The following is a 54,854-nucleotide window of genomic DNA, read 5'->3' on the forward strand; positions in this document are numbered from 1 at the left end:
TTTCGGCATCGCCGGCGGCTGGCTGCACGCCAAGCTGCTGCTGGTGGCGGCGCTGCTGGCGTACTTCATCTTCAGCGGGCGCTGGCTGAAGGGCGTCGAGGCCGGCCGGCCGCTGCCGTCGTCGCGCACGCTGCGCCTGGTCAACGAGGTGCCGGTGCTGGCGCTGGTGCTGATCGTGTTCCTGGTGCTGGCGAAACCGTTCTGAGGGTGAATGGTTCCGGCGGTGCCTCCCGGGACCGCGTTCTCCACGCGCTCTTGCCGCGCTTCGCCGATCGCTTGTAGGAGCGACGTGAGTCGCGACCCGCCGAACCCGTGAGGCGATGTACAGGTCGCGGCTGAAGCCGCTCCTACGGAAGCCCGGAGCCAGTGCGTCGAAACACGCAACCGCCGGAACGGGCGCGGCTGCCCGGGCGAACACGCCCCCGATCTCCGCGCCGTCGCTGGGTCAGCCCCCGAAGTCTTCCCGCCGCGGCAGCTCCACCGGGACACCGGCACCGTTGCAGCCACCTGCCGCGCACGCCGCCTCGCGCAGCGTCGGGGTCGCCTGCAGCATGAAATGGAAGATCGCGTTCTGCTCGACGCTGCCGCGCACCGCGGCGCTGCCGGGGCCGCGCGCCCAGATGCCGACGTCGTCGCCGCCGTGCGACTCGCTGCCGCCGGGGACGGTCGCTTCCTGCAGGTAGTCCGGGGCGCCGGTGTCGACCTGGGCCAGGTCGGGGCGGCCGATGGCCGGCTCGTAACCGTCGGCCCGGTGCGGGAAGGACTTCGGTCCGGCCGGCTGGCTCGCGCTGGCGCCGGTGTAGCCGGGGCCGTTGGCGTAGCCGAGCGTGGTGAACGGCAGGCCGAGCGCGTCGGTGGACGCCTCGGCGACACCCTCCGCATTGGCCTCGCGCACCTTGCCGAGGATCGGGTTGCCGCGCACCGGGTAGCCGGCGAAGGTCATGGTGTGCGCGTGGTCGGCGGTGACGATGACCAGGGTGTCATCGACTGAAGTCATCCGGCGCGCGACCTCGACCGCCTCGCTCAGGGCGATGGTGTCGCCGAGCGCGCGGAAGGCGTTGCCGTCGTGGTGGGCGTGGTCGATCCGGCCGGCCTCGACCAGCAGCACGTAGCCGTCCGGGTCGCCCGACAGCCGCTCGATCGCGGCGCGGGTCATCTCGGCCAGGCTGGGCTCGCCGGCGCGGTCGCCCGGGCGGTCGTGCTCGTACTGCATGTGGCCGGGCTCGAACAGGCCCAGCAGCGGCACGCCGGCCGGCGCGGCGGCGAACTGCTCCGCGTTCCAGACATACACGCCATCGGGGTGGCGGCGCTTCCACTCGGCGACGAGGTCGCGGCCATCCTTGCGGCGGCTCTTGATGTCGGGGTATTCCGGGTCGGCCTGGCCGGTCGGGATGAAGTTGGTGCGGCCGCCGCCCATCAGCACGTCGGGGCCGGTGCCGAACGGCGACTCGACCATCTGCCGGGCGATGTCGACGCAGCCCGCGGCGAGCGCGGCGGCCGGCATCGCGCCGTCGCTCTCCCAGTTGCGGTTGGGGACGTGGCTGAAGGTCGCGGCCGGGGTGGCGTGGGTGGCGCGCGCGGTGCTGACCACGCCGGTCGCCATGCCGCTGGCGGCGGCGAGCTCCCACAGCGTCGTCATCGGCGCCGTCAGCGAGGCCCTGCAGTCGCCGAACGCGGCCGACTGGCCGATGCTGATCACGCCGGCGCGGGTCTTCACGCCGGTGGCCATCGCGCTCATGGTGCCGGCCGAGTCGGGCGTCTGCTGGTCGGTGTTGTACGTCTTGCTGAGCGCGGTAGCGGGGAAATGCTCCCAGCTCAGGCGGTTCTCCTCGCCCGGCTGGCCCTTGAGCTGGCCGTCGCGGATGCGGGCGGCGGCGACGGTGGCCAGGCTCATGCCGTCACCGACGAACAGGATCACGTTGCGCGCGTTGCCGGCCATCGCGCCGCGGGCGGCGGCCTGGGCGGCGCCGTCGCGGAACCACCAGGCCGCGGTCTCCCCGTCCGGGCGGGCGATGTCCGGCACGTCGACCTGCAGCGACGCAGGCGCCGGTGCAGCGGCCTCGGGTGCACTGGCGCAACCGCCCAGCATCGCGAGCGACAGGGTGGAGGCGAGGAGCAGGCGGAGGTTGTCGCGTGCGGGCATGGCGCGGCCTTGGATCGGAAAGCCCGGATTATGCCGCGCGGATGTTGCGGCCACCGGAACACCGCCCTGCCGCCTCTGGCGGTGCGTTGGCGGCCGGGACGTGGCGCTCAGGCGCGCGAATGGCTCCACGACACCATCCGTCCCTCGCGGTACGGCATCACCCCGTGGAACTGCCGCGGGTCGTCGTCGAACACCAGCGGCAGGAAGTTGCGGTCGCCTTCCCACATCGGCAGGTCGTGCAGGCGCTCCAGCGGCACCCATTCCAGCGTGCCCTCGGGGTTGCGGGTGAGCGGCGTGCCGGCATAGCGGGTGATCAGGAACACGAAGCCGAGCCAGTCCTCGCCGCGCTTGCCGAACCCCGGCCAGCTGATGGTGCCGCGCAGGCGCAGTTCCTCGCAGGTGATGCCGGCCTCCTCGAGGATCTCGCGGCGCATGCCGGCGACGACGTCCTCGTCCGGTTCGATCTTGCCGCCCAGGCCGTTGTACTTGCCCAGGTGCTGGTCGTCGGGGCGGGCGTTGCGGTGCACCAGCAACACCTCTCGGCCGTCGGGCGAGAGCACGTAGCCGAGGGTGGCGACGATCGGGGTGTACGGCATCAGCGCGCGGCCTCGTCCCGTGCGGCGACCTGCTCAGCGATCTGCCCGTCGAGCTTCGCCGCGGCGGTGTCGGCCAGTTCCCGGCAGCTCATCGGCTCGGGGTGCTTGTCGCCGGTGGCGGCCGGCGCCCAACCGACGCCGCCGGGGTGTGGGGCGATCAGCAGGTCGCAGGGCAGCGCGCGGATCGCGGCGAAGCCGGCGCGGTAGTCCTCGACGATGCGCGGGTGGCGCGGGTTGTCCAGCAACCGGTAGTCCGGCGCGCTGACGCTGTCGACGTAGGCGATCCGCAGCGGGGCGCCGTCGCGGCTGTCGGTCCAGGTCCAGCTGAGCGAACCGGGCGTGTGCGCCGGGGTGAAGTGCGCGGTGAACTCGACACCGCCGAGGGTGACGACCTCGCCGTCCTGCAACAGCCGGTCGGCCTGGACCGGCGGGAACAGGATGCCGTCGCCGTAGTGGATGTCGTCGCTGCCGCCGCGGGCGAGCAGGACGGCCGATTCCGCATTGCTGACCAGGGTGGCGCCGGTGGCGCGGCGGACCGCGGCCAGCGGCCCGGCGTGGTCGCCGTGGGCGTGGCTGTGGAGGATGTACTTCAGCTCGCCCGGTTCCACCCCGAGCGCGGCCATGTGGTCCAGCAGCATCCCGGCCGCCGATGCGACCCCGCCGTCGACCAGCACCGCGCCCTCGTCGGTCTTCACCAGCAGCGCGGCCAGGCCCTCGGTGCCGATGTACCAGGTGTTCTCGGCGATCGCGAACGGTTCGACCGGCTGGCGCCAGCTGTCCGGCGTCGCATAGCCGTGGGCCTGCGGCAGCGGGTCGGCGGCCATCGCCGGCAGGGCGCAGGCGAGCGTGGAGGCGAGGAGGAGCAGTGGGGCGCGGCGCATGGAGGCATCCGGGACGAGGAGGCCCGCCAGTGTGGGCGATCGCCCCGGGTGTCGCCAGCGCGCGGCGTGGCCGTCGATTCGCGTCTGCTGGCGGCTTGCGCATAATCGGCCGCACACACCGGAGTTGCCGATGACCATTGCCGTTTGCCGCCGCACCCGCCCCGCCTGCCTGTCGCCCGCGCTCACGGGGGCCACGCCGTGACCGGCCGCCAGCGCGAGCTGACCATGCGCTTCCTCGCCGAGCCGACCGACGTCAATTACGGCGGCAAGGTCCACGGCGGCGTGGTGATGAAGTGGATCGACCAGGCCGGCTATGCCGCGGCGGTCGGCTGGAGCGGCACCTACAGCGTGACGGTCGCGGTCGGCGGCATCCGCTTCGTCGCCCCGATCCGCATCAGCGACCTGGTCACGGTGCGGACCAAGCTCGTCCACACCGGCACCAGCAGCATGCACTTCGCGGTCGAGGTCGCCGCGCGCGACCCGATGGGCGGCGAGCCGCGCCTGTGCACCCATTGCGTGATCGTGTTCGTGGCGCTGGACGGGGTGGAAGGCAAGCCGACCGCGGTGCCCGCGTGGACCCCTGCCGGCGACGACGACCGCAAGCTGGCCGAGTATGCGCTGCAGGTGATGGAGCTCAGCAAGGGCATCGAGCAGACGGTGGAGCGCTACCGCGAGGCCGGCGAGCTGTAGCCGCAAACGACGAAGCCGCCGGGGGGCGGCTTCGCGGACAACGCGGGAGGGCGGTGTTCAGATCCCGGCGACGCGCCGGGCCTGCATGTACTTGCCGCTCCAGTAGCCGGTCTCGAGGCTGGATACCATCACGTCCTTGCCGCTGCTGGGCGCGTGCACGAAGCGGCCCTCACCGACGTAGATGCCGACGTGGTCGACCCGGCCGCGCTTGCCGAAGAACACCAGGTCGCCCTCGGCCAGCTCGGACTTGTCGGCGATCAGCTCGCCGGTCCGGGCCTGGTCGCGCGAAACGCGCGGCAGCTCGACCCCCAGCGCGTTGCGGAACACGTAGCTGACCAGCCCGCTGCAGTCGAAGCCCTTGTCGGGCGAGGTGCCGCCCCAGCGGTACGGCGTGCCCAGCAGGGCCAGCGCGCGCTGCAGCACGGACTTCACCTTGCCGTCGGTGGGCTGGTAGTCGGCGGCGACGGCGGAGGTCTTGCCGGACACCAGCAGGCTGTTGATGTCGTTGGCGAACATCAGCGCGCGGTCGGGCAGGGTCATCGCGTCGGGCACCAGCGCCGGGGCGTTGGCCGCGGCGGCCGGGGTGGCCTGTTGCGCGAAGGCCGGCAATGCCGCGGAGGCGGCCAGCAGGAGCGAAAGAAGGAGGCGGGAAGTGGCCCGCGACGGGCGGGCAAAGGTGGCGGCTGGGCGGCCCTGGCCTGAGGTCTTGGTCGTCACTGGATGATCACGAAGTCGTCACGCGGGCATCATGCCCGCGGATTTCCGCCGGTAGGTTCAAATAACGTTAAATTTCCGTTACGACTTTGCGGCGTTCATCCCAGTTCCACACGCATTTACAGAACGCGTTTGGCGCCGCTGTAGTGGTCGCGCCAGTAGTACCCGTTCAGGTGGTCCAGCCTGACGGTGCCGCCGCTGCTGGGGGCATGGACGAAGCGGCCGTCGCCGACGTAGATGCCGACGTGGGTCACCCGGCCACCGCTGCCGAAGAACACCAGGTCGGCCGGGGACAGCTCGTCGGGGGCGATCCGCGGCCCCTGGTAGCCGGCCAGCGCGCTGGAAGTGCGCGGCAGCTGCAGGTCGAGCATGTCGCGGTAGACGTAGTTGACCAGGCCGCTGCAGTCGAAGCCGGTCTGCGGGGTGTTGCCGCCATACAGATAAGGCGTGCCGACCAGGCTGATCGCGCGCATCAGCACCGAATTGGCGGCCACCGGGTCGGCTGGCGCCAGCGTGGCCCAGTCGCGGCCGCCGGGCGGCGGGGGCGTGGGGCCGCGCACGACCTGGTCGGACGCGCCGCCACCGCAGCCGGCCAGTCCCGCGCCTAGCATGGCGGCGCCGGCGAGGGCGGCGATGCGGTTGCGGAGGGACGATGACGCCGCGGCCTGCAGCGGGCGTGCTGGCGCGGGGGCGGTGATGCCGGGATAATGCGCGGCCTTCGTCACGGCCGACAGCTTGGCTGTTCAGCGCCGCGACGGCAACCCCTTCGCCGCCGCCGGACCGGTGGTGCCGCCCGCGCCACGCGACGCCCGTCGCCGGCCCCCACCGAGTAGCCCCATGAAAATCGAGAAAGACCGCGTCGTCCTGTTCCACTATTCCGTCGCCGAGCAGGGCGGCGAGTCGCTGGAAACCTCGCAGGGCCGCGGCCCGCTGGCGATCCTGATCGGCCACGGCAACATCATCCCGGGCCTGGAGAAGGCGATGGAAGGCCACGAGGCGGGTGACAAGTTCACCGCCGACGTGGCCGCCGCCGAGGCCTACGGCGAGGTCCAGCCGAACCTGACCCAGCGCGTGCCGAAGAAGTACTTCAAGGACGTCAAGCTGGTGCCCGGCATGCAGGCGGTGCTGCCGACCAATTTCGGTCCGCGCGCGGTGACCGTGCAGAAGGTCGGTATGAGCGTGGTCGACGTCGACCTCAACCACCCGATGGCCGGCAAGGACCTGAGCTTCGAGATCGAGATCGTCGAGGTCCGCGAGGCCAGCGAGGAGGAGGTCCAGCACGGCCACGTGCACGGCGAGGGCGGCCACCAGCACTGACCGCGCCGCGCTTCGCGTCCGCACCCGACGGCCCGCCCTGCGCGGGCCGTCGTCGTTTCCGGCCCGGCGCAGTTCGGGGCGACGCGTGACTTGTGGCCGCTGGTGGCGCGGCGCGGCGCTGGCATGATCGGCCGCTCACGCCCCGGGGAGGCCACGCATGACGACCATGACCCTGGCGCCGGTGTCGGCGTCGGAACGGATCGACAACCTCGACGTGCTGCGCGGCCTGGCGCTGCTGGGCATCGCGCTGATGAACGTCGAGTACTTCACCGCGCCGATGGCCGACATGGGCAGCGGCATCGCCCCGGGCGCAACCGGGCTGGACTGGCTGGCCGACGCGTTCGTCCACGTGTTCGTGCGCGGCAAGTTCTGGACGCTGTTCTCGCTGCTGTTCGGGATGGGCTTCGCGGTGATGCTGGGCCGCGCCCGCGCCGCCGGCCGCGACTTCGTGCCGGTGTACCTGCGGCGCACCGCCGGGCTGCTGGCGATCGGGCTGGTCCATGCGCTGCTGGTCTGGGCCGGCGACATCCTGGTGTCGTACGCGGTGACCGCGCTGCTGCTGGTGCTGCTGTTCCGCGACACGGATACCGCACGCCTGTGGAAGTGGGGCGCGGGGATCTGGGGCGTGATGGTCGGGCTGATGCTGCTGGGGTCGCTGGCGATGATGGCGCCGGGTGCACCGGTCGAGGATGCCGGGGTCGAGGCGATGGCCGCGTTGCGCGAGGCCGAGACCGTGGCCTACGCGACTGGCAGCTACGCCGAGGCGACGGCGGTGCGGCTGCAGTGGTTCGTGCATTCGCTGGGGAGCAATTTCTTCCTCGTGCCGCTGGTGCTGGGGATGTTCCTGGCCGGCGCCTGGCTGGTGCGCAGCGGCGCGATGGCCGACCCGGCCGCGCACCGGCGGCTGTTCATGCGGCTGGCATGGATGGGTGGCCTGGCCGGCCTGGCGCTGACCGCGAACAGCGTCGCGGTCAACCCGGACCCGGACATGGTGGCCGGCAGCGCGCCCGACGCGATGCTGGCGATGACCCTGCACATGGCCGGCGCGCCACTGCTGGCGCTGGGTTACACCGGCATGGTGGTGCTGGCACTGCAGCGCGGCGCCGGCTGGCTGCGCGTGCTGGCGCCGGCCGGGCGGATGGCGCTGACCAACTACCTGGCCCAGTCGGCCATCGGCACGCTGGTGTTCTACGGCTACGGGCTGGGGCTGTGGGGCGGTGTGCCGCGCAGCTGGCAGGTGCTGGGCGTGGTGGTCGTGTTCGGGCTGCAACTGCTGGCGAGCCGTTGGTGGCTGGCGCGGTTCCGCTACGGCCCGCTGGAATGGGCGTGGCGCGCCTTCACCTACTGGCAGTGGCCGCCGATGCGGCGCCCGCCCGTGCCAGCCGCGGCGCGCGCAGGCTGACCGGGGCAAGCGGGCGGGCCCGGCAAAGCGCCGGCCTGCCATCGGCGCCAGTGCGCGATTTAGACTTGTCGCCATGGATCGACGCGAAGACGTGGTGGTGGTGGTGGGCGCCGGCGTGATCGGGCTGGCCTCGGCGCTGGCGCTGATCGAGGCCGGCCGGAGCGTCCGGGTGTACGACGCGGGCCGGGTCGGTGGCGGCAGTTCGCACGGCAACTGCGGCACCATCACGCCGAGCCACGCCCCGCCGCTGGCGGCGCCGGGCATGGTCGCCACCGCGCTGCGGATGATGCTGACGCCGGACGCGCCGCTGTATGTGCGACCGCGGCTGGACCCGGTGCTGTGGCGCTGGATGTGGCGCTTCGCCGGCCGCTGCAACCTGCGCGACTGGGAAAGCAGCGCGCGGGCCAAGTCGCAGCTGCTCAACGATTCGCGCGCCCGGCTGCAGGAGTGGATCGGGCGTTACCGGCTCGACTGCGGCTTCCGCGAGTCGGGCGAGGACTACGTGTTCCGCACCGCCGCCAAGTTCGAGCACGACCAGCGCGAGATTCCGCTGCTGGGCCAGCTTGGCATCGACGTCGAGGTCATCGACGGGGCCGCCTACGAGGCGATGGAGCCTGCGGTGAAACCCGGCGTCGCCGGCGCGATCCGCTTCACCGGTGATGCGGTGCTGCGGCCGGACCGCTACGTCGCCGAACTGGCGCGGACGGTCCGCGAGCGCGGCGGGGTGGTCGTCGAGCAGGCACCGCTGGAGTCGCTTTCGGCGACGCGCGACGGGGTCGAGCTGCGGATCGGTGGCGAGGTCGTGCACGCCCGCGAGGTGGTGCTGGCGCTGGGCGCATGGTCGCCGCGGCTGGCGGCGGCGGTCGGCCTGCCGTGGCTGCGCGCGGCGATGCAGCCGGGCAAGGGCTACTCGATCACCTATTCGCTGCCGCCGCTGGTGCCGCGCCGGCCACTGATCCTGCGCGAACGCTCGGTCTGCGTCACCGCCTGGGACCACGAGGGCGACCACGGCGGCTTCCGGCTCGGCAGCACGATGGAGTTCTCGGGTTTCGACGACAGCCTCAACGAGCGGCGCCTCGGCGCACTGGAGCGCGGCGCCGCCGAGTACCTGCACCAGCCGGCCGGCCCGGAACTGCGCGAGCGCTGGTGCGGCTGGCGGCCGATGAGCTGCGACGACATCCCGATCATCGGCCGCGCGCCGGGCCACGGGCACCTGTGGCTGGCAACCGGCCACGGGATGATGGGCGTCGGCATGAGCGCCGGTACCGGCCAGCTGGTCGCCGACCTGCTCACCGGCCGCGCGCCCGAGGTCGATCCGCTGCCGTACCGCCCCGACCGGTTCGGCTGACGCCCGCGCGTTTACGCCGCTTCATGCAGGATGGGTCACCACCTGCAGGAGGCGAGCGATGCACAGCGATTTCGATCTGGTCGTGATCGGCGGCGGTTCGGGCGGCCTGGCCGGCGCATTCCGCGCGGCCGAGCACGGCGCCCGCGTGGCCCTGCTCGAACCCGGCCCGCTGGGCGGCACCTGCGTCAACGCCGGCTGCGTGCCGAAGAAGGCGATGTGGCTGGCCGCCGAGGTCGCCGGCAAGCTCGGGTTCGCGGCCCGGCTCGGTTTCCCGGCGCAGGACTGCGCGCTCGACTGGCCGACCTTCATCGCCCACCGCCAGCGTTACATCGCCAACATCCACGCCAGCTACCAGCAGCGGCTGGAGAAGGCCGGCATCGCGCTGCTGCCCTTGCGCGGGCGGCTGACCGGGCCGGACACGGTCGAGTGCGAGGACGGCGTGCGGCTGCAGGCGCGGCGGTTGCTGCTCGCCACCGGCGGCCAGCCGGTGCGGCCGGACATGCCGGGCGCGGAACTGGCCGCGACCTCGGACGATTTCTTCCACTGGACCGCCGCGCCGGCGCGGGTGGCGCTGGTCGGTGGCGGCTACATCGCGGTGGAGCTGGCCGGCGTGCTGCAGGCACTGGGCAGCGCGGTGGAGGTGTTCGTGCGCGGGCAGCGGCTGGTCGACAGCTTCGACGCGCAGCTGACCGCGCAGCTGGCCGAGGACTACCGGCAGGCCGGCATCCGCATCCACTTCGGCTGCAGCGTCGAGGCGCTGGAGCAGGCCGGCAGCGGCCTTCGGGTCATCGCGCCGGGTGCGGACGAGGCCCCGTTCGACGAAGTGCTGCTGGCCACCGGCCGGCGGCCCGACACCGGCACGCTCGGGCTGGAGGCGGCGGGGGTGAAGACCGACAAGCGCGGCCACATCGTGGTGGACGAGCGCCACGACACCAATGTCGACGGCATCCACGCGGTCGGCGACGTCACCGCCGACCTGCCGCTGACGCCGGTCGCGATCGCGGCGGCGCGTCGGTTGATGGATCGTTTGTACGGCAACCGCGACCGGCCGCTGGACGCCGACAACATCGCCACCGTGGTGTTCAGCCACCCGCCGATGGGCAAGGTCGGGCTGACCGAGGCGGCGGCCCGGGACAAACACGGCGATGCGGTGCACGTGCTCACCGCCGGATTCCGGCCGATGTTGCACGCGCTGGTCGATTCGCCGCAGCGGAGCCTGTTCAAGCTGGTCTGCGTCGGCGCCGAGCGGCGGGTGGTGGGCATCCATCTGCTCGGCGAGGCGGCGGACGAGATCCTGCAGGGGTTCGCGGTGGCGCTTAAGCGTGGCATCACGCTGGATGACCTGCACGACACCGTCGCCATCCACCCGACCAGCGCCGAGGAAGTGGTACTGATGCGGTAGGTGGGGCGTCCCCTGCAGGAGCGGCCCCAGTCGCGATCTCCGGGTCGACAACGCGCCCGGGCCCGCATTCGATCGCGGCTGAAGCGGCTCCTACAATGGCGGGATGGATACCTGCGTTCTCCACCGCGGCACCGCGCCGCTGCTGGTCAGCCTGCCGCATGACGGCAGCGCGATCCCCGACGACATCGCCGCACGCATGACCGAGGCCGCGCGCGGCGCGCCCGACACCGACTGGCACGTCTCACGCCTGTACGACTTCGCCCGCGGACTGGGCGCCTCCGTGCTCGTCCCGCGGTACTCGCGCTACGTGCTCGACCTCAACCGTCCGCCGGACGACACCTCGCTCTACCCGGGACAGAACACCACCGGCCTGTGCCCGACCGTGCGGTTCAGCGGCGGGCCGGTCTACCAGGCCGGCGCGGAACCCGACGAGGCCGAAGTGCACGGCCGCGTCGAGCGCTACTGGCGGCCGTACCACGACGCCCTGGCCGGCGAGCTCGCCCGGCTGCGGCAGGAACACGGGCGGGCGGTGTTGTGGGAGGGCCACTCGATCCGCGGCAGCGGGCTGCCGTTCCTGTTCGAGGGCCGGCTGCCGGACCTCAACCTCGGCACCGCGTCCGGTGCCAGCTGCTCGCCGGCGCTGCAGCAACGGCTGGAACAGGTGCTGGGCGCGCAGCAGCGATACGACTGGGTCGCCAACGGGCGGTTCAAGGGGGGCCACATCACCCGTCACTACGGCGCCCCCGGCGACGGTGTCGACGCAGTGCAACTGGAGATCAGCCAGCGCTGCTACATGGACGAGGATTCGTTCGAGTACGACGAGGCGAAGGCCGGCGCGTTGCAGGTGGTGCTGCGCGCGCTGCTGCAGGCGGCGGGTTCCCGGCTTGCGTAGGAGCGATGTTAGTCGCGAACGCGCAGCAATCGCATACGGGCCGTCGGCTCGTTTCTCCGCGTTCGCGGCGCACGTCGCTCCTGCAGACGACCCGGGTCATCCGGATCGCGCGGGCCCGGGCGGCCGCGCGCCTCAGACCTCCAGCGTCGCCAGGTCGCCCTTCTGCTCCAGCCATGCCTTGCGGTCGCCGGCGCGCTTCTTGGCCAGCAGCATGTCCATCAGTGAGCGGGTCGCGTCGGCGTCGTCGACGGTCAGCTGGACCAGCCGGCGGGTGTCGGGGTGGATGGTCGACTCGCGCAGCTGCGAGGGGTTCATCTCGCCCAGGCCCTTGAACCGGGTGACATGGACGGTGCCGGACGCGCCCTTCTTCTTCTCCGCCTTCTCGCGCTCGATCTTCTCCAGCAGGATCCGCTTCTCCTCCTCGTCGAGTGCGTAGAACACCTGCTTGCCGAGGTCGATGCGGAACAGCGGCGGCATCGCGACGAACACGTGGCCGGCCGCGACCAGCGCCGGGAAATGCTGCAGGAACAATGCGCTCAGCAGGGTCGCGATGTGCAGGCCGTCGGAGTCGGCGTCGGCAAGGATGATGACCTTGCCGTAGCGCAGTCCGCTGATGTCGTCCTTGCCGGGATCACAGCCGATCGCGACGGCGAGGTCGTGCACTTCCTGCGAACCGAGCACGCTGCCGGAGGCCACTTCCCAGGTGTTGAGGATCTTGCCGCGCAGCGGGAGGATCGCCTGGAAGTCCTTGTCGCGGGCCTGCCGCGCGCTTCCGCCGGCCGAGTCGCCTTCGACCAGGAACAGCTCGGTGCGCGAGAGGTCTTGGCTGGTGCAGTCGGCCAGCTTGCCGGGCAGGGCGGGGCCCTGGGTGACCTTCTTGCGGGTGATCTGCTTCTCGGTCTTGAGCCGCGCGCTGGCGCGTTCGATCGCCAACTGGGCAATGCGCTCGCCGAGTTCCACGTGCTGGTTCAACCACAGGCTGAAGGCGTCGTGTGCGGCACCCTCGACCATGCCGGCGGCCTGGCGCGAACTCAGCCGCTCCTTGGTCTGGCCGGAGAACTGCGGATCGGTCATCTTCAGCGACAGCACGAACGACACCCGGTCCCAGACGTCCTCGGGCGCCAGCTTGACCCCGCGCGGCAGCAGGTTACGGAAGTCGCAGAACTCCCGCAGCGCGTCGGTGAAGCCGGTGCGCAGGCCGTTGACGTGGGTGCCGTGCTGGGCGGTCGGGATCAGGTTGACGTAGCTTTCCTGCACCAACTCTCCGTCCGGCACCCAGGCCACCGCCCAGTCGACCACCTCGGTGTCCTTCTGCAGGTGGCCGACGAACAGCTCGGGCGGCAGCAGCTCGCTGTCAGCGAGTTCCCCGCGAAGGTAGTCGCGCAGGCCGTCCTCGTAATGCCACTCCAGCTTCTCGTCGCCGGCCACGTCGTGCAGGCGCACGGTCAGGCCGGGGCAGAGCACGGCCTTGGCGCGCAGCAGGTGCTTGAGCGAGCGCAGGTTGAATTTCGGGGTGTCGAAGTACTTCGGGTCCGGCCAGAAGCGCAGCCGGGTGCCGGTGTTCTTCTTGCCTACGCTGCCGACGATCTCCAGTTCCGAGCTGCGGTCGCCGTTGCGGAATTCCATCCGGTACTCGTTGCCGTCGCGCTTGATGAACAGCTCGACCCGGCTCGACAGCGCGTTGACCACGCTGACGCCGACGCCGTGCAGGCCGCCGGAGAAGGTGTAGTTCTTGCCGCTGAACTTACCGCCGGCGTGCAGCCGGGTGAGGATCAGCTCGACGCCGGGGATGCCTTCCTCCGGGTGGATGTCGACCGGCATGCCGCGGCCGTCGTCGGCCACTTCGCAACTGCCGTCGGCGTGCAGGGTGACCTCGATCAGCTTCGCGTGGCCGCCCAGCGCCTCGTCCACCGAGTTGTCGATGACCTCCTGCGCCAGGTGGTTCGGCCGGGTGGTGTCGGTGTACATCCCCGGGCGGCGCTTGACCGGGTCCAGCCCGGAAAGGACTTCGATATCTGCGGCGTTGTAGCGGGTGTTCATCAAGGCATGCGGGCTGGCGCGGCGGAGCGGCGAGGATGAAGACGGGGCGGGGGGCGGTCAAGCGAGCGGCTCCGGATCGCGCCCGGGACCACGCCCGTAGTGGATAGTCGCGGCCACCGTTAATTTCCCGTTCGTTCAGGCTGGAGCGAGGCGGGGGCCGATAGGGTCGGGACCGTCGTCGTGGTTCCCCCTGTTCCCCGACGGCCGGCCACGGCCCATCCCCCACGATTCTCCCCCGGATCAGGGGCCGCGGTACGAAGGGCACCCGCCCACCGTTTGTTTCCACCATTCCCCCAAGGATTTGAGGAGAGACATCGCATGAATATCCGCAAGCTGATGCTGCCGGCCGTCATCGCCGCCATGGTCGCCGCCCCGGCCGCGTTCGCCCAGAGCGCCAACGCCAATGCCCAGGCCGACGCCGCCCCGGCCGCGCAGGTCGAGCTGGGCGCCCAGGCGTCCGACACCGCCGCCGCCGCGACCGGTGCCGCCGGCGCCGGGGTCGACACCGCCGCCGCGGTGACCGATACCAACGTCAACGCCGCGGCCAACGCCAACCTGGGCGTTGGCGCCGATGTCGAGGCCGACGTCGACGCCGAAGCCCCGGTCGAGCCGGAAGAGGACGACGGCCTCTGAGTCCGAGGGACTTTCCAGGTCCAAACGACGCCCCGGTCCGCCGGGGCGTCTTTTTTTGCGCGGCGGCCGGGCAGGCGCGGGACCGCTTGGCGCCGCGCCGCGGAAGTCAAGCGGTCGCGGCCGGCCCCCCCAGCCGGTAAACTGCGGCTTTCCAGCGGCACAAAAATCCATGACTCCCCTGATCTTCGTCACCGGCGGCGTGGTGTCCTCGCTCGGCAAGGGCATTGCGGCGGCCTCGCTGGCGGCCATCCTCGAAGCGCGCGGCCTGCGCGTGACGATGATGAAGCTCGACCCGTACATCAACGTCGACCCGGGCACGATGAGCCCGTTCCAGCACGGCGAGGTGTACGTCACCGACGACGGCGCCGAGACCGACCTCGACCTCGGCCACTACGAGCGCTACGTCCGCACCCGGCTGAGCCGGAAGAATTCGGTCACCACGGGCCGCATCTACGAGAACGTGATCCGCAAGGAGCGCCGCGGCGACTACCTTGGCGGCACCGTGCAGGTGATCCCGCACATCACCGACGAGATCAAGCGCTGCATCGTCGAGGCCACCCAGGGCTTCGACGTCGGCCTGGTCGAGATCGGCGGCACCGTCGGCGACATCGAGTCGCTGCCGTTCCTGGAGGCGATCCGCCAGCTGCGCACCGAGCGCGGCCCGGACAAGGCGCTGTTCATGCACCTCACGCTGGTGCCGTGGATCGCCGCCGCCGGCGAACTCAAGACCAAGCCGACCCAGCATTCGGTCAAGGAACTGCGCTCGATCGGTATCCAGCCCGATATCCTGCTGTGCCGCTCCGAACAGCCGCTGCCGGACAGCGAGCGTCGCAAGATCGCGCTGTTCACCAACGTCTCCGAGCGCGCGGTGATCTCCGCGGTCGATCTCGACAACATCTACCGGATGCCGCAGCGCTTCCACGAGCAGGGCCTGGACGACCTGATCATCGACCGCCTGCGGCTCGCCGCGGGCGCGCCCGACCTGGCCGAGTGGGACGCGGTGCTGGACGCCAGCGAGCACCCGGTCGACGAGGTCACGATCGGCGTCGTCGGCAAGTACGTCGACCACCAGGACGCCTACAAGTCGGTGGCCGAGGCCCTCAAGCACGGCGGCCTGCGCCAGCGCACCCGGGTCAACCTGAAGTGGCTGGAGTCCAGCGACGTCGAGAAGCTCGGCGCCGGCGAGGCGCTGGCGGGCGTCGACGGCATCCTCGTGCCCGGCGGCTTCGGCGACCGCGGCTTCGAGGGCAAGGTCGACAGCGCCCGCCACGCGCGCGAGCACGGCATCCCGTATTTCGGCATCTGCTACGGCATGCAGGCGGCGGTGGTCGACTACGCCCGCCACGTCGCCGGGCTGGAGGGCGCCAACAGCACCGAGAACGACAAGGCCAGCCCGCACCCGGTGATCGGCCTGATCACCGAGTGGCGCACGTCGACCGGCGACGTCGAGCGCCGCAGCGAGGACAGCGACCTCGGCGGCACCATGCGGCTGGGCCTGCAGGACCAGCGGATCAAGCCCGGCACCCTGGCCCACGCGATGTACGGCAAGGACGTGGTCGGCGAGCGCCACCGCCACCGCTACGAGTTCAACAACCGCTACCGCACCCAGCTGGAAGACGCGGGACTGGTGATCAGCGCCAAGTCGATGGACGACCTGCTGGTGGAGATGGTCGAGCTGCCGCGCGACGTCCACCCGTGGTTCCTGGCCTGCCAGGCGCACCCCGAGTTCCTCTCCACCCCACGCGACGGCCACCCGCTGTTCGTCGGCTTCATCCGCGCCGCGCGCGAGCACAAGGCGCAGGCCGGCGGACGGCTGCTCAAGGAGGCACACGCATGAACCTCTGCGGATTCGAGATCGGCCTCGACCGGCCCTTCTTCCTGATCGCCGGCCCCTGCGTGATCGAGTCGATGCAGCTGCAGCTCGATACCGCCGGCCAGCTCAAGGAAATCACCGGCGAGCTCGGCATCCCCTTCATCTTCAAGTCCAGCTTCGACAAGGCCAACCGCACCTCGGTGTCGGGCTTCCGCGGCCCGGGCCTGGAGCAGGGGCTGAAGGTGCTGGACGAGGTCAAGCGGCAGCTCGGCGTGCCGGTGCTGACCGACGTCCACGAGTACACCCCGATGGACGAGGTCGCCGCCGTCGTCGACGTGCTGCAGACCCCCGCGTTCCTGTGCCGGCAGACCGACTTCATCCAGAAGGTCGCCAGCGCCGGCAAGCCGGTCAACATCAAGAAGGGCCAGTTCCTGTCGCCGTGGGAGATGAAGCACGTCGCCGACAAGGCGCTGGCCACCGGCAACCGCGACATCATGGTCTGCGAGCGCGGCGCCAGCTTCGGCTACAACAACCTGGTCTCGGACATGCGCAGCCTCGCGGTGATGCGCGACACCGGCTGCCCGGTGGTGTTCGACGCCACCCACTCGGTGCAGCTGCCCGGCGGTGCCGGCGGCAAGAGCGGCGGCCAGCGCGAGTTCGTGCCGGTGCTGTCGCGCGCGGCGATGGCGGTCGGCATCGCCGGCATCTTCATGGAAACCCACCCGGACCCGGACAAGGCCCTGAGCGACGGCCCCAACGCCTGGCCGCTCGGCCGGATGCGCGCCCTGCTGGAGACGCTGATGGCGATCGACCAGGTCACCAAGCGCAACGGCTTCCTCGAATCCCAATCCTGAGACATCCAAAGAACCCGACATGACCCAGATCGCCAAAGTCCACGCCCGCGAGATCCTCGACAGCCGCGGCAACCCGACCCTGGAAGCGGAGGTCACGCTCGCCGACGGCAGCTTCGGCCGCGCGATGGTGCCCTCGGGCGCATCCACCGGTTCCAAGGAGGCGGTCGAGCTGCGTGACGGCGACAAGACCCGCTACCTCGGCAAGGGCGTGCGCACCGCGGTCGAGAACGTCAACACGACCATCGCGCAGGCGATCACCGGGATGGACGCGGCCGACCAGGCCGGCATCGACAAGCGGCTGGTCGACCTCGATGGCACCGACAACAAGGGCCGGCTCGGCGCCAATGCGCTGCTGGGTGTCTCGATGGCCAACGCCCACGCGGTCGCCGCCTCGCTGAAGCTGCCGCTGTGGAAGCACCTGGCCGGCGACCGTGCGCCGGTGTTGCCGGTGCCGATGATGAACATCATCAACGGCGGTGCGCATGCCGACAACAACGTCGACCTGCAGGAGTTCATGATCCTGCCGACCGGCTTCGACAGCTTCTCCGAGAGCCTGCGCGCCGGCACCGAGGTGTTCCACGCGCTCAAGTCGGTGCTCAAGGGCCGCGGCCTCAGCACCGCGGTCGGCGACGAGGGCGGCTTCGCGCCCGACCTGCGCAGCAACGAGGAGGCGCTGGAAACCATCCTCGAGGCGATCGGCAAAGCCGGCTACCACGCCGGCGAGGACATCCTGCTCGGCCTCGACGTCGCCAGCAGCGAGTTCTACGAGAATGGCAAGTACAACCTCACCGGCGAGGGCAAGCGCCTGACCAGCGAGCAGTTCGCCGACTTCCTCGGCAACTGGTGCGCGCAGTACCCGATCGTCACGATCGAGGACGGCATGGACGAGGGCGACTGGGACGGCTGGAAGCTGCTGACCCAACGCCTCGGCAACAAGGTGCAGCTGGTCGGCGACGACCTGTTCGTGACCAACCCGCGGATCTTCCAGCAGGGCATCGACCAGCAGGTCGCCAACGCGATCCTGATCAAGGTCAACCAGATCGGCACCCTGACCGAGACCCTCGAGGCGATCGCGATGGCCGACCGCGCGGGCTACGCCGCCGTTGTTTCGCACCGCTCCGGCGAGACCGAGGACACCACCATCGCCGACATCGCGGTGGCGACCACGGCGACCCAGATCAAGACCGGCTCGCTGTGCCGCAGCGACCGCGTGGCCAAGTACAACCAGCTGCTGCGGATCGAGGAGCAGCTCGGTGCCGCCGCCAAGTACGCCGGCCGCGACGCGTTCGTCTCGCTGAAGCGCTGACATCGCCATGCCGCGTCGCTGGCTCGGCGTGTTGCTGGTACTGCTGGCGGCCATGCTGGTGCTGCTGCAGTACCGGCTGTGGCTGGGCGAGGGCGGGCGGCGCTCGGTCGCGTCGCTTGAGCAGCGGGTCGACGAGCAGTCGCGCGAGAACGACGGGCTGAAAGAGCGCAACGACGCGCTCGCGGCCGAGGTCGAGGACCTCAAGTCCGGCGAGGCGGCGGTCGAGGAACGCGCGCGCAGCGAGCTGGGGATGATCAAGCCCGGCGAGACGTTCTACCGCGTGGTCGAGCCCGAGGACGCCACGCCGCCGCCCGCGCAGGACCCGGGCGCCGACGCCGGCGGGACACCGTGACCGCGCCGGCCATCTGGGCGGTGATCCCGGCCGCCGGCCGCGGCACGCGGTTCGGGGGCGACGTCCCCAAGCAGTACCTCGAAGCCGCCGGCCAGCCGCTGATCGCGCACGCGCTCGATGCGCTGCTGGGGCATCCCGCGGTGGCCGGTGCGGTGGTCGCGCTGGCCGCCGGTGACGAGCGTTGGCCCGGCTGGACGCAGCGCCACGGCAAGCCGGTGCTGCGCTGCGTCGGCGGCGGCGAACGTGCCGACTCGGTGCTGGCGGCGCTGCAGGCACTGCCGGCCGATATCGCCGCCGACGCGCTGGTGCTGGTCCATGACGCCGCGCGGCCGAACCTGCGGCGCGACGATCTCGACCGTCTGATCGATGCCGCCTGCACCTCGGCCGACGGGGCGATCCTCGCCGCGCCGGTGCGCGACACCCTCAAGCGTGCCGACGGCGACGGCCGCATCACCGCGACCGAACCGCGCGAAGCCCTGTGGCGCGCGCTGACCCCGCAGGCGTTCCGCCGCGACGCGCTGGTCGAGGCACTGCGGCAGGCGAGGGCCGACGGCGCCGTGGTCACCGACGAGGCGATGGCGATGGAACGCACCGGCGCCCGCCCGCGACTGGTCGAAGGCCGCGAGGACAACCTCAAGGTCACCACCCCGGCCGATCTCGCGCTCGCCGAGTTCCTGCTCGCCCGCCGCGAATCGTCGCTCCTACCATGAGCGGGCTCCTGCACATCCGAGGTACCCAATGAACATCCGCATCGGCCAGGGCTATGACGTCCACGCCTTCGGCGACGGCGACCACGTCGTGCTCGGCGGCGTGCGCGTCCCGCACGAGCGCGGCGTGCTCGCCCACTCCGACGGCGACGTGGTGATCCACGCGCTGTGCGACGCGATCCTCGGCGCGCTGGCGCTGGGCGACATCGGCCGCCATTTCCCGCCGTCGGACCCTAGGTGGAAGGGCGCCGACAGCCGCGCGTTCCTGCGCCACTGCATCGGGCTTGCGGCAGGGCAGGGCTGGAAGCTCGGCAACGCCGACGTCACCGTCATCTGCGAGCGGCCGAAGGTCGGCCCGCACGCCGCGGCCATGCGCGACACGCTGGCTGCGGACACCGGCGTGGCGGTCGATGCGATCAGCGTCAAGGCGACCACCAGCGAGAAACTCGGCTTCACCGGACGCGGCGAGGGCATCGCCGCGATGGCGGTGTGCCTGCTGGTCCGGGAATGAGCGGCGCCGCTTCGCCGGGCGACGACCGCGGCAACCACCTGCCGCGCGCGCACGGCCCGGCGGTGCTGGCGGCGCGCATCCGCGCCACGCCGGAGGATTTCCGCGTCGACGAACTGCCCGGCTTCGAGCCGTCCGGCAGCGGCGAGCATCTGCTGCTGGAGATCGAGAAGCGCGGCATGAACACCGCCTTCGCCGCGCGCCACATCGCCGCGTGGGCCGGCGTGCCCGAAAGCGCGATCGGCTACGCCGGGCTGAAGGACCGCCACGCGGTGACCCGCCAGCGCTTCAGCGTGCACCTGCCGCGCCGCGTTGCGCCGGATTCTGCCGGGTTCGATATCGAAGGCGAGCCCGAATACCTGCGCCTGCTGCGGCACGACTGGCACTCTCGCAAGCTGCCGCGCGGCGCGCTGGCCGGCAACCGTTTCGTGCTGGTGCTGCGTGACGCGCAGGGCGATCGCGCGGCGGTCGAGGCCCGCCTGCAGGCGATGGCGGCGCGGGGCGTGCCCAACTACTTCGGCGAGCAACGCTTCGGCCGCGGCGGCGACAATCTGACCCACGCGCTGGCGATGTTCGCCGGGCGCCGGGTCGGTCGCGAGCAACGCGGCCTCCTGCTGTCCGCCGCCCGTTCGGCCGCGTTCAACCGGGTGCTGGCGGCGCGCGTGGAAGCCGGCGACTGGGACACCGGCATGGTCGAGGGCGAAGTCTGGATGCTGGACGGCAGCCGCAGCGTGTTCGGCCCCGAACCGCTCGACGCCGCGCTGGCCGCCCGGGTGGCCGCGTTCGACATCCATCCGACCGGGCCGCTGTGGGGCCGTGGCGAACTGCGCAGCGCGGGCCGGGTCGCGGCGCTGGAACACGCGATGCTCGCCGACGGCGCTTGGCCGCGCGTGCGCGACGGGCTGGAGAAGGCCGGCCTGAAGCAGGAGCGGCGCGCGCTGCGGCTGCGCCCCGACGCACTGGCATGGGCCTGGCCCTCCCCGGACACCCTCCGCCTGGAGTTCGCCTTGCCACCCGGCACCTACGCCACCGTGGTGCTCGCCGAGCTGGGCGATTTCAACGGCACCTGAGCCGGGCTCTCCGGCGATTGCCGCTGGTCGGAAACCCGGCGACCGGCACTGGCGGCCGCCCTCCGGCGGCGCAACCCTGACCGTGCCCGGTCCGACCGGGCCCCGGGCGCCGCCCCGGCTCCGGGCAGTCACGGGAGACGATCATGAAAGCGATATCGAGAGTCGCGCTGATCTCCTTGGCGGTGGCGGGCCTGTCGGCCTGCGCCAGCATGGATGACGGGCGTGCAAGCCTGTCTCCGGACACCAGGACCATCGGCCCGGACGAGGCCTACAGGTCGCGTGTCGAGACCATCGCGCGGCGTCGTGGCATCGACGTCACCTGGGTCAACCCGCCGGTGCGCGAGGAAACGCTGGTCGCCAGCGGCGACTGACGCGGTGTTCAGCGCCGTTTCGACGGCGCCAGCAGCACCACCACCGCGCCTGTCCCGCCCTGCGCGGGCGGCGCGGAATGGAACGCCAGCACACTCGCGCGCTGACGCAGCATCCGGTCGACCAGGTTCTTGAGTACCGGTGCGCCGCTGCTGCTGAAATCGGCATGGCCGCGGCCGCCCTTGCCGTGGATGATCCGCACGCAGCCGAGCCCGTGCCGCAACGCATCGGCGAGGAAGGCGCGCAGCAGCGCTTCGGCGGTGCGTGCATCGGCGCCGTGCAGGTCGAGCTCCTCCTGCGCGGAGATCTCGCCGCGGCGCAGCCGCCGGTAGACCGGATCCGGCACGGTGTCCTGGCGCCACGCCAGCACGTCGCCGGCCTCCGCCAGCTGCTCGTCCAGCGCCAAGCGGAACTCGTCACGGGCGGCGGCCTCGTCGCGTTCGGCCATGCGCGCGCGCGGACGCGGGCGTGCCGGCATCGGCGGCGCCACGCGCTCGGGGAGCCGGCGCACCGGCCCGACCGCGTCGCGGAACAGGGCGGCGTCGTCGTCCTCGTCGTCGGGCGCGGTCATGGATCGGTCCGGTCGGTCACCGGACAAGCGTGGCCCGCGCGGTGCGGCCGTGCAACCGTCCATCGCGGGTCGGCGTCGCCCGGGCTTGGGCTATCATGCCGGGCATCGCGGGACGCCCCGCGACCCTCGCCGCAGCACCGGGTCGTGGCCTTCCGGTCCAGGTCCGCCGCGCGTCCATCCGCCTCACCTCGCCGCGCCGGGCGGCTCGCCAAGGGAGTCCATGCAAGTACTGGTCAGCAACGACGACGGCGTCGACGCGCCCGGCATCCGGGCACTCGCCGAGGGCCTGCGCGCCGCGGGACACGATGTGCTGACGGTCGCCCCCGACCGCGACCGTTCCGGTGCCAGCAACTCGCTGACGCTCGACATGCCGGTCCGCGTGGCGCGGCAGGACGAGCGCACCTGGCGCGTCTACGGCACGCCGACCGACTGCGTGCACGTCGCCATCTCCGGGATGCTCGAGGACGAGCCGGACATCGTCGTGTCGGGCATCAACAACGCCGCCAACCTCGGCGACGACGTGATCTATTCGGGCACCGTGGCCGCCGCGATGGAAGGGCGCTTCCTCGGCCTGCCGTCGGTCGCGGTGTCGCTGGTCACGGTCGACCACGTCGGCCGCCATTACGGGACCGCCGCGCGCGCGGCCGCCGAGATCATCGCGCGGCTGCGGGTGGACCCGCTGCCGGCCGACACCATGCTCAACGTCAACGTGCCGGACCTGCCGTGGGACGAAATCGCCGGGTTCGAGGTCACCCGCCTGGGCAACCGCCACCGCGCCGAGTCCTGCGTGTCGCAGCAGGATCCGCGCGGCCGCCAGTGGTGGTGGATCGGTGCCGCGGGCGCCGAGCACGACGCCGGCCCCGGCACCGATTTCCATGCCGTGCGCACCGGCCACATCTCGATCACCCCGATCCAGGTCGACCTGACCCGCTACCCGGCGCTCGAGCAGGTTGCCGGCTGGGTCGACGGGCTGGTCGCCTCGCTCGACCGCAACACGCCGACCCCGGCCGGCGCACCGGTCTCCACGTCGGCCGGGGAGGGCGCGCGATGAGCCTGCGCATGCGCCTGCAACCAGAGGCGATCGGTTCCGGCATGACGTCCCAGCGCGTACGCGACCGCCTGGTCGACCGCCTGCGCGGCGGCAGCGCCGGTGGCGAGGCGATCGCGGACGAGCGCGTGCTCAACGCCATCCGCACCGTGCCGCGGCACCTGTTCGTCGACGAGGCGCTGGCGACCCGCGCCTACGAGGACACCGCGCTGCCGATCGGCCACGGCCAGACCATCTCGCAACCGTGGGTGGTCGCGCGGATGACCGAGGTGCTGATGCAGGCGGCGCCGCGCAAGGTGCTGGAGATCGGCACCGGCTCGGGCTACCAGGCCGCGATCCTGGCGGCGCTCGGGCTGGAGGTGCACACCGTCGAGCGCATCGGCGAACTGCTGCGCACCGCACGCAAGCGCTTCCGCCAGCTCGGCATGAACATCCGCAGCAAGCATGACGACGGCCGCATCGGCTGGCCCGAGAACGGTCCGTTCGACGCGATCATCGTCACCGCCGCGGCGCCGGCGCTGGTCGATGCGCTGGGCGAACAGCTCGCGGCCGGCGGGGTGCTCGTGGCGCCGGTCGGCGGCGCCGGCGCGCAGTCACTGCTGGTGCTGCGCAAGGCGGCCGACGGCAGCCTGAGCCAGCAGACGCTCGGCCCGGTGGTGTTCGTGCCGCTGCTGTCGGGCATGGTCGACTGAGCCATGCCCGACCACGCAACCGACCACGCGCGCGCCGGCGGCGTCGCGCCACTGGGCGAACAGCTCGCATCGATCATCGACTCGCTGCCGGAAGACCGGTTGAGCCTCGGCGAGCTGCTGGACGTGTTCGGCGAGGAAGGCCTGCTGCTGCTGACGATGCTGCTGACGCTGGTGTTCCTGATCCCGGTGTCGATCCCGGGCGTGAGCACCGTGTTCGGCGCGGCGATCCTGCTGGTCGGCATCAGCCGCGTGCTGGGCCGTCCGCTGTGGCTGCCGGCGAAGCTGCGTGACCGCTCGCTACCGGCCGACAAGCTGCGCCCCGGCCTGACCGGGGGGCTCAAGTGGGTGACCCGGATGGAGCGCATCAGCCGTCCGCACCGGCTGCGGCTGTTCGTCGAGGGGCGCGCGATCAACCTGTTCAACAACCTCGCCTTCATCTTCGCCGCACTGCTGCTGATGGCGCCGTTCGGATTCGTTCCGTTCAGCAACACGCTGCCGGCGCTGGCGCTGCTGTTCTACGCTGTGGGCATGATCCAGCGCGATGGCGGCGCGGTCCTGCTCGGCCACCTGATGAACATCGGGACCGTCATCTACTTCGGTATCCTGATCGGCGGCGGCGGTGTGGCCGCGCACGAGCTGTTCCAGCGGCTTTCCGGCTGAGCCGTTCAGCGCCGGTATCCGGTGCCATGACACCCTTTGGCCTGGCCCGCGGCCCGGCCGACCTGGAGGACACGACAAGGCGCATGACCAAGACGACCCGTCCCGACACCCACGGAATGAACCTCGGAAGGGCATCGCGCCTGCTGGTCGTGGCCGCCGCCGCGCTGGTGCTCGCGGCCTGCTCCAGCACCGTCACCCGCACCGCGGGGCCGGGGTCGACGCCCAAATACGGCGCCACCACCATCGTCCAGAAGGGCGACACGCTCTACCGCATCGCCACCGACAACGGCATTGCCGTGCGCGACCTGGCCGCTTGGAACGGGCTGGCGCCGCCGTACACGATCTACCCGGGCCAGCGGCTGTCGCTGTACCCGGCCGGCGGCCGCGCGACCCCGTCGCGCTCCACCGCGTCCACCACACCCCCGCGTACGACCACGCCCGGCCGCGATGCCGGTCCGGCGCGCACGTCGCCACCGCCGGCCAGCGCCGCACCGGTCAACAGCGGGGTCGACTGGAAGTGGCCGGTCGACGGCCAGCTGCTCAGCCGGTTCGAGGCCGGCGAGCCGACGAAGCAGGGCATCGACATCGCCGGCACCGGAGGCGCCCCGGTGCGCTCGGCCGCCGACGGCACGGTGGTGTATTCGGGTTCGGGCTTGGTCGGCTATGGCGAGCTGATCATCATCAAGCACAACGAGCAGTGGCTGTCGGCGTACGGCCACAACCGCACCCGGCTGGTGGCCGAGGGCGCGGTGGTCAAGGCCGGCCAGCAGATCGCCGAACTCGGCCGCACCGGCGCCTCGCGCGACCAGCTGCACTTCGAGATCCGCCACAACGGCAAGCCGGTCGACCCGCTGCTGCACCTGCCGCGCAAGTAGCGCGGCGGGCCACCCGGTCAGGCCGGGAGGATGAATCCGGCGACGACCTTGCGGCCTTCGCCGGCCAGCACGTTGAAGGTGCGGGCGGCGGCGGCGTTGGTCATCACCTCGATCCCCACGCCGCGGCGCAGACCCTCGGCCAGTACCGCGGGCGAGGGGAACACCTGGCGCTCGCCGGTGCCCAGCAGGATCACCGCCGGCGCCATCTCCAGCAGCGGTTCCAGCATCTCCGGCGTCATCGCGGCGGCGCCGGTCGCCGCCCAGTCACGCAGCAGGCGGTCGGGGGCGATCACGAAACTGCGGGTCAGCTGCAGGTCGTTCACCCGCGCCACGGCGCCGTCGGCACCGCGCAGGAAGAACTCGTGATCGGGACGTTCGAGGGTCAGTTGCATGGCGTTCGGGTGGGGCGGATGGCCATCCGGTCCCGCGGCGGCTCGTCAGGACCGCGGCAGGACGATCTGGCGCTTGTCGGTGCCCGGGCGGTACAGCACCACGGTGTGGCCGATGCGCTGCACCAGCGCGGCGCCGGTGCGCCCGGCCAGCTCGGCCATCATCGCGTCGCGGGCCTCGCGGTCGCCGGCGGCCACCTTGACCTTGATCAGCTCGTGGTGCTCCAGGGCCAGGTCGACCTCGGCCACGACGGCGTCGGTGAGGCCCTTTCCGCCGATCTGCAGCATCGCCTTGAGGTCGTGCGCCTGCCCGCGCAGGAATCGGGTCTGGGCGGCGGTCAGGGCGGTCGGCATGGGGGCACGCAGGACAGGAGATACAGGGCCCGCAGGGTATCATGGAGACCCTGTCCCGACGCCGGCGCCCGATGGCCACACGCAGCAAAAGCAGCCAGCGCTGGCTGAAGGAACACCACTCCGACCCCTTCGTGAAGAAGGCGCGGGCGGAGGGCATGCGCTCGCGGGCGGTCTACAAGCTCGAGGAGTTGGTCGAGCGCGACCGCCTGCTCCGGCCGGGCATGGTGGTGGTGGACCTCGGCGCGGCCCCCGGCGGCTGGTCGCAGTGGGTCCGGCAGGAGCTGGGCGACAGCGGCCGGGTGATCGCGCTGGACATCCTCGAAATGCCGCCGCTGGCGGGGGTGGAGTTCCTTCATGGGGATTTCAGGGAGGATGCTGTCCTATCCCGGCTGGAGCAGAGCCTGGGCGGCAAGCCGGTGGACCTTGTACTGTCCGACATGGCCCCCAATAAAAGCGGTGTGGATGCGGTCGACATGCCGCGGGCGATGTACCTGTCCGAGCTGGCGATGGATTTCGCCGACCGCCACCTCAAGGTCGATGGCGCGTTCCTGATCAAGCTGTTCCAGGGCGTGGGTTTCGATGAGTACGTAAAGGAGCTGCGCCGCCGCTATGCGAAGGTGTCGATCCGCAAGCCGGCCGCGTCGCGCAAGCGCTCGCCGGAGGTCTACGCCCTCGCCCAGGGCAAGCGCGCCCAGATCAAATAACCCGTGACCCCGCCCAACAACGACGTGACCGACTGAATGAACGACCTGGCCAAGAATCTGATGCTGTGGGTGATCGTCGCCGTCGTATTGATGGTGGTGTTCCAGGCGTTCGGCCCGCGCACCGCCGGTGGCGGCGTGGAGACGCTGGCCTACGACCAGTTCATCCAGCAGGTGCAGGCCGACCGGGTCGAGAGCGTCAAGATCGCCGAGGACCGCACCACCATCACCGGCGAGCGCAAGGACGGCAGCAGCTTCACCACCTACAGCCCGGGCGACAAGGACCTGGTCAACGACCTGCTCGAGCACGACGTCGCGATCACCCAGACGCCGCCGGGCGGGCCGTCGTTCTGGTCGATCGTGCTGAACTTCCTGCCGATCATCCTGATCATCGCGTTCTGGATCTTCGTCATGCGGCAGATGCAGCAGGGCGGCAGCAAGGGCGCGATGAGCTTCGGCAAGTCGCGCGCCAAGATGCAGGGCGAGGACCAGGTCAAGGTGACCCTGGCCGACGTCGCCGGTTGCGACGAGGCCAAGGAGGAGGTCGGCGAGCTGGTCGAGTTCCTGCGCGACCCGTCGCGGTTCCAGAAGCTCGGCGGCAAGATCCCGCGCGGCGTGCTGATGGTGGGCCCGCCGGGCACCGGCAAGACCCTGCTGGCGCGGGCGATCGCCGGCGAGGCCAAGGTGCCGTTCTTCAGCATTTCCGGCTCGGACTTCGTCGAGATGTTCGTCGGCGTCGGCGCCAGCCGCGTGCGCGACATGTTCGAGCAGGCCAAGAAGCACGCGCCGTGCATCATCTTCATCGACGAGATCGACGCGGTCGGCCGCCACCGCGGCGCCGGCCTCGGCGGTGGCCATGACGAACGCGAGCAGACCCTGAACCAGCTGCTGGTCGAGATGGACGGCTTCGAGGGCGGAGAGGGCGTGATCGTGATCGCCGCGACCAACCGCCCGGACGTGCTCGACCCGGCGCTGCTGCGCCCCGGCCGCTTCGACCGCCAGGTCGTGGTCGGCCTGCCCGACGTCAAGGGCCGCGAGCAGATCCTGCGCGTGCACATGCGCAAGGTGCCGCTGTCGGACGACGTCGAGCCGATGGTGGTGGCGCGCGGCACGCCGGGCTTCAGCGGCGCCGACCTGGCCAACCTGGTCAACGAGGCGGCGCTGTTCGCCGCCCGCGAGAACGCCAAGGACGTGCGCATGGAGCACTTCGACAAGGCGCGCGACAAGATCCTGATGGGTGCCGAGCGCCGTTCGATGGCGATGAGCGAGGACGAGAAGAAGCTCACCGCCTACCACGAGGCCGGCCACGCGATCGTCGGCCGGATCGTCCCCGAGCACGACCCGGTCTACAAGGTCACCATCATTCCGCGTGGCCGCGCGCTGGGCGTCACCATGTACCTGCCCGAGGGCGACAAGTACAGCTACAACCGCACCGCGATCGAGTCGCAGCTGTGCTCGCTGTACGGCGGCCGCGTCGCCGAGGAGCTGATCTTCGGCAACGACAAGGTCACCACCGGCGCCTCCAACGACATCGAGCGCGCAACCAAGATGGCGCGCAACATGGTCACCAAGTGGGGCCTGTCCGACGAGATGGGGCCGATCGCCTACAGCGAGGAGGACGACGAGGTGTTCCTCGGTCGCTCGGTCACGCAGCACAAGAGCGTGTCGGACGACACCGCGCGGCGCATCGACGAGGTCGTGCGCGGCATCCTCGACAAGGCCTACGACCGCACCACGACGATCCTGCGCGACAACCTCGACAAGCTGCACGTCATGGCCGACGCCCTGCTGCAGTACGAGACCATCGACGCCCACCAGATCGACGACATCATGGCCGGGCGCACGCCGGGCCCGCCGGCCGACTGGGGCAAGTCCGGCAAGTCGCCCAAGGACGACGCCGGCCACCCGCCGGGCGCGGTGATCGGGCCGGCGGCGCAGACCTGACCGCCCGCCTTGCCGGACACTATCGAAAAGGCCAGAGTTCGCTCTGGCCTTTTTCTTTGGCGTCGCCGCATGTTCCAGACCGCCCCCGTGCTCGACTGCAACGGCCGCGAGCTCGTGCTCGACCGGCCCCGCGTGATGGGCATCGTCAACGTCACGCCCGACTCGTTCTCCGACGGCGGCGCGCACGACACCACCGATGCCGCCTTCGACCACGCGCTGCGGCTGCTGGAGGAGGGGGCCGACATCCTCGACATCGGCGGCGAGTCGACCCGGCCGGGTGCCGACGACGTGCCGGAGGAGGAGGAGCTGCGACGGGTCGTCCCGCTGATCCAGCGGCTCGCACGCGAGACCTCCGCGCCGATCAGCATCGACACCTTCAAGCCCGGGGTGATGCGCGCCGCGGTCGAGGCCGGCGCCGGCATGCTCAACGACGTCTACGGCCTGCGCCGCGAGGGCGCGCTCGACGCCGCCGCCGCGCTCGGGGTGCCGGTGGTGCTGATGCACATGCTCGGCGAACCGCGCTCGATGCAGGACGCGCCGCACTACGACGATGTGGTCGGGGAGGTGCACCGCTTCCTCGCCGAGCGCATCTTCGCCGCCGAGATGGCCGGCATCGACAAGAAGCGCATCGTCATCGACCCGGGCTTCGGCTTCGGCAAGGACACCGCGCACAACCTTGTGCTGCTTGCGCAACTGGAGCGTTTCGGCGACCTCGGCGTGCCGGTGCTGGCCGGGCTGTCACGCAAGCGCACGATTGGCCAGATCACCGGTCGCGACGTACCGCGCGAGCGCGTGCATGGTTCGGTCGCGGCGCACCTCGTCGCCGCCCAGCGCGGCGCGCGGTTGCTGCGCGTGCACGATGTCGCGGCCACTGTCGACGCGCTGAAGGTATGGGAGGCGGTGGCCGCCCAACCGCAGCCACGGGGGCCGCAGGCGCCGGCGGACATCCGCTGGCCGGATGACGACTGAGCGTGGTATCGCGACCCCGGCGGGCACCTGGCCAGAAATTCGCCATGTCGACCACGGCCCTTGCCCCGCCTGCCTTGCAGCCGGTTGTCCACAGCTTGGCCCGCGCGCTTGTCCACAGCCGCTGTGCATAAGCGGGGCTGAACGCGTGGGCTGAAACCTCAGCCGCATCTGCGTTAGGCTGGCCCATTCGCGCGCCGCCGGCACAGGCGACGCCCATTCGCGTGCGCCGCGTCGCGGTGCCCAAAGCATGACCGGGGGAGCCTGTTGCAATGACAGCCAGCACACCGTTACTCGTCACCTTCTCGATCTACCTCGCCGTGGTGATCCTGATCGGTTTCATCGCGTGGAAATCGACCAAGGACTTCGACGACTACATCCTTGGCGGCCGCTCGCTCGGGCCGTGGGTGGTGGCGCTGGCGGCGGGCGCGTCGGACATGAGCGGCTGGCTGCTGATGGGCCTGCCCGGGGCGATGTACGTCGGCGGCGTGTCGGAGAGCTGGATCGCGATCGGCCTGATCCTCGGCGCGTACGCCAACTGGCGCTGGGTCGCAGGTCCGCTGCGCATCTACACCGAGCGTGCCGGCGACGCGCTGACCATCCCCGACTACTTCACCAACCGCTTCGCCGACCACGACCGCCTGCTGCGGGTGCTGTCGGCAATCGTGATCCTGGTGTTCTTCGCGGTGTACTGCGCCTCCGGCGTGGTGGCTGGCGCGCGCCTGTTCGAGAGCGTGTTCGGCCTGCCCTACGAGCAGGCGCTGTGGTGGGGCGCGGCGGCGACGATCCTGTACACGCTGGTCGGTGGCTTCCTCGCGGTCAGCTGGACCGACACCCTGCAGGCTGCCCTGATGTTCTTCGCGCTGCTGCTGGCGCCGAGCATCATCCTGATGAACAACGGCGGCTTCGAGGCCACCGTCGACGTGGTGCGGCAATTCGACGCCGGCCGGCTCGACTGGTTCGGCGGCGGCGCGCTGGGCGTGGTCGGCGTGGTGTCCGCGCTCGCCTGGGGCCTGGGCTACTTCGGCCAGCCGCACATCCTTGCCCGCTTCATGGCCGCCGACAGCGTCGCCACGATCCCGCCGGCACGCCGGATCGGCATGGCCTGGATGATCCTGTGCCTGGCCGGTTCGCTCGGCGTCGGCTTCTTCGGCATCGCCTACTTCGCCAATCATCCGCAGGCAGCCGGCCCGGTCGACGCCAACGCCGAACGCGTGTTCATCGAGCTTGCGAGCCTGCTGTTCAACCCGTGGGTGGCCGGCGTGCTGCTGTCGGCCATCCTCGCGGCGGTGATGAGCACGCTGTCGTGCCAGCTGCTGGTGTGCTCCAGCGTGATGACCGAGGATTTCTACCACGGCTTCCTGCGCAAGCACGCCAGCCAGAAGGAACTGGTCTGGGTCGGGCGCGCGTCGGTGGCGCTGATCGCGCTGGTGGCGCTGTGGCTGGCGCGCGATCCCGACAGCAAGGTGCTCGGCCTGGTCAGCTATGCGTGGGCGGGCTTCGGCGCCGCGTTCGGGCCGGTGGTGATCCTGTCGCTGTTCTGGCAGCGCATGACCCGCAACGGCGCGCTGGCCGGCATCGTGGTCGGCGCCGCGACGGTGATCGCGTGGAAGCTGTTCGCGGTCGACCGCATGGGTTCGGAGCTGTACGAAATGGTGCCGGGCTTCATCGCCGCGACCATCGCGATCGTGCTGGTCAGCCGGCTCGACCGCGAACCGCCGCAGGAGATCCGGGCGATGCACCAGCAGGTGCGCGCATCGCTGCGCGAAACCGGGTACTGATGCGGGGCTGATGCTCCGGGCGGCCATGGCGAGCGCAGGCGGACAGGCGGTGGATGGTTCCCGTCCGCCGGCACGGCCACGGGCCATCGCCCTGATGGGCCCGACCGCGTCGGGCAAGACCGCGCTCGCGATCGACTGGGCCGAGCGCCTGGGCGGCGAGATCGTCAGCGTCGACTCGGCGCTGGTGTACCGCGGCCTCGACATCGGCGCGGCCAAGCCGACGCCGGCCGAACTGGCGCGCGTGCCGCACCACCTGGTCGACATCCGCGAACCCTGGCAGCCGTACTCGGCCGCCGAGTTCGCCGCCGACGCCCGCCGCGCGCTTGACGACATCGTCGCGCGCGGCCGCATTCCGATCCTCGCCGGCGGCACCGGCCTGTACTTCCACGCGCTGCTGCAGGGGCTGTCGGCGATGCCCTCGGCCGACCCGGACACCCGTGCGGCCATCGCCGCAGACGCCGCGGCGCGTGGCTGGGCGGCGCTGCATGCCGACCTCGTCGCAATCGACCCGGCCGCGGCCGCCCGCATCCACGCCACCGACGCCCAGCGCATCCAGCGTGCGCTGGAGGTGTACCAGTTGTCCGGCCGCACCATCAGCGAGTGGCGCGACGAACCGCCCGCGCCGCGACTGCCGTTCCACGTCCTCAAGCTGGTGCTGGCGCCGGCCGACCGCGCCGTCCTGCACGAGCGCATCGCCCGGCGATTCAACCTGATGCTGGATGCCGGCTTCCTCGACGAGGTGCACCGCCTGCGCGCGCTGCCGGAACTGCAATCGCACCCGGCGCCACTGGAATTGCCGGCACTGCGCGCGGTCGGCTACCGGCAGGCGTGGGAGCACCTCGACGGCGCCACCGACGCCGCCGGCTTCCGCGACCGCGCGATCTTCGCCACCCGGCAACTGGCCAAGCGCCAGTTCACCTGGCTGCGCGGTGAACTCGACGCCCGCTGGTTCGATCCGCTGGGCAGGCGCGACGGGCTGGAGCAGGCGCTGGCCATGTTCCTGCCGAGCGAGGGTGCCGCCAACGCCGAGCCGGCCGCCAGCCGCTGAATCTGCGCGGCCACCCACGTCCGGACAACCCGCACTCCCGGCCGCGGTCACGAAACCCGCGATCCACCTGCGCCGGGCCTATTCCGCCGCCGCGGTTGCGCTACCATCGGTCCATTGCCGTCGTGGGGACAACGGTCGGCGATGCGGCCGCCAGCGGGCGCCGTCCATAACTAGAACCTAAAAAGTCGGGGGAATTTCGAATGTCCAAGGGACAGTCCTTGCAGGATCCTTTCCTGAACGCACTGCGCCGTGAACGCGTGCCGGTGTCGGTGTACCTGGTCAATGGCATCAAGTTGCAGGGCACCATCGAGTCGTTCGACCAGTTCGTCGTGCTGCTGCGCAACACCGTCAGCCAGATGGTCTACAAGCACGCAATCTCCACGGTGGTGCCCGCGCGCAACGTCCGGGTCGGTCCGGGTGGCGGTTACGTGCACTCCGGCGAAGGCAACGGCCACGCCGACGAGCAGCCCGGGGACGAATGAGCGGAGCGGCGGGGCGGGCTTGTTTTTCCGGGCCGGACGCACCATGTACGGGCTGACGGCCCCGCGCCCCCGAGATCCCCTCCTTGTTCGAACGTTCCCGCAAGGGTGAACACGCACTGCTGATCCAGCCCCACGCCGGTGGCCCGCCGGACGAGGGACTGCTGGAGGAGTTCGCCGACCTCGCCCGGTCGGCCGGTGCCACCGTGGCCGGCGTGGTCACCGCCCGCATCGACCGCCCCAACGCCGCCATGCTGATCGGCAGCGGCAAGCTGGAGGAGGTCCGGGCCGCCGCCGAAGCCAGCGACGCCGATCTGATCCTGGTCAACCATCCGCTCGGCCCGGGCCAGGAGCGCAACCTCGAGCGCGCGCTGCAGCGCCGGGTGGTCGACCGCACCGGCCTGATCCTCGACATTTTCGCCCTGCGCGCCCACAGCCACGAGGGCAAGCTGCAGGTCGAACTCGCCCAGCTGCGCCATATGTCGACGCGGCTGGTGCGCGGCTGGACCCACCTGGAGCGCCAGCGCGGTGGTTCGATCGGCCTGCGCGGCCCGGGTGAAACCCAGCTGGAGACCGACCGCCGGCTGCTGCAGAAGCGTCTGGAGCAACTGCAGAAGCGGCTCGACAAGGTCGAAGTGCAGCGCAACCAGCAGCGCCGCGCGCGGATGCGCAGCGAGCTGCCGCGGGTCGCGCTTGTCGGCTACACCAACGCCGGCAAGTCGACCCTGTTCAATGCCCTGACCGGCGCCGGCGCGTACGCCGCCGACCAACTGTTCGCCACTCTCGATCCGACCGTGCGACGCATCGAATTGCCGGGTGGCGGGGTGGTGCTGGCCGACACCGTCGGCTTCGTCCGCGACCTGCCGCACGAACTGGTCGCCGCTTTCCGCTCCACGCTGTCCGAGGCGCGCGATGCCGACCTGCTGCTGCACGTGGTCGACGCCGCCGACCCGCTGCGCGACGAGCGCATCCGCCAGGTCGACGAGGTGCTGCGCGAGATCGGCGCCGGCGACCTGCCGCAGGTGCTGGTGTTCAACAAGATCGACCGCCTTGGCGAAGGCGCCGACGACCAGGACGCCGACGCAGGCACCGGCTCGGCGGCCACCCGGCCGCATCCGCGCATCGACCGCCCGGCCGAGGGTCACCTGCGGGCGTGGGTCTCGGCGCGCGAGGGGCAGGGCATGGACCTGCTTCGCACCGCCATCGGCGAGGCACTGGAGCTGCGCCACGTCGCCGGCGTCATCGAGTTGCCGCCCGGCGCCGGCCGCCTGCGTGCCCGCCTGCACGAACTCGGCGCCGTGCGTGCCGAACAGGCCGGCGAGGCTGGCTGGCAGCTGCAGGTGGACCTGGCCGAGTCCGATGCGCTGCGGCTGTACGCCCAGCCGCACGGCGACGTGCTGCTGCCGCTGCTCGACGCCGACATGCTCGCGCGCGTCAATCCGGATGCGGACTTCCGCGCCGGGCTTGCTTGAGGCCGTCCGCCCCCCCACCTAGAATCGACGATCGCCTGCGCGACCCGCGCCGGCAGCCGATGCATCCGCCACGATCGCACGCACCGTCCGGTTGCCGCGCCCGTCGCACCCAACTTTCGAGGAGCAGGCATGGCCTGGAACACCCCTGGCAGTGACAATTCCGGCGGCGGCCGGCCGCCGCGGCGACGGCCCGGTGGCAACAACCCGCTGGATGGCGTGCTCGAGTCGCTGCGCGGCCTGTTCGGCGGCAACGGCGGCGGGGTCGGCCGCTGGGTGCTGCTGGTGGTCGGTTTGTGGCTGGTGTTCAACTGCTTCGTGCTGATCACCGAGCAGCAGCGCGGCGTGGTGCTGCGTTTCGGCGAGGTCGCCCGGGTGCTGCAGCCCGGCCCGCACTTCAAGCTGCCGTGGCCGATCGAGACCGTCGCCAAGGTCAACGCCACCGCCATCAAGACCTTCAGCACCAACGTGCCGGTGCTGACGCGCGACGAGAACATCGTGCAGGTCGACATCAACGTGCAGTACCGCGTCAGCGACCCGCAGCAGTACCTGTTCGGCACCCGCGACGCCGACGCGATGCTGCAGCAGGCCGCGCTGAGCACCGTGCGCGAGCAGGTCGGTCGCTCCACACTGGACACCGTGCTGGGCGCCCGCAACGCGCTGGCGGTGTCCTCGCGCGAGCAGCTGCAGGCCTCGCTCGACGCCTACCGCACCGGCCTGGTCGTGACCGAGATGAACCTGCCCAACGCGCGCCCGCCGGAGGAGGTCAAGCCGGCCTTCGACGACGTCAACAGCGCCCAGCAGGACAAGGACCGCCTGATCAGCGAGGCGCAGGCCTACGCCGCCCAGGTGGTGCCGGAGGCGCGCGGCCAGGCCGCCCGCGTGCGCACCGTCGCCGAGGGCTACAAGGCCGCCGCGGTGGCCAACGCACAGGGTGACGCCGACCGCTTCTCGCTGCTGGTCGAGCAGTACCAGGACGCGCCGGAGGTCACCCGCAAGCGCCTGTGGCTGGAGACTGTCGAAGAGGTCCTGGCCGGCACCCGCAAGGTGGTGGGCGGCGACTCGCGCCAGCTGATCTACGTGCCGATGGACAACGCCGGCGGGCAGGGCGGTTCCGCCGCGCGCGCGCCGATGCTGACCCCCGAAACACTTTCGCCGGAGGTCACCAGCACCGCGCCGGCCGACACCGGCGGCAGCCGCACCGGGCGCACCCCGCGCACCGGCCGTGAGGAGGTGATCCGATGAAGTACTCCGCATGGGTGGCGGTCGCCGTGGCCGTGCTGCTGGCGCTGATGGGTTCGACCTACGTGGTCCGCGAGGGCCAGGTCGCGATGGTGCTCAACCTCGGCCGCGTCGCGCGCACCGGTATCGACCCGGGGCTGCACTTCAAGTGGCCGCTGGTGGAAACCGCGATGGTGTTCGACCAGCGCCTGCAGGTGCTGGACGCCGAGCCCGAGCGCTACCTGACCTCCGAGCGCAAGGACGTCAGCGTCGACTTCTTCGCGGTCGGCATGATCGAGGACGAGCGTGCGTTCTACCGCGCCACCGGTGGCGACGAGAGCATCGCGATCGCCCGCCTGGCGCCGATCATCAAGGACTCGCTGCGCAACGAGATCAACGCCCGCACGCTGAAGGAGATCGTCTCGGGCAACCGCTCCGACATCATCGACAGCCAGCTGGCCGCGATCAACAAGGGCGCCGAGACCGTCGGCGTGGCGATCGTCGACCTGCGGATCAAGCAGATCGACCTGCCGACCGACAGCCAGGTGATCACCGACGTCTACCGCCGCATGCGCGCCCAGCGCCACGAGGTCGCCAGCCGCCTGCGCGCGGAAGGTGCCGAGCAGGCCCAGACCGTGCGTGCGCAGGCCGACAAGCAGCGCGCGGTGATCCTGGCCGAGGCCGAGCGCGACGCCCAGCGCCTGCGCGGCGAGGGCGACGCCGAGGCCACCGCGATCTACGCCGAGGCGGCGCAGAAGGACCCGGGCTTCTACACCTTCCAGCGCAGCCTGGAGGCGTACCGCAAGTCCTTCGAGGACGGCAACGGCGTGATCGTGCTCGACCGCGACGACGCCTTCCTGCAGTACCTCGGCAGCGACCGCTGAGGCCGGCCGCGGGCCGGGGATGGCCGGGCCGGGCGCCGTCGCACCGGCCACTGGCCCCGGCCCCCGGAAACCCGGATAATGCACAAAAGCCGGCTGGGGGCATTCCCCGCCCGGCTTTTTCTATGCGCGGACCATCCGCCCGGGCGGCCCCCACACCGCCGCCCGCCACGCCAGGAGCAAAGCAATGGGTCAGTCAGTCGTCGTTCTCGGTGCCCAGTGGGGCGATGAAGGCAAGGGCAAGATCGTCGACCTGCTGACGCAGGACATCGGCGCGGTCGTGCGCTTCCAGGGCGGTCACAACGCCGGCCACACGCTGGTGATCAACGGCAAGAAGACCGTGTTGCACCTGATCCCCTCGGGCATCCTGCGCGAAGGCGCGCTGTGCCTGATCGGCAACGGCGTGGTGCTGCACCCGGGCGCGCTGCAGAAGGAGATCGCCGAACTCGAGGCCGAGGGCGTCGAAGTCCGCTCGCGCCTGAAGATCAGCCCGGCCACGCCGCTGATCATGCCGTACCACATCGCCCTCGATCAGGCCCGCGAGAAGGCCGCCGGCGGCAAGGCGATCGGCACCACCGGCCGCGGCATCGGCCCGGCCTACGAGGACAAGGTCGCCCGCCGCGGCATCCGCGTCGCCGACCTGCATTACCCCGAGCAACTGGCCGAGAAGCTGCGCGCCGCGCTCGATTACCACAACTTCGTGCTGACCCAGTACCTCAAGGTCGAGCCGGTCGACTTCCAGCAGACGCTCGACGAGGCGCTGGCGTTCGGCGAGTACGTCGAGCCGATGAAGTCCGATGTCGCCGGCATCCTGCACGACCTGCGCAAGCAGGGTAAGCGCGTGCTGTACGAGGGCGCGCAGGGCTCGCTGCTGGACATCGACCACGGCACCTACCCGTACGTCACCAGCTCCAATACCACCGTCGGTGGCGCGCTCGCCGGCACCGGCGTCGGCGCCGACTCGATCGACTACGTGCTCGGCATCGCCAAGGCCTACGCCACCCGCGTCGGCGGCGGCCCGTTCCCGACCGAGCTGCATGACGACGTCGGCCAGGGCATCCGCGACCGCGGCCAGGAGTACGGCGCCACCACCGGCCGCCCGCGCCGTTGCGGCTGGATCGACATCGTCGCGCTCAAGCGGGCGGTGGCGATCAATGGCATCAGCGGCCTGTGCATCACCAAGCTCGACATCCTCGACGGCATGCCGACGCTGAAGATGTGCATCGGCTACCAGTACCGCGGCAAGCAGACCGAGTACGCCCCGCTCGACGCCCAGGGCTGGGACGAGTGCGTGCCGGTGTACCTGGAGTTCCCGGGCTGGGAGGAGAGCACCCACGGCATTACCGAGTGGGACAAGCTGCCGCCGGCCGCGCGTGCCTACCTGCGCGCGCTGGAGGAGCTGTCGGGCTGCCCGCTGGCGATGGTGTCGACCGGCCCGGACCGCGACGCCAACATCATCCTGCAGGACCCCTGGGCCTGAGCCCGCCCGCATGACGAAGGCCCCGCACGCGCGGGGCCTTTTTCATTGCGGTGCGTGCCTCGCGGCGGCGCGACTCAGAAGCCGCTGCGGATCGAGATCCCCGCGCTCCAGTCGGGGCTGCCGTCGGACAGCCCGCGACCGGCGTAGACCTGCACGCTGCCGCCGGCGTCGGTCGGCAGGGTGTAGAAGCCGACCGCGTCGCGGCGGTCGTCGAGGCCTTCGGCGCTGGCGCTGCGGTGTTCGAGCATCGCGCCCAGCCGGCCGCGCCCGGCCTGCCGGCTGACGCCGAGGTTGCCACCGACCACGCTGTCGACATCGATCCATGTGGAGTCGCCGAGCCAGGTGTGGCCGACGCCGCCGAACAGCATCGTGCCGTCGAAGTCGCGGTGGAGGCCGACGCTGACGCCGTAGTCGTTGGCGCCGGTGCCCAGCCCTTTGTCCTCGTCGGCCGTGGCGATCTTGGCGCTGGCGCCGAGTTCGACGCCCAGCGCGCTGCCGGTCGGTACCGCGTATGTCGCCGCCAGGGTGACGTCGCCGATGCCCGAGGCGGTGCCGCGCTGCAACCCGCCGTCCGCATCCTCGGACGAACCGCCGCCAAGCAGTCCGTCGCGGCCACGGCCGAGCGGGTTGAGGTTGTCGACCGGACCGGTGGTCGGCAGCACGTTCGGGTCGCCCGACACGCGCAGCCACGGCACGCTGGCGCCGAAGGTCCAGTTGCCGCTGCGCACGCGCGCGGAGACCGGGATGGAGAGGATTCCGGTGTCGAGCCCGGTGCCGTAGTCGCCGCGGCTGTAGTCGGCTCCTATGCCGAACGACGCGCCATCGGCGGCGTGGGCGAGGCCGCAGGTGGCCAGCAGGGCCGACAGCAGCGCCGGCGCCGCAAGCGGACGCGGGCTATGGGGAAGTCTGGATCGGATCATCGGCTGGCTCCGCTGTGGGCGGACCGCCGAGCGCCCGGAGACGCTCGACGGCACGGGTGGGTTACAGCAGGCCGCCGCCGAGCACCGGACGCGTCGGCAACACCGGGCGCTCCGGACGGGCCGGCGTCCCGGCACCGATCCCGACATCCAGCCCGACACTGCCGCGCGCGCCGGCATCGGCGCCGGCCGGGCGGGCGGTCGCGTTGCCGCGCGCGTCGATGCCCACCTGCACGCCGGCATCGACGCGGGTGCGCGCGGCGGCGCTGCCGGCCTCGTCGACCTCCGCTCGCACGCCGTCCACCAGCGAACCGGCGGCACCCACGGCCACATCGGCCGCGGCGTTGGCGCCGGCGCGGGCCTGGCCCACCACCGCCGCACCGGCCGTGGCCGTGCCCGCCGCCTGGGAGGCGAGATCGACCCGATGCGCGGTGCTGACCGCGGCGCCCAGGTCGAGGTCGAGGCGCTGGGCGACCCGGCCCCAGCCCATGCCTTCGGCGCGCAGACCGGCGACGGTGTCGACCGCGGCATCGAAGCTGCCGGCGGCGCCCGATTCGACCAGCGCGGCGGACAGCGCCATCGCGGTGTCGACTTCGCCGTACGCCATGGCGCCCGCCGCGGCCGACGCGGACTGCAGGCGCGACACCTGCGCGGCGGCGGCCTCGGTCGAACCGGCGACGTCGGCGTAGTGGGCGGCGAGCTGCTCGGCGCGGATGTCGCCCTGCGCGGCGGCAGCGGCCTCGGCGCGGGCGGCGGCGTCCGCATTGCCCGAAGCCTGCTGTGCTAACGCCGAAGGGGCGGCGGCGAGCAGGGCGGTGAACAGGATCGAATGGATCAGGGGCTTGGAATTCATCGTTCGCGTCTCCGTTTCGCCGCGGCCATTCCGCAGCGCTTGGAGGGGTTACGAACGGGGCGGCGGATTTCTTCCGCCGGATCGGCAGGCCGACCGGCCGTAGTCAGGATTCGTTCAGCGGGACCCGCCGGCGGCGACCGCCGGTCGTGCCTCGACCAGGCCGAATCCGTAGGTGTCGTCGCGGCCGTCCTCGCCGAGGTCGCGCGCGGTCACCGCCAGCCGCTCGCGGACCTTCCGGGCGACCGCTTCGTCGCGCCGGCCGAGCCCGTGCGCCGCCGCGCGCGCCACCAGCGGCGCGGCGAACGAGGTTCCGCGCACCGTGGTCCAGCCGCCGCCGGAGCGGGCCGCGCGCACTTGGCTGCCGCGCGCGGCGAAGTCGACCTGCGCCCCGCGCACGGCTTCGGGCAGCGCCCGGCCGCGCGGGTCCACCGCGGTCACGCCGATCACGCCGGGATAGGCCGCCGGGAACAGCGGCGGCGACGCCGGCCCGTCGTTGCCGACCGCCGCGACCAGCACGTGGCCGCGTGCCGCCAATGCCGCGGTGGCGCGCTGCACCAGCGCGTTGTGCGGGCCGACCAGGCTGATGTTGATCACGCCGACGTCCTGTTGTGCCAACCATGCCATCGCCTCGGCGAAACCGTCGGCCGCGCCGCCGGCCGGCTGTCCGCAGTAGATGTCGGCGGCGAACAGGGTGCCGCCGTCGCCGCCGTCTTCGCCACCGACCAGCAGCGAGGCGACCGCGGTGCCGTGGCCGTCGGGCACGACCCGCCCGTCGCAGCCCCAGTGCCGCACGTCGACGCCGGCCATTGCCGGGTGGCCGGCATCGACACCGCTGTCGACCAGGCCGACGCGGACGCCGCCGCCCGTCGCCGCGACATCGGTGCCGGCAGCAGCACCGGTACCGGTTCCGACAGCGCCGGAGCCGAAATACAGGTGGTTGAAGTCGTAGGTGCCGGCCGGGTCGAGCCGGCGCAGCTGCTCCAGCGCCGCCGCGGTCCCGAGCCCGTCCGGCGCGCGCAGCACCACCAGACGCAGGCCGAGCGGTTCCAGCGAGCGGGTGCGGCCGACGTCGAACCCGGCGTCGCGCGCAAGTTCGAGCGCGGCCGCGGCCGGGTCGATCGCGACCACCTCGCTGCGCACCACCGGCGCTCCGGCCGGGTCGAGCTCGACCCGCGCCGGGTGGCGGCGCAGCAGCTGCTCGACCGTCGGCGTCCGCACCGGCACCGCCTGGATCGTGTCGCGCACGGTTCGCGGCAGCCGCTGCACGGTGTCGCGGACCTGCGGCAGGGTCGTCGGCAGGCCGCCGCCGGGCAGCCCCGCCAGTTGCGCCTGCGCCGGCCATGCCAGGAGGCACAGCAGCAGCGGCAACACAGGGCGCAACAGCGGACGCGGATCGGGCATGGGCGGTGTTCCGGGTGGACGGGATGGCACGGTCCGGCCTGCGACAGCGCCGGTGCTAGCATCCGGCGCCAGCGGCGGGTGTCGCCGGCCCCGCGGCCGGGGCGGGACCGACAGCCTACCGTCGCGACCCCGCCCGACGATGAACGGAGACAAGGACCGGCGGAAGAAAACCGCCGCCCCGGACGTATCAATCGATGACCGCCCCCGAATCCCTGCCTGAACTGCAACAGTGCGTGTGCGACCTGCTGCCGCGGCTGCGGCGGTTCGCCCGCGGCCTCGCCGGCAACCCGCACGACGCCGACGACGCCGTGCAGATCGCCGTCGAGCGCGCGCTGTCGCGGGCGTCGCAATGGCGCCCGGAGCAGGGACTGGAGCCGTGGCTGTTCGGCATCGTCCGCAACGCCTGGCTCGACGAGGTGCGGTCACGCCGGCGGCGCGGGCGGGTGTTCGCGCCGGAAGAGGAGGGCGAGCACGTCGGCCACGCCGGCGTCGATGCCCATTCGGACCTGCTGTCGGTGGAGGCGGCGATGATGCGATTGCCCGAGGAACAACGCGCCGCGGTGGCGCTGGTGCTGGTCGAGGGGCTTTCCTACAAGGAGGCCGCGGCGGCGCTGGAGGTGCCGGTCGGCACCGTCACCAGCCGGCTCGCGCGCGGCCGCGACACCCTGCAGCGCCTGCTTGGCGGCAACCGGTGAACGACCCCATGAACATCACTGACGACATCCTGATGGCCTACGTCGACGGCGAGCTCGACCCCGGCGCCGTGGCCGCGGTGGAGCAGGCGATGCGCGACGACCCGCAGGTCGCGGCCGCTGTCGCCGCCCAGCGGGCGCTGCGCGAGCAGTTGCGGCGGGCGTTCGCGCCGGTGATGGACGAGCCGGTGCCGGCGCGCCTGCGCGATGCCGCGCTCGCCACCCGGGCCACGGACGCTCCAAACGACTCGGCCACGGTCGCCTCGCTCGACGCCGCCCGCGGACGACAGGGCCGCCGCCCGGCCGATACACCCGCACTGGCGGACCGACCCGCGCGCCGCGCCCGCCGCTGGCCCACGCTCGCCGCGCTGGCCGCCTCGCTGGCGCTGGGCGTGCTGGTCGCGCCGTGGCTGCGACCGGACGGTCCGGCGGAGTTGATCGACGTCGGCGAGGGCGGGCTGGTCGCGCAGGGCGCGCTGGCCGCGGCGCTCGATGCGCGTCTCGCGTCCAGCGCCGGCGACGCCGCGGTTGATGTCGGCTTCAGCTTCCGCGACCGCGACGGCCGCTACTGCCGGACCTTCGTGGTCGAGTCGCGCGCGCTGGCCGGGCTGGCGTGCCGCGGCGACGGTGGCTGGCGGGTCACCGCCACCGGCGCCAGCGAGCCGGCCGGCGGCGACCTGCGGCTGGCGTCGTCGCCGCTGCCGCCGTCGGTGCTGGCCGAAGTCGACGCACGCATCGACGGCGAGCCGCTCGACGCCGCCGCCGAACGGGCCGCGCGCGACGCCGGCTGGCGCTGACCGGGCGCCTGCGACCGCCCTCACGCGCACGCGTCGCCGCCGCGGTCATCACGCCGCCATGCCCGCGCCCCGGCATCATGCGTGGCTCGCTGTCATGGTGGGCCGCGACGCGGAGAACCCGTGGCGACCCACCGCCGTCGCCCCGCCGCCCGAGCCTGCATGCCGCTTCCAAACTGTGAGCAACTCTTCCAGTCGTCGCCCAACGCCTACATGGTGCTGGACCGCCAGCTGCGTTTCATCGAGGCCAACCAGGCGTATGCGCAACTGACCGGGCGCAGCCGCGACGAACTGATCGGGCGCTGCCTGTTCGACGTGTTCCCCGGAACCCGCAACCCGGACGGCAGCTCGCAGGTCGAGCAGCTGCGTGCGTCGATCGAGCGCGCGTTCGCGACCGGCGAGCGCGACGTGCTTGCGTTGATCCCGTACCGCGTTGGCGACGGCGATGCGCCGTCCGGCGAGGTGCGCTACTGGAGCGCCACCCACACGCCCTTGCGCGACGCGAACGGCGCGGTGTCCGCGGTGATGCAGCACACCACCGACGTCACCGCCATCCAGCGGCTGCGCGAGGAAGTGCGCCAGGCGCGCGCCGCGGCCGGCCCGACGATGGAGCAACTGTCCGAAGGCGTGTTCGAGCGCGCCGCCAGCGTGCAGCGCGACAACCTGCGGCTGGCCGCGCGGGAAGGCTTCATGACCGACCTGTTCGAGCAGGCGCCGGGCTTCATCGCGGTGCTGCGCGGGCCCGACCACGTGTTCGAGCTGGCCAACGACGCCTACGAGCAACTGGTCGGGCGCCGCGACCTGATCGGCCGCGGCGTCCGCGAGGCGCTGCCGGAGCTGAGCGGGCAGGGGTTCTTCGAACTGCTCGACCAGGTCCGCAGCACCGGGCGGCCGTTCGTCGGGCGCAGCGTCCCGGTCGAGCTGAACGACATCGACGGGCTGCCGCGCACGGTGTTCGTCGACTTCGTCTACCAGCCGGTGCGCGGCGCATCGGGCGCGGTCGAGAGCATCTTCGTGCAGGGCTCCGACGTGACCGACCGCGAGACCGCGCTGGACGCGCTGCGGCAGAGCGAATCGCGCTTCCACACCATCGCCGACCTGCTGCCGCAGATGGTCTGGTCGACGCGCCCGGATGGCGAGGTCGAGTACTTCAACCGCCGCTGGTACGAGTTCACCGGCGATGGCCGGGGCGCCATCGGTGGCCACGCCTGGGTCGGCCGCGTGCACGAGCAGGACCGCGACCGTGCGCTCGCCGCGTGGCAGGCCAGCGTAGCGACCGGCGACCCCTACGAGGTCGAATACCGGCTGCGCGACCGCCACGGCGAACATCACTGGGTGCTGGCGCGCGGCCTGCCGGTGCCTGGCGCCGATGGCGCGCTGCTGCGCTGGATCGGCACCTGCACGCTGATCCACGAGCAGAAGCGCGTGCAGCAGATGCTCGAGGAGAGCCAGCAGGCGCTGCGGTCCGCCGACGACCAGCGCAACCGGTTCCTGGCGACGCTGGCGCACGAACTGCGCAACCCGCTGGCGCCGATCGCCAACGCCGCGCAACTGTTGAAGATGGCGCCGGACCGGCAGGACACCGTCAGCCACACCGCCGGCGTGATCGAGCGCCAGGCCGAGCACATGCGGCGACTGGTCGAGGACCTGCTGGACGTTTCGCGGGTGACGCGCGGCCAGGCCCGCCTGCACCTTGCCCCGGTGGTGCTGGTGGAGGCGGTGGCCGTGGCGGTCGAGCAGACCGCAGGCGCGGTCGCGGAGAGCCGCAACCGGCTGGAGGTGATCGACCGCGCGCCCGGGCTGCGGGTGCGCGGCGACGCGCTGCGCGTCACCCAGATCGTCGCCAACCTCGTCAGCAACGCGGCCAAGTTCACGCCGGCGGGTGGACGCATCGTGGTGGAGATCGACCGCGAAGGCGACGGCGACGATGCGCAGGCGTGCATCCGGGTGACCGATACCGGCATCGGCCTGCCGCCGGAACTGCTGGAGCAGGTGTTCGAGCTGTTCGTCCAGGCCGATGGTTCGGCCGCGCGCTCCGGCGGTGGTCTCGGTATCGGCCTGTCGTTGGCGCGCAGCCTCGCCCAGTTGCACGGTGGCAGCCTCGCCGCCCACAGCGACGGACCGGGACAAGGGTCGAGCTTCGTGTTGCGGTTGCCGGTCGAGCGCTGATTGCCGGACATGGAAAGGCCCCGCCGGAGCGGGGCCTTCGTCGACCGGCGTGGCTCAGCGGCCGTCGCGGTCGGCGTCGCCGGGCATCGCCCGCTCGATGTGGTGCCAGCCGTCGCGAACCGCTTCCTTCGCTTCGTTCCAGGCCAGGCGGGAGTTCGCCTTGGTGGCCTCCCAGCCGCGCTCCAGGTCGTTCTCGACCTCCTCGAAGCGCTGGCCCTCGCGCTGGCCGTACTGGGTGTAGCCGTACTTGTAGGCCGGCTCGTAGTCGTCCCAGCTGCGGGCGGTGTTGTAGTAGCTCGCCTGCTGGTAGTTGTTGCGGAAGTGTTCGGTGTACTGCTGCTCCGGAATGCGGGCCATGGTGGTCTCCGTCGGTTGGGGGAGGCCCTACGCTAGGTTGGCGTTCGCAATGCCGCCGTGAAGCCGGCAAGGCGCCGCAGACGTGCCGTTCAGCCTCGCGCCACCGCCGTGCAACCGGTCCGCAGGTCCAGCGCACGGGCGATGTCGCGCCAGTCGAACGCGGCCACCGCCATGTCGTCGTGCACCGCGTAGAACACGCCGGCGGGGAAGTTGGAGGTGCCGGGCTGGTGCAACCAGACGCCGTCGGTGTTGGCGGTGGTGGCACCGGCGAACGCGCCAAGGTGCGCGAGGCTCTCGCGGTCGAACACGTGGAACAGGCTGCGGTCCTTGAACTGGTCGGTCGCGAGCCAGTAGCCGCTGCCGTCGTCGCACTGCCACAGGGCGATGCCCTCGGCCTGCGCCTTGAACAGCCCTTCGCCGATGGTGCGGCCGGCGTAGTGGCCGTCCAGCCTGTACTCGCGCAGGGCGGTGCCGGTGGCGGTGTCCTCCTCGGCGACCAGCAGCCGGCCGTGCGTGGTGTCGCCCCAGATCGACTCGGGGATACGGATCGCGCCGGCGGCGGTGGTGTCGCCTTCGGTGCCGGCGGGCGTCGCCCGCACGGTGTCGCCGTCGATGCGCACGCGATAGCGGCGGACGCGCTCGTCCAGGTCGGCCAGCGGCGGGACGATGTCGTCGCCACGGGCGTCGACGCCGGCCATGTAGGCGTCGGTCACGCGCACGTCGTATTCGCCCGGCGCGGTCGCGTGCAGCCAGATGCCGTAGGGCTGGCGGAGTTCGCCCGCGCCGAACTGGCCGAGCGGCTCCATCTCCGGCAGCCGCAGCACCTGCACGCGGTGGTTGTCGCGCTCGACCACGAACACCAGGTCGTCGACCACGAAGATGCCGTTGGGACGGTCGAACCCGCCCGCACCGACGCCCGGCCGGCCGACCGGTGCCAGTGACGCGCCGGTGTCGCCGTCGTAGGCCATCAGCCGGCCGGTCGCCTTGGCCGTGGCCAGCAGCAGGGTGCGGCCGTCGGCGGCGCGCCACAACGCGGGCGAGTCGACGTTGTCGTCCGGCGTGCGGGCGGTGATGAAGGCTTCGGTGACCGTCTCGTACGCGACGCCGGCATCGGTCAGCATCGGGTCTTCGTCGTGGTGGTCGGGCTCGCGGTCTGCCGGCGCGGTGGCGCAGGCGGCGAGCAGGGTGGCGATGCAAACGACGGCGAAAGGAAGGCGGGCGAAGCGGGCGGGCATCGGGTGGCGTCCGGGTGACAGTGAGGTGGCGTTTCTATCACCGCCGGATGACAGCCCCGCGACATCGGCGTGCCTTGCGTGACGGCGCTTGCGCGGCGCCGGCGCGGTCATCGTTCCGCCATGTTCGTCGCCGATCGTGGCGGCTTTCCGGCCACCAGAGTCCTCCATGACGCCCAATGCACTCGCCGTCGGCCTTGCCCGCGCGCTGGCTGTTTCCTCGTTGATCGCGGTTCCGGCCGTGCACGCGCAGCAGGCCGGTGGCCCCGCCGCCGACGCGACCGAGCTGGACGCGGTGCAGGTCACCGGGCAGGCCGTCTACCGCGACCGCAGCGACGCCACCGCACCGACGCTGAGCTACGGCGTCGAGTACTTCCAGAAGTTCGAGCCGCGCACGGTCGGCGACATGCTCAAGCGGGTGCCGAGCGTGGCGTTCGTGTCGGACGTGCTGGAGTACGACGGCGCCCGCCTGCGCGGCCTCGGTGCCGGTTACACCCAGATCCTGATCAACGGCAAGAAGGTGCCCGGCGGCGGCAACGACCGCTCGTTCTTTGTCGACCGCATCCCGGCGGAGGTGGTGGAGCGGGTCGAGATCGTCCGCAGCGCCAGCGCCAACCGCTCCGGCGATGCCGTGGCCGGCGCAATCAATATCGTGCTGCGCGATGCCTACGAGTTCGACGGCGGCTACGTGCGTCTGGGTGCGTCGCGCTTCGACGACGGCGAGGTCACGCCGACCGTGGCGGCGGTCGCCAGCGGCGCGGTCGGCGAGGGCCGCGTGCTGGCCGGCGTCAGCCATCAGGGCCGCTACAACCCCAAGCGCAAGACCAGCCTGCGCTACGCCGCGCCGGGCGGCGAATTCGACAACCGCGAGGACCAGTCCGACATCCGCGACGGCGACGACACCTCGTTCAACCTGTCGTACGTGCGCGATGTCGGCGATGTCGGCCGGCTGTCGCTGTCGGGCCTGTACGTGCGCACGGACCGAACCGAGACCGAACACTCGCGCGAGTACAACGTGCCCGTCGGCACCGCCCGCGACAACCTGCTGTCGGTCAACGACCAGCTCGAGGACATCCGCCAGGACAACTTCGCGTTCAAGGGCGACTACGTGTTCGACATGGCCGGTGGCGAGACCGCGTTCGGCGTGAGCTTCGCCCGCTTCGACGAGGACACCGTCGGCACCGAGGTGGAGGTCGGGTACGACGACGGTGAGACACCGCCGGCGTGGGACGGGTACGAGGGCGAGCGCCGGCTGGTGGCGCTGCGCGACGACGAGTCGGGCGCGAGCGTGTCGCACCGCCGTCCGGTGGGCGCGGCCGAGCTGGAGTTCGGCATCGACGCGCTGCGCAAGGAGCGCCGGTTCGAGCAGCGCACCAGCGAGGTCGAGGCCGACGCGGAAGGCCAGCCGCTGCCGCCGTACGCGGAGTTCGACGCCACCGTGACCGACATCCGCGAGGACCGGCTCGACCCGTACCTGATGCTGTCCGGCAGCGCCGGCCGGCTCGACTGGGAGACCGGCCTGCGCATGGAGACCACCGACATCCGCATTGACGCCGACGGCGCGGGCTTCGAGCAGGACGAAAACCAGTTGCTGCCATCGGCCCACCTGCGCTGGAACATCACCGGGCAGGACCGCCTGAGCCTGTCGCTGGCCCGCACGGTGCGCCGGCAGTCGTTCGACCACCTCACCCCGGTGCTGCTGGAGGGCGAGTACGGCGACAACGATTTCATCGGCAACCCGATGCTGGAGCAGGAGACCGCGGTCGGGCTCGACCTCGGCTTCGAGCACCGCCTCGGCAAGCGCGGCGTGGTCGGCGTCAACCTGTTCTACCGCGACGTCGGCGACCTGATCGAGCTGGTCAGCACCGGCGAGCCGAGCGAGAGCGCGGTCGAGGACCACGAGGACGACGTGGCCGACTTCGTCGACGGAAACCCCGGCGCCGGGCCGACCACGCCGGGCTACCCGGTGTTCGACCCCGACAGCTTCGTCTACACCGCCGCCAACGTCGGCGACGGCGAGGTGTTCGGTGTCGAGCTCGACCTGTCGACGCCGCTAGACGCGCTGGGCCTGCCGGACACCGGCGTGTTCCTCAACTACTCGTGGCTGGACAGCCGCGTCGACGACGCGATCGGCGAGCGCCGCTTCAACGACCAGGCGCGTTCGGTGTTCAACATCGGTTTCATCCAGGATCTGCCAACGCTGGGCATGAGTTTCGGCGTCAGCTACCGCGACCAGGGCAACGCCTACGCGCGCCTGCTGGCCGAGGAGGTGACGACCGCCTACGGCGAGGACCTCGAGGCCTTCGTCGAGAATCGCTTCGGCCGCAGCTGGTCGGTGCGCCTGACCGGCACCAACCTGCTGGACGCGTCCAAGGACGAGGTGTTCCACAAGTTCGACACCCTCGGCGACCAGATCGAGCGCGACTACGACGAGTACGAACTCGAGTCGGAAGTCGCCGGGCCGGTGTACCAGATGGTCGTGCGCTACGCGTTCTGACCGGCGCTGGCCGGGCGTGGCGGGCGCGGCTCAGCCGTAGCGCGCGGCGCCCTCGTGCACCGCGTCGCCTTCGGGCCGCGCGGTGTGGCGGCGCAGCCAGTCGGCGAAGTCGGCCTCGGACAGGGAGCCTTCGGCGAGGGCGAGCATGGCCACGTATTTGTCTTCGTCGCGTGCCACCAGCGTCACGCCGTTGAGCGCGAGGAAGGTGCGGTAGCAGACGTGGGCGGTTCGCTTGTTGCCGTCCAGGAACGGATGGTTGCGTGCCAGTCCGTACGCGAGGCTGGCCGCGAGCGCGGCGATGTCCGGCGGCGGGTCACCGTAGGTGTGCAACTGGCGCGGACGCGCCAGCGCGGAGTCGAGCAACGCCTCGTCCCGTACCCCGGATTGCCCGCCGTGCTCGGCGAGCTGGCGGTCGTGGATGGCGAGCGCCAGCGGCTTTTCGATCCAGATGATCATCGGCCGCTCACTGCGCGAGCTTGTGCAGCACGGCGCGGTCCTCGCGCATGACCTTTTCCGCCACCTCCATCTGCGCCGCCAGCGTGGGGTCGTAGGTGGTCAGCCGCACGCCGTCCGGGGTCTCGATCGCGAACAGCTCGTCGCCCTTCTCCAGCCGCAGGCGCGAGAGCAGGTCCTTCGGGAGGATGACGCCGGCGGAGTTGCCGATGGCGGTGATCTTGAGCTTCATGTCGGGCGGTCCAGTTCGGTTATTACGGACGTTATACCGACGCCGCGTGCCGGGCAACCCGTGGAATCCGGGAGCGACGCCAGTCGCCACCGGCAGGGCCGCAGTACGCGACGACCTCGCCAGACAAAAAAGGCCCCGCACTTGGCGGGGCCCCTGGTCCTGCTGTCCGGCGGCAGCCGTCAGGACACCATCGGCTCGCTGAACGCCTCGATCTCGCCGGCGAACTCGTTGATCGGCACGCAGCTGCAGAACACGTTCTTGTCGCCGTAGACGTTGTCGACGCGCGCCACCGGCGGCCAGTACTTCTGCTGGCGCAGCACCGGCAGCGGGAAGGCCGCCAGCTCGCGCGGGTAGGCGTGGGTCCACTCGGTCGCCGAGACCTGCGCGGCCGTGTGCGGGGCATGCTTGAGGGGATTGTCCCCGCGGTCGAGCTTGCCGTCCTCGATCGCGCGGATCTCCTCGCGGATCTGGATCATCGCGTCGCAGAAGCGGTCCAGCTCGTGCATCGATTCGCTCTCGGTGGGCTCCACCATCAGCGTGCCGGCCACCGGGAAGCTCAGCGTCGGGGCATGGAAGCCGAAGTCGATCAGGCGCTTGGCGACGTCCTCGGCCGACACGCCGGTGGCCTTCTCCAGCGGGCGCAGGTCGAGGATGCACTCGTGCGCGACCAGGTTGTTGCGGCCGGTGTACAGGGTCGGGTAGTGCGGGGCGAGCCTGCGGGCCACGTAGTTGGCGTTGAGCATCGCCACCTGGCTGGCCTTGCGCAGCCCCTCGCGGCCCATCAGGGTGATGTACATCCAGCTGATCGGCAGGATGGACGCGCTGCCGAAGGTCGCCGCGGACACCGCGGCGCCTTCGCCCACGCCCTGGGTGCGCACGCCGTCGCCGCCCAGCGCACGTGGCAGGTAGGGGGCCAGGTGCGACTTGACCGCGCACGGGCCGACGCCCGGGCCGCCGCCGCCATGCGGGATGCAGAAGGTCTTGTGCAGGTTGAGGTGGGACACGTCCGAGCCCCACTTGCCCGGCTTGGCCAGGCCGACGAGCGCGTTCATGTTGGCGCCGTCGGTATACACCTGGCCGCCGTGCTTGTGGACGATCTCGCAGATCTCGACCACGTCCTCCTCGAACACGCCGTGGGTGGACGGGTAGGTCATCATGATCGCGGCGAGGCGGTCGGAGTACTTCTCGGCCTGCGCGCGGATGTCCTCGACATCGACGTTGCCGTCCTTGTCGCACTTGGTCACCACCACCTTCATGCCGCACAGCTGCGCCGACGCGGGGTTGGTGCCGTGGGCCGACTCGGGGATCAGGCAGATGTCGCGCTGGGCCTCGCCGCGGGCGCGGTGGTAGGCGCGGATCGCCAGCAGGCCGGCGTACTCGCCCTGCGCGCCGGAGTTGGGCTGCAGGCTGACGTTGTCGTAGCCGGTGACCTCCACCAGCATCGCCTCCAGCCCGTCGATCAGCTCCTTGTAGCCCTGCGTCTGCGCGGCTGGCGCCAGCGGGTGGATGTTGGCGAACTCCGGCCAGGTGATCGGCAGCATCTCGGCGGTGGCGTTGAGCTTCATCGTGCACGAGCCCAGCGGGATCATCGTGCGGTCCATCGCCAGGTCCTTGTCGGCCAGCGAGCGCATGTAGCGCAGCAGCTCGTGCTCGGAGTGGTGGGTGTTGAACACCGGGTGGGTCAGGAAGCGGCTGGTGCGCAGCAGGCCCTGCGGCAGCGCGTCGGCGGTAGCGGTGTCGAGCGCGTCGATATCGGTGATCTCGGCGCCGAACAGGCCGGCCAGCGCGGCGATGTCCTCGCGGGTGGTGGTCTCATCCAGCGCGATGCCGAGGCTGCCGTTGTCGATCACGCGCAGGTTGATGTGGGCCTGCTGCGCACGATGGTGCAGCGCGCCGGCGTCGATGCCGGTGACATGCAGAGTGTCGAAGAACTGATCGCCGACCGTCACGCCGGCCTTGCGCAGCACGCCGGCGAGGATCGCGGCCAGCCGGTGGGTGCGGCGGGCGATGCGGACCAGCCCCTCGGGGCCGTGGTAGACCGCGTACATCGAGGCCATCACCGCCAGCAGCACCTGCGCGGTGCAGATGTTGGACGTCGCCTTCTCGCGGCGGATGTGCTGCTCGCGGGTCTGCAGGGTGAGGCGGTAGGCGTTGTTGCCTTCCACGTCGACCGACACGCCGATCAGGCGGCCCGGCATCGAGCGCTTGTAGGCGTCGCGGCAGGCCATGAACGCCGCGTGCGGGCCGCCGAAGCCGTACGGCACGCCGAAGCGCTGGGTGTTGCCGACCACGATGTCGGCGCCCCATTCGCCGGGCGCGGCGATGAGCGTCAGCGCCAGCAGGTCGACCGCGACGCACACCAGGCCCTGGCGCGCGTGCACCGCGTCGCTGATGGCCTGGTAGTCGGCGCCGAAGCGGCCGTAGGTGTCGGGGTACTGCAGCAGCACGCCGAAGGATTCGGTGGTGGCGGCCTCGGACTCGTCGCCGAACACCAGTTCGATGCCGATCGGCTCGGCGCGCGTGCGCAGCACCTCGACCGTCTGCGGGTGCACGGCGTTGGAGACGAAGAACACGTTCGACTTCGACCGCGCCGAGCGCTTGGCCAGCGTCATCGCCTCGGCCGCCGCGGTGCCTTCGTCGAGCAGCGAGGCGTTGGCGATCTCCATGCCGGTCAGGTCGGCGCACATGGTCTGGAAGTTGATCAGCGCTTCCATCCGGCCCTGCGAGATCTCCGCCTGGTACGGGGTGTAGGCGGTGTACCAGGCCGGGTTCTCGAGGATGTTGCGCAGGATGACGTTCGGCGTGTGGGTACCGGCGTAGCCCTGGCCGATGAAGCTGCGGAACACCTGGTTGCGCTTGGCGATGCCGCGGATCTTCGCGAGCGCCTCTACCTCGCTGATCGCCTCGGGCAGGGCGAGCGCCTCGGCCGAGCGGATCGAGCCGGGGACGATGGCGTCGGTGAACGACTCCAGCGAGTCGTGGCCGACCACGCGCAGCATCTGCGCGATTTCGGCGTCGTTGGGGCCGATGTGGCGCTCGATGAACGCATCGTGGTGCTCGAGCGAACGCAGGGAGGTGTTCTGGGTCATGGCGGGACTCTGGTCGGCAGGGCAGGGAGGCGGCGGAATGCTACGCGCGCGGTGCAGCACGCGGGGCGCCCCTCTGTCCTTTTGCCTGAGAGTTCGGAAGCGGGCTCCGTGACGGCAGCGGGGGGAGGGTCGCTTCGTGCACCTTCGGCGCCGGATTGAACCGGTCTCTCCAGAGTGTTTTCACAGCCGGTGGTACGGGGGCCTGAGCGATTACGGGCGTTGCGCCTTCGGCAGCGGCCTGGCCCGGGGGCTGGCCGCTTCTCCCACCGGCTGGTGGATCACCCGGCGATTATAGGCCTCAGCGGAGCCGGACGGGATGGTCCGTCCCGGCCCGCACCGTTGCGCCGCCGCCCCCGTTGCCCGACCCTCGACCCACCGCCTCGACCTCGACGTCGACCCACCCACGAGGCGCCTGTAGGAGCGACGTGAGTCGCGACCCGCCGACCGGCCGCGACCTCGGCCAGGTCGCGACTCACGTCGCTCCCACGGGCGCCCCGGCCTATCAAGAAGCCCGCGCCATGTCCGAGCCCCCATTCACCCTCCGCCAGATCGACCACGTCGTCATCCGCGCCCGCGACCCCGCCGCGCTGGAGGCGTTCTATTGCGACGTGCTGGGCTGCACCGTCGAGCGCCGGCAGGACGGCATCGGCCTGGTCCAGCTGCGCGCCGGCGCCTCGCTGATCGACCTGGTCGACGTCGACGGCAAGCTGGGCCGCATGGGCGGGGCCGCCCCGGGCGCCGAGGGCCACAACATGGACCACCTGTGCCTGCGGGTAGACCCGTTCGACCGCGAGGCGATCGTCGCCCACCTGCAGGCGCATGGCGCCACCGTCGGCGAGTTCGGCTCCCGCTACGGCGCCGAGGGCGACGGGCCGTCGCAGTACCTGCAGGACCCGGAGGGCAACGTGGTCGAGCTGAAGGGCCCGCCGGACGCCTGAGCGCTCACGACATCGGGTTCGCCGGCGTCCGCTCCGGGTCGCCCGGCAGCGGGATGCACTCGCCGTCGTCCAGGTCCGGCAGCTTCATCCGGCCGGCGCGCCAGTCGGCCTTGGCCTGCTCGATGCGCTCCTTCGAGCTGGACACGAAGTTCCATTCGATGAACCGCTCGCCCAGCGGCTCGCCGCCGAGCACCATCAGCAGCGTCCCCTCGCAGGCGGTCACCGCGGCCGGGCGGCCGGGGCTGAACACCAGCATCCGGCCCTCGCCGTGCCGCTCGCCGGCGGCCTCGACGCTGCCGCGGACCACGTAGGCCGCGCGCTCGCGGTGGTCGTCGGGCAGGGCGAAGGTGGCGCCGGCGGCCAGCTCGCAATGCAGGTAGAACAGCGGCGAGCGCGTCTTCACCGGCGACACCAGCCCGTAGGCGCTGCCGGCCACCAGCCGCCCGCGCACGCCGCCTTCGTCGAAAGCCGGCAGCACGCCGGCGCCGTAATGGTCGAACGCCGGGTCCATCTCCTCGTCGGCCCGTGGCAGCGCCACCCACGCCTGGATGCCGTCCAGCGACCCGCCGTGCGCGCGGGCCTGCTCGAAACGCTCCGAGTGGGTGATGCCGCGGCCGGCGGTCATCCAGTTGACCTCGCCGGGGCGGATCGGCTGCTCCGAGCCGACGCTGTCGCGGTGCATGATCTCGCCGTCGAACAGGTAGGTGATGGTCGACAGCCCGATGTGCGGATGCGGGCGCACGTCGACGTCGTCGGGGATGCCGGGGGCGAAATCCACCGGCCCCATGTGGTCGAAGAACACGAACGGCCCGACCATCCGCCGCTTGGCGAACGGCAGCACCCGGCCCACTTCGAACCCGCCCAGGCTGCGGCGGCGTTGGTCGATCACCATGTCCAGCATGCGTGCGTCCTCCGGTCTGCGGTGCCCCATGGTGCCCCGGCGGGGGGCAACCCGTATCATCACGCGGCGTTGCTGACGGACCAGAAACGATCCGCCGATGGCCACCGGCCCGGCATCCATTACAGGGGGTTCGATGAAACTGGTCTTTCCCGGCGGGGAACACCCGCAGGTCCTGCTCGATGCCGGCGTTAACCGGGTGGGTTCCGACCCGCACGGCCAGGTCGTCATCAACCGCCCCGACATCGCCCCGCGCCTGTGCCAGCTGCACGTCACCGCGCAGGGCGTGATGCTGGACGTGCCCGAGGGCGCCAGCATCGAGGTCAACGGCCGCCGGGTGGACGGCCTGATCGCGCTGCGCCCCGGCGACAGCGTCGCCCTCGGCGGCATCGAGGCGCGGCTGGCCGGTGTCGGCACCGTGCTGCCGGCCGCCGGCGATGCGCTGGAGGCGTTGCCGCCGGCCAACGACGACCTCGGCGCCACCACGGTGCGCCCGGTGGTGCCGGAGTTCGTGCTGCGCTGCGTGGCCGGCAGCCTGTTCGGCCGCAACGTGCCGGTGCACGGCGTGGTCACCTTCGGTCGCGCGCCCGAATGCACCGTCACCGTCGAGGACTCCGGCCTGTCGCGCCTGCACGCCCGGCTGCTGCCCGGCGACGGCCATCTGGTGCTGGAGGACATGGGCTCCAGCAACGGCAGCTTCGTCAACGGCCGCCGCGTGGTCCGCGCCGAGGTGCGC

54 protein-coding genes and 1 riboswitch (2 of these 55 running past the window's edge) are annotated in these 54,854 nt (G+C 71.5%); of the genes, 36 read left to right on the forward strand and 18 right to left on the reverse strand.

The annotated features are described in order from the left end of the window. Positions 1-205, forward strand: partial view of a CopD family protein gene (locus tag N799_RS05035; protein ID WP_152597820.1) — the 3' end only. 221 nt of this gene lie to the left of the window's left edge; the window shows 205 of its 426 coding nt (coding positions 222-426); its start codon lies beyond the left edge, outside the window; its stop codon occupies positions 203-205. Between the two features lie 240 nt (positions 206-445). Here N799_RS05035 and N799_RS05040 read toward each other — a convergent pair whose 3' ends face one another. From N799_RS05040 to bla, 3 genes are all read right to left on the reverse strand, one after another. Beyond that, entirely contained in the window at positions 446-2,143 is a 1,698-nt protein-coding gene (locus N799_RS05040) for an alkaline phosphatase (protein ID WP_036208769.1), read from the reverse strand. Positions 2,144-2,250: 107 nt separating this feature from the next. Continuing rightward, on the reverse strand, positions 2,251-2,739 hold the full coding sequence (locus tag N799_RS05045) for an NUDIX hydrolase (RefSeq protein ID WP_036208771.1): 489 nt from the start codon (positions 2,737-2,739) through the stop codon (positions 2,251-2,253). Continuing rightward, on the reverse strand, positions 2,739-3,620 hold the full coding sequence (bla, locus tag N799_RS05050) for a subclass B3 metallo-beta-lactamase (protein WP_036208772.1): 882 nt from the start codon (positions 3,618-3,620) through the stop codon (positions 2,739-2,741). Before bla ends, N799_RS05045 begins: the two co-directional genes overlap by 1 nt. Positions 3,621-3,818: 198 nt before the next feature. Here bla and N799_RS05055 point away from each other — a divergent pair, with 198 nt between their 5' ends. Further along, positions 3,819-4,310, forward strand: a complete 492-nt coding sequence (locus N799_RS05055; protein ID WP_036208775.1) for an acyl-CoA thioesterase — start codon at positions 3,819-3,821, stop codon at positions 4,308-4,310. A gap of 57 nt (positions 4,311-4,367) precedes the next feature. Here N799_RS05055 and N799_RS05060 read toward each other — a convergent pair whose 3' ends face one another. Continuing rightward, entirely contained in the window at positions 4,368-5,027 is a 660-nt protein-coding gene (locus tag N799_RS05060) for a C40 family peptidase (protein WP_036208778.1), read from the reverse strand. A gap of 116 nt (positions 5,028-5,143) precedes the next feature. Beyond that, positions 5,144-5,635 carry a C40 family peptidase gene (locus N799_RS05065; RefSeq protein ID WP_052101263.1) on the reverse strand — a complete coding sequence of 164 codons (492 nt, stop codon included), beginning with the start codon at positions 5,633-5,635 and terminating at the stop codon, positions 5,144-5,146. A gap of 226 nt (positions 5,636-5,861) precedes the next feature. Here N799_RS05065 and N799_RS05070 point away from each other — a divergent pair, with 226 nt between their 5' ends. The 5 genes from N799_RS05070 (at position 5,862) to hutG (ending at position 11,385) form a co-directional block, all read left to right on the forward strand. Beyond that, on the forward strand, positions 5,862-6,341 hold the full coding sequence (locus N799_RS05070; RefSeq protein ID WP_036208781.1) for an FKBP-type peptidyl-prolyl cis-trans isomerase: 480 nt from the start codon (positions 5,862-5,864) through the stop codon (positions 6,339-6,341). A gap of 157 nt (positions 6,342-6,498) precedes the next feature. Beyond that, positions 6,499-7,743 carry a DUF418 domain-containing protein gene (locus N799_RS05075; RefSeq protein WP_036208784.1) on the forward strand — a complete coding sequence of 415 codons (1,245 nt, stop codon included), beginning with the start codon at positions 6,499-6,501 and terminating at the stop codon, positions 7,741-7,743. A gap of 73 nt (positions 7,744-7,816) precedes the next feature. Next, positions 7,817-9,091, forward strand: a complete 1,275-nt coding sequence (locus N799_RS05080) for an NAD(P)/FAD-dependent oxidoreductase (RefSeq protein ID WP_036208786.1) — start codon at positions 7,817-7,819, stop codon at positions 9,089-9,091. Positions 9,092-9,149: 58 nt separating this feature from the next. Continuing rightward, complete coding sequence (gene gorA, locus N799_RS05085; protein WP_036208788.1) at positions 9,150-10,493, forward strand: glutathione-disulfide reductase; 1,344 nt, start codon at positions 9,150-9,152, stop codon at positions 10,491-10,493. A gap of 103 nt (positions 10,494-10,596) precedes the next feature. Beyond that, on the forward strand, positions 10,597-11,385 hold the full coding sequence (gene hutG, locus N799_RS05090; protein ID WP_036208790.1) for an N-formylglutamate deformylase: 789 nt from the start codon (positions 10,597-10,599) through the stop codon (positions 11,383-11,385). Between the two features lie 132 nt (positions 11,386-11,517). Here the strand turns inward: hutG and parE are convergent, their stop codons facing one another. Continuing rightward, entirely contained in the window at positions 11,518-13,425 is a 1,908-nt protein-coding gene (parE, locus tag N799_RS05095; protein ID WP_036208793.1) for a DNA topoisomerase IV subunit B, read from the reverse strand. Between the two features lie 318 nt (positions 13,426-13,743). On the opposite strand from parE, the gene N799_RS15620 reads away from it, so the two are divergent. The 9 genes from N799_RS15620 to N799_RS05140 all read left to right on the forward strand — a co-directional run bounded on the left by N799_RS15620 (position 13,744) and on the right by N799_RS05140 (position 21,039). After that, positions 13,744-14,058: a hypothetical protein gene (locus N799_RS15620; protein WP_036208796.1), complete on the forward strand. Its 315-nt coding sequence runs from the start codon at positions 13,744-13,746 to the stop codon at positions 14,056-14,058. 169 nt (positions 14,059-14,227) lie between these two features. Next, positions 14,228-15,895, forward strand: a complete 1,668-nt coding sequence (gene pyrG / locus N799_RS05105; protein ID WP_036208798.1) for a CTP synthase — start codon at positions 14,228-14,230, stop codon at positions 15,893-15,895. After that, on the forward strand, positions 15,892-16,725 hold the full coding sequence (kdsA, locus tag N799_RS05110; RefSeq protein ID WP_036208801.1) for a 3-deoxy-8-phosphooctulonate synthase: 834 nt from the start codon (positions 15,892-15,894) through the stop codon (positions 16,723-16,725). The genes pyrG and kdsA overlap by 4 nt, the downstream gene beginning before the upstream one ends. A gap of 19 nt (positions 16,726-16,744) precedes the next feature. After that, complete coding sequence (gene eno, locus N799_RS05115) at positions 16,745-18,031, forward strand: phosphopyruvate hydratase (protein ID WP_036208804.1); 1,287 nt, start codon at positions 16,745-16,747, stop codon at positions 18,029-18,031. A 7-nt stretch (positions 18,032-18,038) separates the two neighbouring features. Continuing rightward, positions 18,039-18,383, forward strand: a complete 345-nt coding sequence (gene ftsB / locus N799_RS05120) for a cell division protein FtsB (RefSeq protein ID WP_036208806.1) — start codon at positions 18,039-18,041, stop codon at positions 18,381-18,383. Beyond that, on the forward strand, positions 18,380-19,093 hold the full coding sequence (gene ispD, locus N799_RS05125; RefSeq protein ID WP_036208809.1) for a 2-C-methyl-D-erythritol 4-phosphate cytidylyltransferase: 714 nt from the start codon (positions 18,380-18,382) through the stop codon (positions 19,091-19,093). The genes ftsB and ispD overlap by 4 nt, the downstream gene beginning before the upstream one ends. Positions 19,094-19,121: 28 nt before the next feature. After that, on the forward strand, positions 19,122-19,601 hold the full coding sequence (gene ispF, locus N799_RS05130) for a 2-C-methyl-D-erythritol 2,4-cyclodiphosphate synthase (protein WP_036208812.1): 480 nt from the start codon (positions 19,122-19,124) through the stop codon (positions 19,599-19,601). Next, a complete protein-coding gene (gene truD, locus N799_RS05135) occupies positions 19,598-20,668 on the forward strand; it encodes a tRNA pseudouridine(13) synthase TruD (RefSeq protein ID WP_052101248.1) in 1,071 nt (356 codons plus the stop codon). The genes ispF and truD overlap by 4 nt, the downstream gene beginning before the upstream one ends. Positions 20,669-20,811: 143 nt before the next feature. Next, the gene (locus tag N799_RS05140; protein ID WP_152597821.1) at positions 20,812-21,039 is read left to right on the forward strand and encodes a hypothetical protein; all 228 of its coding nucleotides are present in this window, start codon (positions 20,812-20,814) and stop codon (positions 21,037-21,039) included. Positions 21,040-21,047: 8 nt separating this feature from the next. Here N799_RS05140 and N799_RS05145 read toward each other — a convergent pair whose 3' ends face one another. After that, entirely contained in the window at positions 21,048-21,608 is a 561-nt protein-coding gene (locus tag N799_RS05145) for a Smr/MutS family protein (RefSeq protein WP_036208818.1), read from the reverse strand. 220 nt (positions 21,609-21,828) lie between these two features. On the opposite strand from N799_RS05145, the gene surE reads away from it, so the two are divergent. The 4 genes from surE (at position 21,829) to N799_RS05165 (ending at position 24,883) form a co-directional block, all read left to right on the forward strand. Continuing rightward, positions 21,829-22,659 (forward strand): 5'/3'-nucleotidase SurE, encoded by an 831-nt coding sequence (surE, locus tag N799_RS05150; protein ID WP_052101249.1) that lies wholly within the window; start codon positions 21,829-21,831, stop codon positions 22,657-22,659. Next, the gene (locus tag N799_RS05155) at positions 22,656-23,348 is read left to right on the forward strand and encodes a protein-L-isoaspartate(D-aspartate) O-methyltransferase (protein WP_036208820.1); all 693 of its coding nucleotides are present in this window, start codon (positions 22,656-22,658) and stop codon (positions 23,346-23,348) included. Before surE ends, N799_RS05155 begins: the two co-directional genes overlap by 4 nt. 3 nt (positions 23,349-23,351) lie before the next feature. Beyond that, complete coding sequence (locus tag N799_RS05160) at positions 23,352-24,008, forward strand: exopolysaccharide biosynthesis protein (RefSeq protein WP_052101250.1); 657 nt, start codon at positions 23,352-23,354, stop codon at positions 24,006-24,008. Between the two features lie 116 nt (positions 24,009-24,124). Then, entirely contained in the window at positions 24,125-24,883 is a 759-nt protein-coding gene (locus N799_RS05165; RefSeq protein WP_036208823.1) for a peptidoglycan DD-metalloendopeptidase family protein, read from the forward strand. 17 nt (positions 24,884-24,900) lie between these two features. Here the strand turns inward: N799_RS05165 and N799_RS05170 are convergent, their stop codons facing one another. Both N799_RS05170 and yhbY read right to left on the reverse strand, forming a co-directional pair. Beyond that, positions 24,901-25,275, reverse strand: a complete 375-nt coding sequence (locus N799_RS05170; RefSeq protein WP_036208826.1) for an Mth938-like domain-containing protein — start codon at positions 25,273-25,275, stop codon at positions 24,901-24,903. A 45-nt stretch (positions 25,276-25,320) separates the two neighbouring features. Continuing rightward, positions 25,321-25,626, reverse strand: a complete 306-nt coding sequence (gene yhbY, locus N799_RS05175) for a ribosome assembly RNA-binding protein YhbY (RefSeq protein WP_036208828.1) — start codon at positions 25,624-25,626, stop codon at positions 25,321-25,323. A gap of 71 nt (positions 25,627-25,697) precedes the next feature. On the opposite strand from yhbY, the gene rlmE reads away from it, so the two are divergent. The 10 genes from rlmE (at position 25,698) to N799_RS05225 (ending at position 37,596) form a co-directional block, all read left to right on the forward strand. Next, positions 25,698-26,330, forward strand: coding sequence for a 23S rRNA (uridine(2552)-2'-O)-methyltransferase RlmE (gene rlmE / locus N799_RS05180; protein WP_036208831.1), 633 nt, complete (start codon positions 25,698-25,700; stop codon positions 26,328-26,330). A 36-nt stretch (positions 26,331-26,366) separates the two neighbouring features. Continuing rightward, on the forward strand, positions 26,367-28,271 hold the full coding sequence (gene ftsH / locus N799_RS05185) for an ATP-dependent zinc metalloprotease FtsH (protein ID WP_036208836.1): 1,905 nt from the start codon (positions 26,367-26,369) through the stop codon (positions 28,269-28,271). A 69-nt stretch (positions 28,272-28,340) separates the two neighbouring features. Next, positions 28,341-29,240, forward strand: a complete 900-nt coding sequence (gene folP, locus N799_RS05190) for a dihydropteroate synthase (RefSeq protein WP_036208839.1) — start codon at positions 28,341-28,343, stop codon at positions 29,238-29,240. A 269-nt stretch (positions 29,241-29,509) separates the two neighbouring features. Next, positions 29,510-31,018 carry a sodium/proline symporter PutP gene (putP, locus tag N799_RS05195; RefSeq protein ID WP_036208841.1) on the forward strand — a complete coding sequence of 503 codons (1,509 nt, stop codon included), beginning with the start codon at positions 29,510-29,512 and terminating at the stop codon, positions 31,016-31,018. Between the two features lie 25 nt (positions 31,019-31,043). Next, positions 31,044-32,066 (forward strand): tRNA (adenosine(37)-N6)-dimethylallyltransferase MiaA, encoded by a 1,023-nt coding sequence (miaA, locus tag N799_RS05200; RefSeq protein WP_052101264.1) that lies wholly within the window; start codon positions 31,044-31,046, stop codon positions 32,064-32,066. A gap of 200 nt (positions 32,067-32,266) precedes the next feature. Next, complete coding sequence (gene hfq / locus N799_RS05205; RefSeq protein WP_036208844.1) at positions 32,267-32,548, forward strand: RNA chaperone Hfq; 282 nt, start codon at positions 32,267-32,269, stop codon at positions 32,546-32,548. 83 nt (positions 32,549-32,631) lie between these two features. Further along, complete coding sequence (gene hflX, locus N799_RS05210) at positions 32,632-34,017, forward strand: ribosome rescue GTPase HflX (RefSeq protein ID WP_052101251.1); 1,386 nt, start codon at positions 32,632-32,634, stop codon at positions 34,015-34,017. Positions 34,018-34,146: 129 nt separating this feature from the next. Beyond that, positions 34,147-35,259, forward strand: a complete 1,113-nt coding sequence (gene hflK / locus N799_RS05215) for an FtsH protease activity modulator HflK (protein ID WP_036208848.1) — start codon at positions 34,147-34,149, stop codon at positions 35,257-35,259. Continuing rightward, entirely contained in the window at positions 35,256-36,119 is an 864-nt protein-coding gene (gene hflC, locus N799_RS05220; protein WP_036208849.1) for a protease modulator HflC, read from the forward strand. The genes hflK and hflC overlap by 4 nt, the downstream gene beginning before the upstream one ends. A 184-nt stretch (positions 36,120-36,303) precedes the next feature. After that, a complete protein-coding gene (locus tag N799_RS05225) occupies positions 36,304-37,596 on the forward strand; it encodes an adenylosuccinate synthase (RefSeq protein ID WP_036208852.1) in 1,293 nt (430 codons plus the stop codon). A gap of 74 nt (positions 37,597-37,670) precedes the next feature. Here the strand turns inward: N799_RS05225 and N799_RS05230 are convergent, their stop codons facing one another. From N799_RS05230 to N799_RS05240, 3 genes are all read right to left on the reverse strand, one after another. Next, entirely contained in the window at positions 37,671-38,516 is an 846-nt protein-coding gene (locus tag N799_RS05230) for a hypothetical protein (RefSeq protein ID WP_036208854.1), read from the reverse strand. 61 nt (positions 38,517-38,577) lie between these two features. Further along, positions 38,578-39,366: a hypothetical protein gene (locus tag N799_RS05235; protein ID WP_036208858.1), complete on the reverse strand. Its 789-nt coding sequence runs from the start codon at positions 39,364-39,366 to the stop codon at positions 38,578-38,580. A gap of 114 nt (positions 39,367-39,480) precedes the next feature. Next, the gene (locus tag N799_RS05240; protein ID WP_036208861.1) at positions 39,481-40,767 is read right to left on the reverse strand and encodes a S8 family serine peptidase; all 1,287 of its coding nucleotides are present in this window, start codon (positions 40,765-40,767) and stop codon (positions 39,481-39,483) included. 194 nt (positions 40,768-40,961) lie between these two features. Here N799_RS05240 and N799_RS05245 point away from each other — a divergent pair, with 194 nt between their 5' ends. The 3 genes from N799_RS05245 (at position 40,962) to N799_RS14315 (ending at position 44,422) form a co-directional block, all read left to right on the forward strand. Next, positions 40,962-41,462: an RNA polymerase sigma factor gene (locus tag N799_RS05245; RefSeq protein ID WP_052101252.1), complete on the forward strand. Its 501-nt coding sequence runs from the start codon at positions 40,962-40,964 to the stop codon at positions 41,460-41,462. Between the two features lie 8 nt (positions 41,463-41,470). Continuing rightward, positions 41,471-42,256: an anti-sigma factor family protein gene (locus N799_RS05250; RefSeq protein ID WP_036208865.1), complete on the forward strand. Its 786-nt coding sequence runs from the start codon at positions 41,471-41,473 to the stop codon at positions 42,254-42,256. A 159-nt stretch (positions 42,257-42,415) separates the two neighbouring features. After that, positions 42,416-44,422 carry a PAS domain-containing sensor histidine kinase gene (locus tag N799_RS14315; RefSeq protein ID WP_081974701.1) on the forward strand — a complete coding sequence of 669 codons (2,007 nt, stop codon included), beginning with the start codon at positions 42,416-42,418 and terminating at the stop codon, positions 44,420-44,422. A 54-nt stretch (positions 44,423-44,476) separates the two neighbouring features. Here the strand turns inward: N799_RS14315 and N799_RS05260 are convergent, their stop codons facing one another. Both N799_RS05260 and N799_RS05265 read right to left on the reverse strand, forming a co-directional pair. Then, a complete protein-coding gene (locus tag N799_RS05260; protein WP_052101254.1) occupies positions 44,477-44,779 on the reverse strand; it encodes a hypothetical protein in 303 nt (100 codons plus the stop codon). Between the two features lie 89 nt (positions 44,780-44,868). Beyond that, positions 44,869-46,014 (reverse strand): phytase, encoded by a 1,146-nt coding sequence (locus N799_RS05265; protein WP_036208867.1) that lies wholly within the window; start codon positions 46,012-46,014, stop codon positions 44,869-44,871. 166 nt (positions 46,015-46,180) lie between these two features. Here N799_RS05265 and N799_RS05270 point away from each other — a divergent pair, with 166 nt between their 5' ends. Then, complete coding sequence (locus tag N799_RS05270) at positions 46,181-48,508, forward strand: TonB-dependent receptor plug domain-containing protein (protein WP_036208870.1); 2,328 nt, start codon at positions 46,181-46,183, stop codon at positions 48,506-48,508. Positions 48,509-48,538: 30 nt separating this feature from the next. On the opposite strand, the gene N799_RS05275 is transcribed toward N799_RS05270, so the two are convergent. The 3 genes from N799_RS05275 to gcvP all read right to left on the reverse strand — a co-directional run bounded on the left by N799_RS05275 (position 48,539) and on the right by gcvP (position 52,282). Continuing rightward, positions 48,539-48,964: a type II toxin-antitoxin system death-on-curing family toxin gene (locus N799_RS05275; protein WP_036208873.1), complete on the reverse strand. Its 426-nt coding sequence runs from the start codon at positions 48,962-48,964 to the stop codon at positions 48,539-48,541. Between the two features lie 7 nt (positions 48,965-48,971). Continuing rightward, entirely contained in the window at positions 48,972-49,193 is a 222-nt protein-coding gene (locus N799_RS05280; RefSeq protein ID WP_036208876.1) for an AbrB/MazE/SpoVT family DNA-binding domain-containing protein, read from the reverse strand. Between the two features lie 179 nt (positions 49,194-49,372). Then, on the reverse strand, positions 49,373-52,282 hold the full coding sequence (gene gcvP / locus N799_RS05285) for an aminomethyl-transferring glycine dehydrogenase (protein ID WP_036208879.1): 2,910 nt from the start codon (positions 52,280-52,282) through the stop codon (positions 49,373-49,375). A gap of 63 nt (positions 52,283-52,345) precedes the next feature. Continuing rightward, a riboswitch (glycine riboswitch) is annotated at positions 52,346-52,465 on the reverse strand. Positions 52,466-52,800: 335 nt separating this feature from the next. Here gcvP and N799_RS05290 point away from each other — a divergent pair. Further along, a complete protein-coding gene (locus N799_RS05290) occupies positions 52,801-53,220 on the forward strand; it encodes a VOC family protein (protein ID WP_036208882.1) in 420 nt (139 codons plus the stop codon). Between the two features lie 4 nt (positions 53,221-53,224). Here the strand turns inward: N799_RS05290 and N799_RS05295 are convergent, their stop codons facing one another. Beyond that, positions 53,225-54,118 (reverse strand): pirin family protein, encoded by an 894-nt coding sequence (locus tag N799_RS05295; protein ID WP_425476953.1) that lies wholly within the window; start codon positions 54,116-54,118, stop codon positions 53,225-53,227. Between the two features lie 136 nt (positions 54,119-54,254). On the opposite strand from N799_RS05295, the gene N799_RS05300 reads away from it, so the two are divergent. After that, on the forward strand, positions 54,255-54,854 hold the 5' portion of the coding sequence (locus N799_RS05300) for an FHA domain-containing protein (RefSeq protein WP_036208889.1). Its footprint extends 174 nt past the window's final position; only the first 600 of its 774 coding nucleotides appear in the window; its start codon is at positions 54,255-54,257; its stop codon lies beyond the right edge, outside the window.

The organism is Lysobacter arseniciresistens ZS79 (genome assembly GCF_000768335.1).
GTDB lineage: Bacteria > Pseudomonadota > Gammaproteobacteria > Xanthomonadales > Xanthomonadaceae > Novilysobacter > Novilysobacter arseniciresistens.

Excerpts from the sequence above, each read along its gene's own strand:
- N799_RS05040 (WP_036208769.1), bottom strand. The coding sequence starts at position 2,143 with ATGCCCGCACGCGACAACCTCCGCCTGCTCCTCGCCTCCACCCTGTCG.
- N799_RS05045 (WP_036208771.1), bottom strand. The coding sequence starts at position 2,739 with ATGCCGTACACCCCGATCGTCGCCACCCTCGGCTACGTGCTCTCGCCC.
- bla (WP_036208772.1), bottom strand. The coding sequence starts at position 3,620 with ATGCGCCGCGCCCCACTGCTCCTCCTCGCCTCCACGCTCGCCTGCGCC.
- N799_RS05065 (WP_052101263.1), bottom strand. The coding sequence starts at position 5,635 with ATGCTAGGCGCGGGACTGGCCGGCTGCGGTGGCGGCGCGTCCGACCAG.
- N799_RS05070 (WP_036208781.1), top strand. The coding sequence starts at position 5,862 with ATGAAAATCGAGAAAGACCGCGTCGTCCTGTTCCACTATTCCGTCGCC.
- N799_RS05075 (WP_036208784.1), top strand. The coding sequence starts at position 6,499 with ATGACGACCATGACCCTGGCGCCGGTGTCGGCGTCGGAACGGATCGAC.
- N799_RS05080 (WP_036208786.1), top strand. The coding sequence starts at position 7,817 with ATGGATCGACGCGAAGACGTGGTGGTGGTGGTGGGCGCCGGCGTGATC.
- gorA (WP_036208788.1), top strand. The coding sequence starts at position 9,150 with ATGCACAGCGATTTCGATCTGGTCGTGATCGGCGGCGGTTCGGGCGGC.
- hutG (WP_036208790.1), top strand. The coding sequence starts at position 10,597 with ATGGATACCTGCGTTCTCCACCGCGGCACCGCGCCGCTGCTGGTCAGC.
- parE (WP_036208793.1), bottom strand. The coding sequence starts at position 13,425 with ATGAACACCCGCTACAACGCCGCAGATATCGAAGTCCTTTCCGGGCTG.
- N799_RS15620 (WP_036208796.1), top strand. The coding sequence starts at position 13,744 with ATGAATATCCGCAAGCTGATGCTGCCGGCCGTCATCGCCGCCATGGTC.
- pyrG (WP_036208798.1), top strand. The coding sequence starts at position 14,228 with ATGACTCCCCTGATCTTCGTCACCGGCGGCGTGGTGTCCTCGCTCGGC.
- kdsA (WP_036208801.1), top strand. The coding sequence starts at position 15,892 with ATGAACCTCTGCGGATTCGAGATCGGCCTCGACCGGCCCTTCTTCCTG.
- eno (WP_036208804.1), top strand. The coding sequence starts at position 16,745 with ATGACCCAGATCGCCAAAGTCCACGCCCGCGAGATCCTCGACAGCCGC.
- ftsB (WP_036208806.1), top strand. The coding sequence starts at position 18,039 with ATGCCGCGTCGCTGGCTCGGCGTGTTGCTGGTACTGCTGGCGGCCATG.
- ispF (WP_036208812.1), top strand. The coding sequence starts at position 19,122 with ATGAACATCCGCATCGGCCAGGGCTATGACGTCCACGCCTTCGGCGAC.
- truD (WP_052101248.1), top strand. The coding sequence starts at position 19,598 with ATGAGCGGCGCCGCTTCGCCGGGCGACGACCGCGGCAACCACCTGCCG.
- N799_RS05140 (WP_152597821.1), top strand. The coding sequence starts at position 20,812 with ATGAAAGCGATATCGAGAGTCGCGCTGATCTCCTTGGCGGTGGCGGGC.
- N799_RS05145 (WP_036208818.1), bottom strand. The coding sequence starts at position 21,608 with ATGACCGCGCCCGACGACGAGGACGACGACGCCGCCCTGTTCCGCGAC.
- surE (WP_052101249.1), top strand. The coding sequence starts at position 21,829 with ATGCAAGTACTGGTCAGCAACGACGACGGCGTCGACGCGCCCGGCATC.
- N799_RS05155 (WP_036208820.1), top strand. The coding sequence starts at position 22,656 with ATGAGCCTGCGCATGCGCCTGCAACCAGAGGCGATCGGTTCCGGCATG.
- N799_RS05160 (WP_052101250.1), top strand. The coding sequence starts at position 23,352 with ATGCCCGACCACGCAACCGACCACGCGCGCGCCGGCGGCGTCGCGCCA.
- N799_RS05165 (WP_036208823.1), top strand. The coding sequence starts at position 24,125 with ATGAACCTCGGAAGGGCATCGCGCCTGCTGGTCGTGGCCGCCGCCGCG.
- N799_RS05170 (WP_036208826.1), bottom strand. The coding sequence starts at position 25,275 with ATGCAACTGACCCTCGAACGTCCCGATCACGAGTTCTTCCTGCGCGGT.
- yhbY (WP_036208828.1), bottom strand. The coding sequence starts at position 25,626 with ATGCCGACCGCCCTGACCGCCGCCCAGACCCGATTCCTGCGCGGGCAG.
- rlmE (WP_036208831.1), top strand. The coding sequence starts at position 25,698 with ATGGCCACACGCAGCAAAAGCAGCCAGCGCTGGCTGAAGGAACACCAC.
- ftsH (WP_036208836.1), top strand. The coding sequence starts at position 26,367 with ATGAACGACCTGGCCAAGAATCTGATGCTGTGGGTGATCGTCGCCGTC.
- folP (WP_036208839.1), top strand. The coding sequence starts at position 28,341 with ATGTTCCAGACCGCCCCCGTGCTCGACTGCAACGGCCGCGAGCTCGTG.
- putP (WP_036208841.1), top strand. The coding sequence starts at position 29,510 with ATGACAGCCAGCACACCGTTACTCGTCACCTTCTCGATCTACCTCGCC.
- miaA (WP_052101264.1), top strand. The coding sequence starts at position 31,044 with ATGGCGAGCGCAGGCGGACAGGCGGTGGATGGTTCCCGTCCGCCGGCA.
- hfq (WP_036208844.1), top strand. The coding sequence starts at position 32,267 with ATGTCCAAGGGACAGTCCTTGCAGGATCCTTTCCTGAACGCACTGCGC.
- hflK (WP_036208848.1), top strand. The coding sequence starts at position 34,147 with ATGGCCTGGAACACCCCTGGCAGTGACAATTCCGGCGGCGGCCGGCCG.
- hflC (WP_036208849.1), top strand. The coding sequence starts at position 35,256 with ATGAAGTACTCCGCATGGGTGGCGGTCGCCGTGGCCGTGCTGCTGGCG.
- N799_RS05225 (WP_036208852.1), top strand. The coding sequence starts at position 36,304 with ATGGGTCAGTCAGTCGTCGTTCTCGGTGCCCAGTGGGGCGATGAAGGC.
- N799_RS05230 (WP_036208854.1), bottom strand. The coding sequence starts at position 38,516 with ATGATCCGATCCAGACTTCCCCATAGCCCGCGTCCGCTTGCGGCGCCG.
- N799_RS05235 (WP_036208858.1), bottom strand. The coding sequence starts at position 39,366 with ATGAATTCCAAGCCCCTGATCCATTCGATCCTGTTCACCGCCCTGCTC.
- N799_RS05240 (WP_036208861.1), bottom strand. The coding sequence starts at position 40,767 with ATGCCCGATCCGCGTCCGCTGTTGCGCCCTGTGTTGCCGCTGCTGCTG.
- N799_RS05245 (WP_052101252.1), top strand. The coding sequence starts at position 40,962 with ATGACCGCCCCCGAATCCCTGCCTGAACTGCAACAGTGCGTGTGCGAC.
- N799_RS05250 (WP_036208865.1), top strand. The coding sequence starts at position 41,471 with ATGAACATCACTGACGACATCCTGATGGCCTACGTCGACGGCGAGCTC.
- N799_RS14315 (WP_081974701.1), top strand. The coding sequence starts at position 42,416 with ATGCCGCTTCCAAACTGTGAGCAACTCTTCCAGTCGTCGCCCAACGCC.
- N799_RS05260 (WP_052101254.1), bottom strand. The coding sequence starts at position 44,779 with ATGGCCCGCATTCCGGAGCAGCAGTACACCGAACACTTCCGCAACAAC.
- N799_RS05265 (WP_036208867.1), bottom strand. The coding sequence starts at position 46,014 with ATGCCCGCCCGCTTCGCCCGCCTTCCTTTCGCCGTCGTTTGCATCGCC.
- N799_RS05270 (WP_036208870.1), top strand. The coding sequence starts at position 46,181 with ATGACGCCCAATGCACTCGCCGTCGGCCTTGCCCGCGCGCTGGCTGTT.
- N799_RS05275 (WP_036208873.1), bottom strand. The coding sequence starts at position 48,964 with ATGATCATCTGGATCGAAAAGCCGCTGGCGCTCGCCATCCACGACCGC.
- N799_RS05280 (WP_036208876.1), bottom strand. The coding sequence starts at position 49,193 with ATGAAGCTCAAGATCACCGCCATCGGCAACTCCGCCGGCGTCATCCTC.
- gcvP (WP_036208879.1), bottom strand. The coding sequence starts at position 52,282 with ATGACCCAGAACACCTCCCTGCGTTCGCTCGAGCACCACGATGCGTTC.
- N799_RS05290 (WP_036208882.1), top strand. The coding sequence starts at position 52,801 with ATGTCCGAGCCCCCATTCACCCTCCGCCAGATCGACCACGTCGTCATC.